This window comes from Pseudomonas sp. CFII68 (genome assembly GCF_000416195.1).
GTDB classification, from domain to species: Bacteria; Pseudomonadota; Gammaproteobacteria; order Pseudomonadales; family Pseudomonadaceae; genus Aquipseudomonas; species Aquipseudomonas kilonensis.
In genome coordinates this window covers 1-56,851 of sequence record NZ_ATLN01000126.1, presented here as the reverse complement: position 1 = coordinate 56,851, position 56,851 = coordinate 1, and the positions used below count along the sequence as shown (strand labels likewise).

Genomic DNA, 56,851 nt, shown 5'->3' with positions numbered 1-56,851 from the left:
GCTACGTGGGTCGAGGACATCGCGCAAGCCGTCGCCCAACAGGTTGAAGGCCAGGCTGACCAGCATGATCGCCGCACCGGGCGCCGCCACCAGCCACCAGCTTTCGAGCATGTAGCGCCGCCCGGTGGAGATCATCGCGCCCCACTCTGGCAGCGGTGCCTGGGCGCCGAGGCCAAGAAAGCCCAGGGCGGCGGCGGTGAGGATGATGCTCGCCATGTTCATGGTCAGGCGGATGATCACCGACGACAGGCACATCGGGATGATGTGGCGCAGGATGACCCGGGTACTGGACGCGCCCTGAAGTTGCACCGCGACGACGAAGTCGGCGTTGCGCAGCGGCAGTGTTTCGGCGCGGGCGAGCCGGGCAATCGGCGGCCAGGCCGTCAGCGCGATGGCGATCACCGCGTGCTCCAGGCCTGGGCCGAGGGCGGCGATGAAGGCCAGCGCCAGGACCAGGCTGGGGAACGAGATGAAGATGTCGGTGATGCGCATGAACAGGCTGTCGACCCAGCCACCGAAGTAACCGGAAACCGTCCCGACCAGCAGGCCGATGGGGCCGACAATCACCGTCACCAGCAAGACGATGTACAGGGTGATGCGCGAGCCATACACGAGCCGGGCGAAGACATCGCGACCGTATTCGTCAGTGCCGAACCAGTGCGCGCTGCTGGGTGCCTGCAACGCGCCGGCGAGGTTCTGCAGCAGCGGATCGTGGCCGGCGATCCAGGGTGCGAAAGCCGCGACCAGCATCAGGGTAGCGACGACGACCAGGCCGGCGAAGGTCATCGGGTTGCGCAGCAAAAAACGCAGCAGGCGCAGGGTGCTGGCGGCCATCGCCGCCGAACTGGAAGCCGGCAACGTGGCGCTACCGGGGGCGCTGGAAGCAAGGGGCAGGTTCATTAGCGAGTCCTCGGGTCGAAGATCTTGTACAGCGCGTCGCTGATCAGGTTCAGCGTCACGAAGATGAGGCCGATCAACAGCACGCAGGCCATCACCGCGTTCATGTCACCGAGCAGCAAACTGCTGGTCAGGTACTGGCCGAAGCCCGGCCAGGCGAACACGGTTTCGATCAGCACCGCGCCCTCCAGCAGGCCGCCGTAGGCCAGCGCGACGATAGTCAGCAGTTGCACGCGGATGTTGCCGAAGGCATGGCCCCAGACGATGCGGCGCTGGGACAAGCCCTTGACCCGGGCGGTGATGATGTACTCCTGGGACAGTTGCTCGAGCATGAAACTGCGGGTCATGCGGCTGATGTAGGCGACCGAGTTGAAGCTGAGGATCACCGCCGGCAACAGGATGTGGCGCAGCGCACTGCGAAAGGCCTCCCACTCGCCGGACCAGGCAGTGTCGATCAACAGCAGCCCGGTGTGTTTCGGGATCAGCCCGTCATAGGCCAGGCCGATGCGCCCGACGCCACCGGCCCAACCCAGCCAGGCGTAGAACACCAGGAAAGCCATCATGCCAATCCAGAAAATCGGCGTGGAGTAACCGAACAACGTGATCAACCGTGCGACATGGTCACCGGCGCGCCCCTGATGCGTCGCCGCGTAGACACCCAGCGGCAAGCCCGCCAACACGCCGAACAGAATGGCCAGGGTGGCCAGTTCCAAGGTGGCCGGGAAGACCCGGGCGATGTCGGTGATGACCGGGTTGCCGGTCAGCAAGGCCATGCCAAAGTCACCGTGCAGCAGGTCGCCAAGGTAGATCGCGAATTGGGTCCACAACGGCTTGTCCAGGCCCAGCTCTTTGTACACCTGGGCGTAGGCCGAGGCGTCGGCGTCCGGGCCAACGATGGCCAGCACCGGGTCCAGGGGCATCACGCGCCCGATGAAAAAGGTCAGCAGCAGCAACCCCAGCAGCGTCACCGCCACCGAGCCGCCGCGCCGGGTCGCCGAAGCGGCCCGGGTGGTCCAGATTGAAAAGGATGCAGTCGACATGTTCATTCCTGCCTTGGCCCTGTGGCCGTCGATTTCAGCGCTGCTTGTAGACGTCCCGAAGACGCGTGGTGGCGGCGGTGTGGCCGATGTAGTTGCGCACATCCGCATGGATCACCACTTCGTCCACCATCTGTGAGACCGGCATGATCGCCCCGGCCTGTTGGTCGTAGAGGGTCTGGATCTGGGCGTAGATTTCGCGCTGGCGCGCGGGGTCACGCTCGCGCTCGGCTTGCTCGATCAGTTGATTGAGCTGCGGGTTGAAGAACGAGGTACGCCAGCCCTGGAAGTTGCTCAGCTTGGCTTCGGTGCGGTTGTCCGGGTTGTACACCAGGGCACGCAGGCTCGAATGCGGATGACGCTCCGCCCCGCCGCCACCACGACCGACGAGGATGTCGAACTGGCGGTCGCGCATCGCCCCATAGATCTGGTTGCCGGTGCCGGTGATGATCGTCGCCTGGATCCCCGCCTGGGCCAGTGTCGCTTGCAGGCTGGTGGCGATGTTGATGAACGGCGGATCGGTCAGCGAACGGATGGTCACCTTGAAGCCTTCGGCATGTCCGGCCGCCGCCAACAGACGCTTGGCCTCGGCCACGTCCAGGCGATAACCCGGATCGTCCAGGCGTGCCGGCAGCCCCAGTTGCAAGGGCCGCTGATTGATCACACCGTAGTGCGGCATGACCACGTCGTTGATGCCCTGGTAGTCGATCAGCAGGCGGATGGCCTGGCGCACGCGGATGTCCTGGAACAACGGTTGCTGCATGCTCATCGCCACGTAGTACAGCGTGCCGCGGGCGATGCTCTGGATGCGCACCTCATCGACCTTGCCCAGCGCCTTGATGTCGGTGGCGGCCATGCCGCGGGCGACGTCCAGGTCACCGCGCTCGACCATCAGGCGCAGCGCCTGGGACTCGGTCATGTTGCGCATGATCACCCGGCGTAACTTCGCGGGGCCGCGCCAATAGTCGTCATGACGACTCATCAGGATCACATCGTTGGCGCGCCAGATGTCGAGCTTGAACGCGCCGGACCCGGCCGTGTGCGTCGCCAGCCACGCCGCGCCCTGGTCGTCGCCGACCTGATGTTGCAAGGCGACGCTGCGATCGATGATGAAGGCGCTGGGTGACGTCGCCAGGGTGTTGAGCACCAACATCGGGTCGGTGACGCGCGGCAACTCCATGACAAAGGTGTGCGGCCCTTCGGCGCGCATCAGTTTGACGACGTTGTCGGCGGTGAAACCGTAGGCTTTCCAGGTGGACGCCAGGGCGCGGTTGAGGGTGACTACGCGCTGCAACGACCAGGCGACATCTTGCGCGGTCAGTGGCGCACCGGAGTGAAAACGTACGTCTTCGCGCAATTGGAAGGTCAGGCGCATGCGGTCGGGGCTGACGTCCCAGGTTTTCGCCAAGGCCGGAATCAGCGTGTCCGGTTGCGCCGCATCCTGTTCCAGGAGCATGTCATAGACATTGGCGTTGACTTCGGCGACCTCCAGGCCGGTGGCCGCCGCAGGGTCCAGGGACAGCAGGTTGATCATGCTCATGCCCACCACCAATTGGTCGGGGGGCGTTTCGCCTTGGGCCAGGCTGACGGGCACCTGCACTGCGCACAGGGCCACGGTGACACACAGCAGCCTGGTCAGGCGCTTGGGCCAGAGATTCATGGTTCAGTCCTTTCTTATATTTATAAAGACTTGTCGCCCGGGCAGCCATCGGCCTCAGGCGTGGAACAGGATCAATGTCGGGACAGGGTGTTGGCCTCGATATACGCGAAATTGATGTCCTCGCCCAACCCCGGCCGGTCGGACAGGTGCACAAAACCGTCGGCATCCATCGGGTCGACGATGCTGTTGAGGTGCGCCGGGACTTCTTCGTAGTCGAGGAACGGGTGCAGCAGCCCGCGCTCATACCAGCGGCAATTGCTGATAGCACCGACCACCGCCAGGTTCGCCGCACCATTGCCGTGGACTTCACAGTCCATGCCGAACGACTCGGCCAAGTGCGCCACCTTCAGGCACGGCCCGATACCCCCGACCCCGGCCACACCGGCACGCAGGATGTCACAGGATTTCTGGGTCACCCAACTGGCGCGGCTATGGAACTTGCCGGCGATGCTTTCCGGGCCCAGCACTGGAATGTCCAGGTTGGCCGCCAGCCAGGCATAGGACTCTGCCGAGTCTTCCATCATCGGCTCTTCGAACCAGGCGAAGTTCAGTTCCTGTAGGGCCTTGCCGATGGTCAGCGCGTCCATGCGGCTGTACCAGTGGTAGCCGTCGAGCATCAACGCGATGTTGGGCCCGACCGCCTCACGCACCGCGGCGCAGGCCTGGATGTCCATTTGTGGGTTCGGCGCGAAGGAAATCGGTGGCATCCAGGTGTGCAGCTTGATGGCCTTGTAGCCGCGCTGGACCAGCTTCTCGGCGAACTGACCGTACTCGTCCGGCGTCGACAGGCCACCCGGCAGGTCATCGCCGCACATCGTCGAGCCGTACGCCGGTACCTTGTCGCGATAACCGCCAATCAACTTGTGCACGGGCAACTTGAGCGCACGCCCGGCCAAGTCCCACAAGGCTTGTTCCACCAGCGCCAGCGCCCGATCAGTGAACTGCCCGGCACTGCCGCGTTGCCAGTGCGCCAGGTCCTGCCAGATGCTCTCGCGATCCATTGGGTCGCGACCGATCAGCACTTTGCGCACGAAGGATTCGATGATGTGCGGACGAATCAACTCGGGCGGGCCGAAGGCATAGCCCTCGGAGCCATCGTCGCAACCGATTCGCAGCAAAGCCATCTTGATCATGACCTCATCGCCTGGATGGGCATGGCCGGCGCTGTCCTGGGCACGGCGCGAAGGGGTGGAAAAAACTTCGACGTGAACGCCTGTGATTCTCATGGGGAGGAACACCAATGTTGTTATTGTTTATTTGTATGTCGTCATACAACATGACGGATTATTCTGACGTTGCTGGCGGACTGTCAACCCCTACATCGCAATAAAACTTGCGTACACACGAGATTTTTCGCGGAGACGTGATCATTTCCACGGGCGAAATCTTAATAAGTCGTCATACCACGAGACATGAGGTGATACCACTTGCCGCAGACGAGGTAGTGCCTTGAAGGCTGAAGACGTGGGCCAGGAGATGGGCAATTGCAGGAGCGGGCTTGCTCGCGAAGGCGGTCTGTCTGGGCCGGTGATGTTGGCTGTGCCACCGTCTTCGCGAGCAGGCTCGCTCCCACAGGAGATCTCTGGCGGACGCCGAATTTGTGAACAGCCGCAATCAAAAACTGTGGGAGCGAGCCTGCTCGCGAATGCGGTCTGTCTGAGACGGTGATGTTGGATGTGACGCCGTCATCGCGAGCAGGCTCGCTCCCACAGGGGGTCGGTGGTGGACGCAGAATCCACAGCCATGCCCACCCTCGCCCCATGGATTCACCGAGCTTTGGCGTGAGACTGAAAGCCAGTAGCCATCACCGACCCTTTACAGTTTCCCGCCCCAGCACGGTTATTGACTGAAACCTTTCGAAATGAGCCGTTTGGGATGTTTCAGCCCGATACAAGGAGGGCTCTAGCGCAATCTGTCGAGATGTACAGCCAAAGGACGGTTTTCCTGTTAACCGCACTCGACAAGTTGTTTTTCTGCCTAGACTCATCATTGTTCGGCCGTGCGCTGTGTTTTGAATGAGCCCGCACGAAAATACTAAAAACAAGAGGAAAGCCCGTAATGTTCAAACCTATCTGGAAAGCGCTCGCTTGCACATTGGCCCTGAGTGCGATGAGCACGGCCATGGCGGCAGATCCGGTGGTGATCAAGTTCTCCCATGTGGTCGCCGAACAAACACCAAAAGGCCAAGGCGCGCTGCTGTTCAAGAAACTGGTGGAAGAACGGTTGCCAGGCAAAGTGAAGGTCGAGGTCTACCCCAACTCTTCACTGTTCGGCGACGGCAAAGAGATGGAAGCCTTGCTGTTGGGCGATGTACAGATGATCGCGCCGTCGCTGGCCAAGTTCGAGCAATACACCAAGACGGTGCAGTTGTTTGACTTGCCGTTCCTGTTTGATGACATCTCCGCCGTGGACCGTTTCCAGTTGAGCCCTGAAGGCCAGAAACTGCTCAAGTCCATGGAAAGCAAGAACATCACCGGCCTGGCTTATTGGCACAACGGCATGAAGCAGCTGTCGGCGAACAAACCGCTGCGTGAACCCAAGGATGCTCGTGGCCTGAAGTTCCGCGTACAGGCATCGGCGGTACTGGAAGAGCAATTCAAGGCAGTGAACGCCAACCCGCGCAAGATGAGCTTCGCCGAGGTTTACCAAGGTTTGCAGACCGGCGTGGTCAACGGTGCGGAAAACCCGTACTCGAACATCTACAGCCAGAAAATGCATGAAGTGCAAAAGTACATCACCGAGTCCAACCACGGTTTGCTCGACTACATGCTGATCACCAACACCAAGTTCTGGAACGGTCTGCCACCGGACATCCGCACTGAACTGGACAAGATCCTGGTAGAAGTCACGGCCCACGTGAACAAAGAGGCGGCACAACTGAACGAGCACGACAAGCAGCGCATCCTCGACGCCAAGACCACCGAGATCATCACCCTGACGCCAGAAGAACGTGGCGAATGGCGCGACAAGATGAAACCGGTATGGAAGAAGTTCGAAGGCGATATCGGCGCTGACCTGATCAAAGCCGCAGAAGCCTCCAACAAGGCCCAGTGATTGGTTGGCCGGCGCTGTCGCCCTGGCAACGCCGGCCTGTCGTCCCCCACAGGAGAGGTCACGCCATGAACGCCCTTCGGCGCATCTGGGAACACTTCGAGGAAGCTTTCATTGCTTTCCTTTTGGCCGCCATGACGCTTGTAACGTTCGTCTACGTGGTGCTCAACAATCTCTATACCGTTTTCTATAGCCTCGGCGACCAATGGTCAGCCGCGAGCGAGTCGATGTTCGCCATTGGCGACACCGTCATGGGCATGGCCCAGGCTATGACCTGGAGCACGTCACTGACCAAGGCCCTGTTTGGCTGGCTGATCTTTTTTGGGCTGTCGTACGGCGTTCGCACCGCCGGGCACATCGGCGTCGATGCGCTGGTGAAGCTGGCGAGCAAACCGGTCCAGCGCTTGATCGGTGTCATCGCCTGCCTGTGCTGCCTCGCCTATGCCGGGCTGCTGGCGGTGGCGAGTTTCGAATGGATCAACACCTTGATGATTGCCCAGATCGGCGCCGAGGACCTCGGCCATTTCGGCATCATGCAGTGGCATATCGGGTTGATCGTACCGGTGGGGTTCGCGCTGGTGTTCATTCGTTTCGCGGAAATTCTCGTGCGCATCCTGATGAATCGCCAGACCGGCCTGGGCCTGGCCGATGAAGCGGCCGAAGCCATCAAATTGACTGAACACGAGGAAGACAAGCCATGACCATTGCCTTCCTGTTCATTGCACTGTTCGTGCTGATGTTCATCGGCGTGCCCATTGCCATTTCGCTGGGGTTGGCCGGCTCGCTGACCATCATTTTCTTCAGCCCCGACTCGGTGCGTTCCCTGGCGATCAAGCTGTTCGAAACCTCCGAGCACTACACGTTGCTGGCGATTCCGTTCTTCCTGCTGGCCGGTGCGTTCATGACCACCGGCGGCGTGGCGCGACGGTTGATCGATTTTGCCAACGCCTGCGTCGGGCACATCCGCGGCGGCCTGGCGATTGCGGCGGTGCTGGCCTGCATGTTGTTTGCGGCGTTGTCGGGCTCAAGTCCTGCGACGGTGGCGGCGGTCGGTTCCATTGCCATCGCCGGGATGGTGCGCTCGGGTTATCCACAGGCGTTTGGCGCAGGCATCGTGTGTAATGCCGGCACCCTGGGTATCCTGATTCCGCCCTCGATCGTGATGGTGGTGTACGCCGCAGCGACCGAAACCTCGGTGGGCAAGTTGTTCATGGCCGGTGTGATTCCCGGTTTGCTGTTGGGTTTTTTCCTGATGGTGGCGATCTACATCGTCGCGGTGAAGAAAAACCTGCCAGCGATGCCACGGGCGACGCTGAAGGAATGGTTGAGCACGGCACGCCAGGCCATCTGGGGCCTGCTGCTGATGATCATCATTCTCGGCGGGATTTATTCGGGGATGTTCACCCCTACCGAAGCAGCGGCGGTGGCGGCGGTGTATTCGGCGTTCATTGCGTTGTTCGTCTACAAGGACCTGACGTTCCGTGAAACGCCCAAGGTGCTGCTGGAGTCGGCCAAGCTGAGCATCATGCTGATGTTCATCATCGCCAACGCCATGCTCTTCGCCCACGTGCTGACCACCGAGCAACTGCCGCAGCAAATCACCGCATGGGTGATCGATGCCGGGTTGACGCCGGTGACCTTCCTGCTGGTGGTGAACATCGTGCTGCTGATCGCTGGCGCGTTCATGGAGCCTTCGGCGATCATCCTGATCCTGGCGCCGATCCTGTTCCCCATCGCCATGAAGCTGGGCATCGACCCGATCCACCTGGGCATCATCATGGTGGTGAACCTGGAGATCGGCCTGATCACGCCACCGGTGGGGTTGAACCTGTTCGTCACCTCGGCGGTGACCGGCATGTCCCTGCCCGCCACCATCCGCGCGGCCATGCCGTGGTTGATGATCCTGTTGGCGTTCCTGGTGCTGATCACCTATGTGCCGTGGATCTCGCTGGTGCTGCCTAACTGGTTGGGGATGAGTTAAACCCGGCAAACACACACCGTGACGGGCGCAGGACCACTTGCCCGCCACAGAGGGATGGGGCCGCCCTGTCGGCCCTGTGCCTTTGGACACTGAAAGGGACGCCTTGCAATGCTAAAAACTGTATGGAAAGCGCTCGCCTGCACCCTGGCTTTCGGGGCGTGGGGCATGGTCATGGCGGCTGAGCCGATCGTCATCAAATTCTCCCACGTCGTAGGCGAACAAACGCCCAAGGGCCAGGGCGCGTTGATGTTCAAGAAGCTGGCGGAAGAGCGGCTGCCGGGCAAGGTGAAGGTGGAGGTGTACCCCAACTCCACGCTGTATGGCGATGACAAGGAGCTGGAAGCCTTGCTCCTCGGGGAAGTGCAGATCATTGCGCGGTCGCTGGCCAAGTTCGATCAGTACACCAAGTCGGTGCAGTTGTTCGACTTGCCCTTCCTGTTCAACGACATCGCCGCCGTGGACCGTTTTCAGCGCAGCCCCGAGGGCCAGAAGCTGCTCAAGTCCATGGAAAGCAAGAACATCATGGGCCTGGCCTATTGGCACAACGGCATGAAGCATCTGTCGGCCAACAAGCCCCTGCGCCAGCCTGAAGATACCCGTGGCCTGACGTTCCGGATACAGAACTCCGCAGTGCTGGAGGAACAGTTCAAGGCGGTGGACGCCAAAGCCAAACCGATGATTTTCTCGGTGGTGTACCAGGGGCTGCGCACCGGCTTGGTCCACGGCACGGAAAACACCTATTCGAACTTCTACAACCAGAAGCTCAATGAGGTGCAGAAATACGTCACCGAGTCCAACCACGGCATACTCGACTACATGCTGATCACCACATCGGACTTCTGGAACGGCCTGCCGCCGGATATCCGCAGTGAACTGGACAAGATCGTGGTCGAATCCACCGCCCATGCCAACCAGGAAGCGGAGCGCTTCAACCAGCAGGACAAGCAGCATGTGCTGGACGCCAAGACCACCGAGATCGTTACCCTCACACCGGAGGAACGTAATGCCTGGCGCGAAAAAATGAAGCCGGTCTGGGCGAAGTTCGAACAGGAGATCGGGCCGGATCTGATCAAGGCGGCTGAGGCTTCCAACAAGGCCCAATAATGTAACCAGGCCCAACAAGGTCCCACTGGGCCTGTAGGAGCTGCCAAAGGCTGCGATCTTTTGATTTTTCGCTTGAGACTCAAGTGTCTGGGGAAAGATCGCAGCCTCGTTGCACTCGACAGCTCCTACACAGCTCCTACACAGCGTCCGCAGGCTCAGCGGGCGCAAGCTTCCTTGCCAGTCAATCTACCGTCCCCAGCAACCCGGCACATTGCGTTATGATCCCCCGCCTCTCCCTGAACAGAGCTTTTATCCCCGAATGCTGCCGTCCACTCCCGATGTCACCACCCTGCCCCCCGTCCTGGTCGGCCCGCTATTGCGGCGGCTGGAGCCCACGCGACTGGTGATGTGGCTGGTGGGTACGCGAGCATTGGCGTTGACGCTGCGCGTGGCCGGCGTGGGCGATCTGGCGCTGGATGCGTCGCACTGCACCGTGGTGCCGGTGGGGCAGCGGGCGTTTGTGCATCTGATCGATGTGCGGCTCGACACCCCCTTGCCCCAGGACGTGGCGATCGACTACGACCTGCTGGTGGACGGCGCACCCATTGCCGAGTGGGCGCCGCACCTGTTGTATGACGGCGTACCGTGCCCGAATTTCATGTTGCACTCGCGCATCGAGCAACTGGTCCACGGCTCCTGCCGAAAACCCCATTACCCAGCCAACGACGGCCTGCTTTGTGTCGACCGACTGCTGGCGCAAAACCCGACGCAACGCCCGGCATTACTGATGATGAGCGGCGATCAGGTCTATGCCGATGACGTCGCCGGCCCCATGTTGCGGGCGATTCATGCGCTGATCGAACGCTTGGGGCTGTTCGAGGAATGCCTGGACGGTGCCGTGGTGGCGGACAGCGCCAAGCTCTATCAACACCCGGCCAGTTATTACCATCGTGCCGATTTGTTACCGGCACTTGAGAGCAACGAAACCCTGCGCGAGCGTTTTTTCGGCGGGGCCCGCAAGCCGATTTTCACCAGCAGCAGCGCCGACAATCACTTGGTGACCTTCGCCGAGGTCATGGCGATGTACCTGCTGGTGTGGTCACCGGTGCCCTGGACGCTGATCGCGGTGCAGCCGCCCGAACTGACCGTCGAACGGCGCCAACGCTACGACCTGGAACAGCAGCGCATCGATGCGTTCAAGACCGGGCTGAGCGGCGTGGCGCGGGTGTTTGCGCATTTGTCGTGCCTGATGATTTTCGATGACCACGACATTACCGATGACTGGAATTTGTCCGCGCAGTGGGAGGAAACGGCCTACGGTCATCCGTTCTCCAAGCGCATCATCGGCAACGCGTTGATCGCCTACATGCTCTGCCAGGGCTGGGGCAACAACCCGGATGCCTTTGCTGACGTGCTCGCGCAAACCTTGGCCCTGAGCGACACCGCCCGAGACCGCTACCTCGACAGTGAGCCACAGGACAAACTGATCGACACCCTGCTGGCTTTCCAGCGCTGGCATTATGTGCTGCCGAGCACCCCGGCCCTGGTGGTACTCGACACCCGTACCCGGCGCTGGCGCAGCGAGACGACCCTCAAGCAGCCTTCCGGCCTGCTGGATTGGGAAGCCCTGAGCGAATTGCAGCAAGAGTTGCTGGATCACCCGTCGGCGATCATCGTCTCACCGGCGCCGATCTTCGGTGTGAAGCTGATCGAGACTGTGCAGCGGCTGTTCAGTTGGTGCGGTTATCCGCTGCTGGTGGACGCGGAAAACTGGATGGCCCATCGCGGCGCTGCCCAGGTAATCCTGAACATTTTCCGCCATTCGCGTACGCCGGGTAATTACGTGGTGCTGTCCGGGGATGTGCATTATTCCTTCGTTTACGAAGTATTGATCCCACACCGCAAGGGCGGCCCGCGCATCTGGCAGATCACCAGCAGCGGCATCAAGAATGAGTTTCCCCCTGCGCTGCTGGAATGGTTCGACCGCCTGAACCGCTGGCTCTACTCGCCGCGCTCGCCCCTGAACTGGTTCACCAAGCGCCGCAGCATGCGCATCGTCCCCCACACCCCGGAACACGCCGAGGCCGGTGAGCGGCTGTGGAACAGCGCGGGCATTGGCCAGGTGTTCTTCAATGAACAGGGCCAGCCTGCGCAGATATTCCAGCACAACGCCAACGGCCAACCGCCGACGCGGATGCTGCCGCCCAAATCCCCACCAGCCTGAAAACAGTGTGGGAGCGGGCTTGCTCGCGAAAGCGGTGTATCAGTCGCCAAATAAGTTGCCTGACACTCCGCTTTCGCGAGCAAGCCCGCTCCCACAAAGGATAGAGGCGTGAAATAGGCTCAGAACGCCAATTGCAGGCTCTGCTGACCTTCAAGGCTGAGCAGCAACTGTTTCGCCGCCAGGCCGCCAGCGAAGCCGGTGAGGCTGCCGGAGCTGCCGATGACGCGGTGGCACGGGGCGATGATCGAGATGGGGTTGCGGCCATTGGCGGCGCCGACCGCCCGGACCGCTGTCGGTTGGCCGATCTGGACGGCGATGTCGCGGTAGCTGCGGGTTTCTCCGAAGGGGATGGTCAACAGGGCGTGCCAGACCCGTATCTGGAAATCAGTGCCCGCGAAATCCAGCTCCAGCTCGAAACGACGGCGCTGGCCGGCGAAGTATTCCAGCAACTGACGCTCGGTTTCCTTGAGGAGCGGATGCTGGGTGTCCTCCTCCAAAGGCCCCAGGCGCACCCGATTGAGCCGCTCGTTTTCCCAAAGGATGGCCGCCAGCCGTGTCTTCCGGGCAACGAGGATCAGTTGGCCGACGGGGGATTGGATGGTTTTGTACAGAGGCAACATCGAGGGATTCCTTTACTGGCTCAGACTGCTTTTTGTGGCGAGGGGATTTATCCCCGCTGGGCTGCGCAGCAGCCCCCAATAATCAGCCTGACACACCTTAGTGTCAGGTTTCAGGGGCGCTTCGCACCCCAGCGGGGATAAATCCCCTCGCCACAAAAAGCGCCTCGACACAAGTGAGCCCCGCTCAGCCCAACAACCCCAGCGCCTTCGCCCGCGCCACCGCTTGGGTGCGGCGCTCGACGCCGAGTTTGCTGTTGATGTGGCTGGCGTGGGTCTTGACGGTGTGCAGCGAGATAAACAATTGCTCGCTGATCTCCTGGTTCGAGCAGCCTTGGGCAATCAACTGCAACACCGCCCGTTCGCGACTGCTGAGGGTTTCGACGGGCGCCGTTGGGTCGGCAGGCTGGGCTACCGTCGAGGGCAGGCGTTCGAGCAGATGTTCACGCAAGGTGCTGGGTGGTGCGTGCAGAAGCTGTTCGCGCAACCATTCACGGTGCTCACCAAACAACCATTCGAAAGGCTGCAAAACCCCGCCGCTGGCGGCTTCGAAAGCCTGGGCCAGGGTGCGACGGGCTTCGGGCTCGCGCCCGACACTCAGCAGCAAGGCGACTTTCTGGTTGAGCGCCATCACGCTGAGCATCTGCCGGCCGCTTTGCTGACCGTGTTCCAGCAAGGCATTGAGCCGACCTTCGGCGAGCATCGGTTGACCCCGGATGGATTCCAGCACCGCCTGTTGCAGTTCGACATGCAGTGGCAGTTGCGGGTGAAACTCGGGCGGCGCGGCGGCCCGTTCGCCGGTGTAGGTCTGGCCCAAGCGGGCCAGCCAGGCTTCGGCCAGGTCGGTGCGGCCCTGGGCCAGCCAGAGTTCGCATTTAACCAGGGTGATCATCGCCAGGTAGTAGATCGGCGGAACGTCCCAGATGTGCATCAGGCGTTCGGCTTCCGCCAGTTCGGCGAACGCCCGGGCGAATTCGCCGCGATAGCCTTCGACACGCGCGATCACGCAATGGCCGATCAGCACGCTGATGTCGCGGCAGGCGCGGGCCTCGGTGAGGCCCGCCTGCAACCGCGCGACGCCGGCCTGGGGCTGCATGCGCAAGGTCAGCAGGAAACCTTCGTACATGATCAACCGCGCCCGCACCGCATAAAGCCGCTGGGGCGACAGCGTGTGCAACCGTTGCAGGCCCTGGTGCACTTCATCCAGCGCCCGCAGGATCTCACCCCGCGCCTGCAGAACCCGGGCACGATCGTAATGGGCCAGGGCCTCGAACAGTGGATTGCCGACCCGCTGCGCCAGCTCCAGGGAGTCACGGTTCAGGTTCCGGGCGCGCCACAGGTCGCCGTCGGCAATCGCCAGGTTAGACAACGTGGACAGGCACATCAGGCGCTGGCCGTAGCGCTTTTGCGGCAGGCTCTCCAAAGCTTCGCTGCAATACCGCACGGTGGCCTCGCGATCCCCCCGACCACGGGCGACGATCCCGCTCAGGGCCAGCCATTGGGCGAGCATGGATTTTTGCGCGGTGGCCGAGGGGGCCGGCAGGAAACGACTCAAGTGCGCCGCCAGCTCTTCGGCAGCGTCCAGCTGGCAGGCCAGCCCCAACGCCCAGCTGTAGAGCACGATCAGCCGCGGGGTACTGATGAGCAGACTGTCGGGCAAGTCCATTTTCCAGCGCAGCAACATGCCGACGTTCTGCTCGGCCAGCAGTTGCTCCTCCGAGAGGTTCTGCACCAGATTCGCCGCCACGTCCAGGTGCCCCGCCCGCAGGGCCTGTTCCACGGCTTCGTCGATCAGCCCCTGGGCGTTGAACCAGCGACAGGCCCGCAGGTGCAGGGTCGCGGCCGGGACCATGGCCGGCGCGCTGGGGCGACTGCGCAACAGGTCGGAAAACAGGTGGTGGTAGCGGTACCAATGGCCGTGCTCGTCCAGCGGCACCAGGAACACCTGGTGGGCCGCCAGGTAACGCAGGATCTCGGCGCTGTCATGGGCTTCGCGCACGGCGTCGCACAGTTCGCTGCAAAAGCGTTCCTGGGGGGCCGTGTCGTAGAGGAACGCCTGCACCTCGGCGGGCAGGCAGTCGATGACTTCTTCGAGCAGGTAATCGCGAATCAGCCCTTCGCCGCCGTGCAGGGCCTGGGGCAGCAGGCCTTCGGTACCGGCTTCGGAGGCGGCCAGCAACCAGAAACGCAGCCCGGCCACCCAACCTTCGCTGCGCAGGATGAGGTTTTCCAGCGCCTCACCGCGCAACGAACTGCTGTGATGCTGGAGCAGGGTCAAGGCTTCGTCATGGGTCAGGCGCAGGTCCTGCTCATTGAGTTCGAGCAATTGCCGCGACAGGCGCAAGCGCGCCAGATGCCAGTCCGGGCGCTGGCGGCTGGTGACGAGTACCAGCAACCCGTCGGGCAGGTGATTGAGGAAAAATTGCAGGCAGCGATCCAGCACCGGGCTTTGGGCCAGGTGGTAATCGTCAAGGACCAGCAGCAAGGGTGCGCGAGGCGATAAGTGCGTGGACAGTTCGTCCAGCAGGCCGTCGAGCCATTCTTCGAAGGCAAAGGGTTGATGGCGCTGGCGCATTTTCAGCAGCCCCAGTGCCCTGCCGCCCAATTGCGGGAAAAACGCCTGGAGCCCTTCGAGCAGCCGTTCCAGGAAGCGCCCCGGATCGTTGTCCCGGGCGCTGAGCCCCAGCCACAGGCTTTGCCAATGGGCCGGCAGGCTCTGGCAGAACTCCACCGCCAGGGAGCTTTTACCGAACCCCGCCGGGGCACTGACCAACAGCAACCTGCCCCCAAGCCCGGCGCTCAAACGCTCGCACAACCGCGGCCGCACAACATGGCCGTCGGGCAAGGGCGGGCGGTAGAAACGCCCGTCCTGTACCGCGATGGCAGCGCGGGCAGAATCCGGAAGTGAAGACAAATCAGTCATGGCCGGCTCTTGTTGGAATGCGGGTGGCGGCGTTGCAGATGTCCGCAGACTAGCGGTAAACGAGGAGGTATTGAAGGGAGTGCTACAAATGGCTACAAAAAGACTACACGCCGATGGCCCTTGAAGGCGCCGCTTTTGTGGCGAGGGGATTTATCCCCGCTGGGTTGCGGAGCAACCCCTCAGCCATCTACTTCGGAGCATCAGTCGGATTGTCTTCAAGCTTTTTGGGGCTGCTTCGCAGCCCAGCGGGGATAAATCCCCTCGCCACAGGGGTTTTGTGTTGGTCAAAAAAAAGCCCCGAACCAGTCGGGGCGTTTCTTCGAGGATGCGGCCTCGGGTAAAGCAGTTTAGCGGATGCCTTCCTGACGCAGTGCGTTCGGGGTGAAATCGGCGGTGGTGGCGGTGAAGCCGAAGTCGTAGGCCGATTTCTCTTCGTTCTTCATGCCCAGTGCCAGGTAGCGGCCGGACTGCAGGTCGTAGAGAGTTTCCAGGGCATACCACGGCACTTGCTTGTCGTAGTAGTTCTCGGCATGGGCCTCGGCCACGCGCCACAGTTGGCCACGGCCATCGTAGTGGTCGATCACTGCGGCTTGCCAGGTGTCTTCGTCGATGTAGAAGTCACGCTTGGCGTAGATATGGCGTTGGCCTTCCTTCAGGGTCGCGGTCACATGCCAGACACGACGCAGCTCGTAGCGGGCCAGATCCTGGTTGATGTGGCCGGCCTTGATGATGTCGGCGTACTTGAGTTGCGGCGAATCGATCTTGTAGCTGTTGGAGGCGATATACAGCTCTTTCTTGCCTTCCAGCTTCCAGTCGTAGCGGTCCGGCGCACCGTTGTACATGTCCAGGTTGTCGGAAGTACGCAGGCCATCGGCAGCGGTACCCGGGCCGTCATAGGACACTTGCGGGGCACGGCGCACACGGCGCTGGCCGGCGTTGTAGACCCACGCCGAACGCGGTTCCTTCACCTGGTCGAGGGTTTCGTGCACCAGCAGCACGCCACCGGCCAGTCGCGCTGGAGCGGTCACTTGCTGCTTGAAGTAGAACAGGATGTTGCCAGGGTTGGCCGGATCGAAATCCTTCATCTTGTCGCGGAACACGAACTGGTCGCGGAAATACACCAGGCTGTACGAACCGTTTGGCTGCGGGGTGGCCTGGGTGACCAGGCGCGTCACGCTGCCGCCGCGATAGCGGGTGATGTGGTTCCAGATGACTTCCACGCCGCTCTGGGGAATCGGGAACGGCACGGCCGTCTCGAAGTTCTCCAGGCCGTTGCCGCCGGAGACCAACTTGGTGTTGACCGCGTTTTTCTTGATGGAGGCGAACACCTCGTCCGGCACGGTGGCACCGCGATGGGTCGGATAGACCGGCATCTTGAAGGTTTCCGGGTAGCGCTTGAACATCGCGTATTGGCCCGGGGCGAGTTTGGCTTTGTACTGCTCGACGTTCTGCGCGGTGATGGTGAACAGCGGTTTTTCGCTCGGGAATGGGTCGGCAAGGAAGCCCTTGCTGTCCACGGCACCGGCGTTCTTGGCCATGGGTTTCCAGGCCGAGATGGAGCCGTCGGCATTGCCAGCCATTTCGGCGCCCATCGGCGTCAGGCTCTTGCCCAGTTTGTCGGCCTCGGCGGCAGGCACCGCCGCCATGACACTGGCCGCCAACAGGGACAGCCCCAAAGCACCGACCTGCAACAGATTCTTTGTTATTTTCATAGTGTGTCGTCCTGAAATACGGTGCTTAGAAGGTCACGCCGACGCTGAGCGCCAGGAAGTCGCGATCATCCACGGTGCTGAAGTCGCCACCAAAGAAGTTGGTGTAGGCCAGGCTGGCGTTGTAGGTGTTCTGGTACTCGGCATCCAGCCCGAGGCTGACGGCTTTGCGGCCTTCTTCGAAGTTGCCGCCAGGGCCTGGCGAGTAGCCTTTGACGTCATGGGACCAGGCCACGTTAGGCTTGAGGTTCACACCGGCGAAGACGTCCGGGTATTCCCAGATCGCGCGAGCGCGGTAGCCCCAGGAAGTGGAGGTAGTGAAGCCGTCGTTGTTGCAGTTGCTGTTCACGTCGTTGATGGTCTGGCCGCCGCCTGCGGCGGTAGAGCCGTTGAGCCTGTTACAGGCTCCGCCGGGCAGTTGACCCGGACCAAAGACAGGGTCACGACCGTAGCGAACGTCCGACTTGCTTTCCAAGCCTCCAACATGAGTCACGCCGACTTCACCTACCAGTGTGAGGCGACTGGCGCCCATGACCTGATCCAGGAAGTGAGTGAAGGTGGTCTGGAACTGAGTGATTTCCTTGCGGCGATAACCATGCAGATCCTGGCCTGGCACACCCGGGAGCAGCGAAGCATTGCCCAACGTAGTACCACCGAGCGGGCGAACGCCGGCGAACAGGATATCGGTGGTGCTCAATTGCACCGGTGCATTTGGGCGATAGCTCAATTCACCGCTCCACGCCGTACCGGTAGGCAGTGTGGTGGAAAAGCTCAGACCGTAGAGTCGAATGTCTTCCGGGTATTCAACAAAATAGTTGGAGTTGCCCGCTACGATCAGCGGTGCCAATTGACCAAAGCCAGGCGCGATGTCGTAGACCGATTGAGGGGCTCCGGTGGCACTGAAGATCGGCGCACGGCTGTGGTAGTTCATGAAGTAGGCACCGAACTCAGTGTCCAGCGGTTCGAACATGTACTTCAACGATGCGCCCCACTGGCCGCTGTCGCGGGCATCGCGGTCCGGGCCACGACGTACCAGCACGCCTTCTTCGTTGATATCGACACCTCGCGCCGCCAGGGCCGGCAAGAATGCGCCAGGAATAGTGGAACGTTTATTCAACACCCGCAGATTATCCGTACAGCCATCGGCAATAACATCCGGCTGGGAGAAGAACGTACCGCAGTTATCGACAACCGTCTGGTCCCACTCCAGTTGATAGAACGCTTCAGCCGACAAATTATCGGTCAGGCTCTGGGACACATAGAACATGTTGACCGGGATCAAGCCTTCCTTGACCTCGGCACCCGGGCGACGGAATGCGGACACGTCGACGGGGTTGATGGAGTTGATGCCGCCCTGGATGAAGGTACTTTCACCCCAGCTGACCACCTGCTTGCCCAGGCGAACCGAGCCCGGCTGATCGGCAATGGCGTAGTTGTGGTAGACGAATGCATCGAGAATCTGCCCGCCGGAGGACTGGGCGCCTTCCTTGCGATTGTTATCGCTGATGTCCTTGTACAGGCGGCTTTCGTCCTTGAGTTCAAAGTCGTACCAGTACTTGCCGCGCACAAACACGCCGGTATCGCCGTACTTCAGTTCCAGGTCGTGGATGCCCTTGAAGATCTTCGAGAAGGTTTCCCCTCGCTTGAAGTTCAAGTGCCCGTCATCGGAGGTCTGCGACAAGCCCTTGCCGCCATTGTTGACACCGATCAGGTCCTTGTTGGCATTGGCCGTGGACCAGCTCGCCCCCACCGACAGGGACGAGTCGAACTGGCCTTCGATTTCACCGATGTTGAAGCTGACGCCGAATGCCGGGCCGGCGAGCGAGGAGGCAAGACTGACGGCCAGAGGCAGTTTTGCCCGGCGCCAGAAAGTGTTTGCTGAGGTCATCGACGCAACTCCATGTGTTTTATTGTTATGGCAGTGGACATTTCCAGAAACTCTTCGCCGTGCTGGCACGTACGTCCCATTCCGAAAATCCCATGAGCGGACTATAGCCAGCAGGTAGTACGGCTTGATCCCTCTAAAGTGTGATTTGCAGCCCTCAACCACTCTGGAACAGTCCTTTCGCCAGACCGACAGATGCCGGCACGGCAAGGATGGCTGAAATTTTCGGTTTGACAAGGCAAGCGCTTGCTTGGTGGGGCTGCCGTGCCCTTTCGGGCACGGCAAAAAGGCCTAAAGCGTGGACAGGAAGGTGCTGTTGTTGCTCTGCCATTCGGTGATGTCGACGCGGATGCGCTTCTTGTCGAGCTTGCCGACGCTGGTCTTGGGAATTTCCGTAACAAGGGCGATCTGGCTCGGGATCGCCCACTTGCTCAAGTGCCCCAGCTCGACGAACGGCTTGAGGTGTTCCTTGAGTTCGCGAGCCCCGAGCTGATGCCCTTCGCGAATCACCAGCAAGGCAAACGGCCGCTCGCCCCACTGCGGATCGGGAATGCCGACCACTGCTACTTCGCGTACCGCCACGTGACGGCTGATGAGGTCTTCCAGGTCCAGGGAAGAGATCCATTCGCCACCGGTCTTGATCACATCCTTGATGCGGTCACGGATGTCGATGAAGCCCATGTTATCGAGCGTGGCGACGTCACCGGTGTGCAGCCAGCCGCCAGCCCAGAGCTCGGCGCCCTTCTGCGGCTCGTTGAAATAGCCCTCGGTGAGCCACGGCGCGCGCAGTACCAGTTCGCCCTGGGTCTCGCCGTCGGCCGGCAGGAAACGTCCCTCGGTGTCAACGATTGCCGCCTCCACCAGTGGGCCCGGCACGCCGGCCTTGATCCGGTATGTGGTGCGTTCGTCTTCGCTACCGGCCATCAGTTCATCGTTGAGGTGGGCGCAGGACACCAGCGGGCCGGTTTCCGACATGCCATAGGCGGCAGTGAGCTGGATGCCCCGGGCCTTGGCCGCTTCGTACAGGCTGCGGTTCAGGGCGCTGCCGCCGATGACGATTTTCCAGCCGCCGAAATCGGTGCCCTGGGTGCCCTTGGCGTTGAGGACCATTTGCAGGATGGTTGGCACACAATGGGAAAAGGTGACCTTTTCCTTGCGCCACAGCTGGACCAGGAATTCGGGATCGTAGCGACCCGGGTAAACCTGCTTGAGCCCGAGCATGGTCGCGACATAGGGCAGGCCCCAGGCGTGGACATGGAACATCGGCGTGATGGGCATGTACACGTCGTTGGTGCCCAGCAGCCGCACGCTGTCGATGGACCCCATGATGGTCGCCACGCCCATGGTGTGCAGCACCAGTTGCCGATGGGTGAAGTACACGCCCTTGGGGTTGCCCGTGGTGCCAGTGGTATAGAACGTGGTGGCGACGGAGTTTTCGTCGAAATCCTGGAAGTCGTAGGTGGGGGCGGCGGCGGCCAGCAGTTGCTCGTATTCACCCACCAGGTTCGGCAGGTCGGCGGTTTTTTCCGGCAGGTCGGTCAGCAGCAGGGTCTTGTCCACCGTGGTCAGGTGCCCGGCAATCGCCTGGTACAAGCCGACGAACTCACTGTTGACCAGCACGAAGCGGTCCTCGGCGTGGTTCATGGTGTAGAGGATCTGTTCCGGTGACAGGCGCACATTGATGGTGTGGATCACCGCACCGATCATCGGGATCGCGAACATGCATTCCAGGTAGCGATGGCTGTCCCAGTCCATCACCGCCACGGTATCACCGGCCTTGACCCCCGCCTCGGTCAACACATTGGCCAGGCGCGCGACCCGCTCTATCAGCGTCGGATAGCTGTAGCGCAACTGGTCACGGTAGATGATCTCGCGGGTTTTCTCGTAACGCGTGCCGGACATCAGCAGCCGCTTGATCAGCAGCGGGTATTGATAAGCGCCTTCGGCTGGAGGAATAACGCGAGTCTGCAACATAAGAGTCCCTTTTCTGACTGCACGGTCTTGGCTGGAAGTTAGCACTCTAGAGCGCTTATACACCGATCAAATCAGCCAAAGGAATGATTTGATCGGCGCGCCAATACTAGCCTTGAGCCATGCCCAGGACTGTAGGAGCTGCCGAGTGCAACGAGGCTGCGATCTTTCCCCTGCCAATTGAATCCAGAGCGAAAAAACAAAAAATCAAAAGATCGCAGCCTTCGGCAGCTCCTACACAAAGCGAGCTTAGGGTGGATCAGTGCGCCTCGGTAAACGCCAGCTTCACCCCAATGGCGACGAGCACCGCGCCCATGGTCCGGTCGAACCAGTGGCCCATGCGCGCAAAACCGGCGCGCACCCGCTGCTGGCTGAACAGCAGCGCCACCAGGCAGAACCAGGCGGCCGTCGCAACCGCCAGGTACACGCCGTAACCGGCCTGGACGGCCAACGGTGTGTGCGGGTTGATCACCACGGTGAACAGCGACAGGAAAAACAGCGTCGCCTTGGGGTTCAGGCCATTGGTGACGAAGCCCGAGGTGAACGCGCCGCGAGGGGTACGCTCACCGGCCTCCTTGTGCAGGTTGTCCTCGCTGGGCTTGGCCGGTTGCGCCCGCAGTGCCTTGAAGCCGATGTACAGCAGGTACGCGGCGGCAGCCCACTTCAGCGCGTTGAACAGCACGATCGATTGCGACACGATCAGGCCGATACCCAACAGCGAATACCCCACGTGCAGGAAAATCGCCGTGCCGACGCCCAGCGCCGTCCAGGTCCCGGCGCGCCGGCCATGGGTCACGCTTTCACGCACCACCACGGCAAAATCCGGCCCGGGGCTGGCAACGGCCAACAAGTGGATCAGGGCGACGGTGAGGAATTCGGTGAGGTACATGGTGGAGCTCCTTGGCTAACTCAAATCTCAAAACAAACATCAACTGTGTAGTGAGGGGGCTGTGTGGGAGCAAAGCTTGCTCGCGAAACGGGCGACTCGATTCCTGGGAGACCGCATCGTCGATGTCGCGAGCAAGCTTTGCTCCCACAGACATCTGATAGGCTCGCCACATTACGCCTTCGGTTCTTGACATAAAAGGTACAGCTGATGACGAACAGCGCTCGTGCAGTTTTCCTCGACCACCCTTCCCTGGACCTCGGCGACCTGGACCTGGGCCCGCTGCGCAACTGCTTCAGCGACCTGCAACTGTTCGCCCGGACCACGCCGGACCAGGTGGCCGAGCGGCTCGAGGGCGCCACCGTGGCGATCACCAACAAGGCCGTGATCGATGCGCAGGCCATGGCGGCCAGCCCCGACCTGAAGCTGATCCTGATCAGCGCCACCGGCACCAACAATGTCGACCTGGCGGCCGCCCGCCGCCACGGCATCACGGTGTGCAATTGCCAGGGCTACGGCACGCCGTCGGTGGCCCAGCACACGATCATGCTGTTGCTGAACCTGGCGACGCGCCTGGCCGATTACCAAAAAGCAGTAGGTGAAGGTCGCTGGCAGCAGGCTTCGCAGTTTTGCCTGCTGGACTATCCGATTGTCGAACTGGAAGGCAAGACCCTGGGCTTGCTCGGCCATGGCGAGCTGGGCAGCGCCGTCGGGCGGCTGGCCGAAGCCTTTGGCATGCGCGTGCTGCTGGGGCAGCTCCCCGGGCGCCCAGCCCGCCCCGACCGCTTGCCACTGGAGCAATTGTTGCCGCAAGTCGATGCCCTGACCCTGCACTGCCCGCTCAACGAGCACACCCGACACTTCATCGGCGCCCGCGAACTGTCGCAGCTCAAGCCCGGCACGTTCGTGGTCAACACCGCCCGTGGTGGCCTGATCGACGAACAGGCCTTGGCCGAAGCCCTGCGCAGCGGTCATTTGGGTGGCGCCGCCACCGACGTGCTCAGCGTGGAGCCGCCGGCCCAAGGCAACCCGCTGCTGGCCGGCGATATTCCACGCTTGATCGTCACACCGCACAACGCCTGGGGCAGCCGCGAGGCGCGGCAACGGATCGTCGGGCAAATGAGCGAAAACGCCCAGGGCTTTTTCAGCGGTACAGCGCGGCGTGTCGTCAGTTGATAAACTGCCGCACTTTTTTTCAAGGAGCAGACCATGGATCCGCGCAGTGAAGTACTGCTTCGTCAGGCCGAGTTATTCCAGGGTTCGGTCTTGCTGGCCGGCCTGCCCGCCGATGACCTGCTCGGCCGTTTGCCAGAGGCCCATGGCTGGTGCTGGCACGCTGGGGATCAGGCCGCGCTGGACGCTCGCTTCCCTGAGCGCAGCCACTTTGGTGTGAACATACCCGAGCGTGGGTTCGACACGGCCGTGGTGTTCCTGCCCAAGGCCAAGGACCTGACCGACTACATCCTCAATGCCGTGGCGGCGCGCCTGGCCGGGCGCGAGGTGTACCTGGTGGGGGAAAAACGCAGTGGCATCGAAGGGGCGTCCAAGCAGCTCAACCCGTTCGGCAAGCCACGCAAGCTCGACAGTGCGCGGCATTGCCAACTGTGGCAGGTCACCGTCGCCAACGCGCCCGAGGCCAAGCCCCTGGAAAGCCTGGCCCAGACCTACGAATTGCCCCTGGCCGAAGGCCCGTTGAAGGTCATCAGCCTGCCAGGGGTGTTCAGCCATGGTCGCCTGGACCGCGGCAGTGCGCTGCTGTTGGAACATCTGGATAAACTGCCCAGCGGGCATTTGCTGGACTTCGGCTGCGGTGCCGGGGTGCTGGGGGCGGTGGTCAAGCGGCGCTATCCGCACAACACCGTCACCCTGTTGGACGTGGACGCATTCGCCGCCGCCAGCAGTCGCCTGACCCTGGCCGCCAACGGCCTGGAGGCCGAGGTGCTGACCGGTGACGGCATTGACGCCGCGCCGATGGGCTTGAGCGCGATCCTGAGCAACCCACCGTTCCATGTCGGCGTGCACACCGATTACCACGCCACGGAAAACCTGTTGCGAAAAGCAGCCAAACATCTGAAAAACGGCGGCGAACTGCGGCTGGTTGCCAATAGCTTCCTCAAGTACCAGCCACTGATCGAGGAGCATTTGGGCGTCTGCGCCATCAAGGCCGAAGGCCAGGGCTTTCGCATCTACCGGGCCAAGCGCGGTTGAAATCTTTTAGGTAACAGCACTTGCTCAATCGGATTTGCCTAGGCAGAATCCGCTCCGTCCTAGGGGAGTAGTCTCCCGCGAGCGCCATGCTCGCCCGGCATACGTCAACATACTTGGTCAGCAGACCATGGCGTATGCGGCCCAAGCGTCCACACAGATGGTCGCTGGGTTTGACAAGACCTATGACACGCACACCTTACCCGGGGCGGGAAGGCTGTACGTGTCATAGCCGTGTCGACCCGCCCCTTAGGAATTCCTGATGCTGGACTCACTCCTGGTACCTACCGCTATCGTTGCGCTGGCCGAAATCGGCGACAAGACGCAATTGCTCGCGCTTATCCTGGCCGCTCGCTTTCGCAAACCCTGGCCGATCATCGCCGGCATCGTTGCTGCGACGCTCGCCAACCATGCCGCTGCCGGGGCAGTGGGGGTCTGGGTCAGCGGCTTTTTCTCCAACGCGGTCTTGCACTGGATACTGGCGGCAAGCTTCACGGCCACGGCGCTGTGGACCCTGGTCCCGGACAAACTGGACGATGAGGAAGCGAACACGGCCCGCAAGTTCGGCCCGTTCCTGACCACGTTGATTGCGTTCTTCCTGGCGGAAATCGGCGACAAGACGCAGATCGCCACGGTGATGCTCGCCGCGCAATACCCTGAGTTGTGGTTGGTGATCATCGGCACCACCGTGGGCATGTTGATTGCCAACGTGCCGGTGGTCCTGGCGGGCAATTTCGCCGCCGAGAAGCTGCCCCTGACCCTGATCCGCCGCCTGGCCGCCTCGGCATTCTTCGTCCTGGCGATCGTGGCGGTGTACAAGGCGATGCAGAGTAGTGGGTGGGTTTGAGGCTGCGTCACACCTTGGGCATAGGATAACTGTGGGAGCATAGCTTGCTCGCGATAAACGATGACGCGGTCTGATTAACGTCTGCGTCGCCCCTGTCGCGAGCAAGCTTTGCTCCCACAGCGATGCTTACTTCTTGGCCTGCTGATAAAGCGGCATCACCTTCGGAATCGCCGCCTGCAACGAAGTGATACGGCTGCTCGACGACGGGTGGGTGCTCATGAATTCCGGTGGCGCGCCTTCCGAGGCCTTGGCCATCTTGTTCCACAAGGTGATCGCCGCGTTCGGGTCGTAGCCGGCGCGGGCGGCCAGTTCGAGGCCGATCAGGTCGGCTTCGTTCTCGTTGCCGCGGCTGTTGGGCAAGGTCATGCCGTAGTTGGCGACGGTGTCGGCCAATGCCAGGCTGTCCTGGCCCAGGCCGAACAAGGCGCCAGCGCCCTGCTTGGCCATCTCGATGCCATAGGCCTTGGACATCGCTTCGCGCCCGTGCTCGCGCAGGGCGTGGGCGATTTCGTGGCCCATGATCGCGGCAATTTCAGCGTCGGTCAGCTTCAACTGGTCGATCAGACCGGTGTAGAACATGATCTTGCCGCCAGGACCGCAGTTGGCGTTGAGCTCATCGCTCTTGATCAGGTTCACTTCCCATTTCCACTGCGCCGAATCCGGGCGGAACACCGGCGCCTTGGCGATCAAGCGGTCGGCAATGACCTGGATGCGCTTGGCATCGTTGCTGGTCTTGTCCAACGCGCCCTGGGCGCTCGCCTCACCCATCGTCTTTTGATAGGACTGGGCGTACATCTGGTTGACCTCAGCGGTCGACAGCATGCTGAACATGTACTGCTTGCGCTCCACGCCCACGGCTCCGCCGCTGGTGGTATTGACCGACTGGCAACCGGTGAGCAGCAGAGCCGCGCTCAGAGCACTCACCATCAATGTCTTGTTCATGTAAAAAAAGCTCCCTGGAAACGTGGGCGTATCCTAGGCCTTGATTTGTATCGGCGCCAGATACCTAACGAAGGATTACAGTTTTTTCGCATTGCTCGCGATAGCGCCCGGCCAGCCAACCTTGAAGTGACTGACACTACGCCTTCGCGAGCAGGCTCGCTCCCACAGGGGATTGGCGGCAGGATGCCGATTTGTGAATGCAGCAGAACAACTGTGGGAGCAAAGCTTGCTCGCGATGGCGTCAGTCCAGCCAACATTGAGGTGACTGACACTACGCCATCGCGAGCAAGCTTTGCTCCCACAGACTCCCCACAGGCTCAATGCAGGGGGTTAGAGTTCGCCGAGGGCTTCGATCAGGGCCTGGTTCTGCTCCGGTGTACCGATGCTGATCCGCAGGAACTGGGCAATCCGCTCCTGCTTGAAGTGCCGCACGATCACACCCTGCTCCCGCAGTTTCGCCGCCAATCCTGCCGCATCGTGCCGGGGATGGCGGGCGAAGATGAAGTTGGCCGCCGAGGGCAGCACGTCAAAGCCCTTGGCTTGCAGTTGGGCCACGACCCATTCACGGTGCTCGATGACCAACTGGCAGGTCCGGTCGAAATGCTCGCGATCATCGAACGCCGCCGCGCCGCCGACATTCGCCAAGCGATCCAGCGGGTAGGAGTTGAAGCTGTTCTTGATCCGCTCCAGCGCTTCGATCAGGTCCGGATGGCCCACCGCCAGGCCCACGCGCAGCCCCGCCAGGGAGCGGGACTTGGACAAGGTCTGGGTCACCAGCAGGTTCGGATAGCGATCCACCAGGCTGATGGCCGTCTCGCCGCCAAAGTCGATATAGGCCTCGTCGACCACCACCACCGAATCCGGGCTGGCCTTGAGCATCTGCTCGACCGCTTCCAGCGCCAGCAGGCAGCCGGTCGGCGCGTTCGGGTTGGGGAAAATGATCCCGCCATTGGGTTTGGCGTAGTCCGCCGGGTCGATCTGGAATTGCGCATCCAGCGGCACCGCATCGAACTGAATGCCGTACAACCCGCAATACACCGGATAGAAGCTGTAGCTGATGTCCGGGAACAGCAGCGGCTGGTCGTGCTGCAACAGACCGTGAAAGATGTGCGCCAGCACTTCATCCGAGCCGTTACCCAGGAACACCTGGTTGCTCTGCACGCCGTAATAGCGGGCCACGGCACCTTTCAGCAGGTCGCTGTTGGGATCCGGATACAGGCGCAGGTTGTCGTTCAGCTCGGTCTGCATCGCCGCCAGGGCCTTGGGCGATGGGCCGTAGGGGTTCTCGTTGGTGTTGAGCTTGACCAACCGGGTCAGCTTCGGCTGTTCACCCGGCACGTAGGGCACCAGGTTCTTGACGAACGGGCTCCAGAATTTACTCATTTCAGTTCCCCTGCCCTTCGATGGATGACTCGTCAAGAATGCGGTACTCGGCACTGCGCGCGTGGGCGCTCAGCGATTCGCCACGGGCCAGCACCGAAGCGGTCTTGCCCAGTTCGGATGCGCCCTGCTCGGAGCAGAAGATGATCGACGAGCGTTTCTGGAAGTCATACACCCCCAGCGGCGACGAGAAGCGCGCGGTGCCGGAGGTCGGCAACACGTGGTTGGGACCTGCGCAGTAATCGCCCAGGGCCTCACTGGTGTGGCGCCCCATGAAGATCGCACCGGCGTGACGGATCTGCGGCAACCAGGCCTGCGGATCGGCGACCGACAACTCCAGGTGTTCCGGCGCGATGCGGTTGGCGACTTCGATGGCCTGCTCCATGTCGCGGACCTTGATCAGCGCACCACGACCGTTGATCGAGGTGTTGATGATCTCGGCGCGGTCCATGGTCGGCAGCAGCTTGTCGATGCTGGCGGCGACTTTGTCGAGGAACTCGGCGTCCGGGCTGACCAGGATCGCCTGGGCGTCTTCGTCGTGCTCGGCCTGGGAAAACAGGTCCATGGCGATCCAGTCCGGGTCGGTCTGGCCGTCGCACACCACGAGGATTTCCGACGGGCCGGCGATCATGTCGATGCCGACCTGACCAAACACGTGGCGCTTGGCGGTGGCGACATAGATGTTGCCCGGCCCGACCACCTTGTCGACCCGTGGCACGCTTTCGGTGCCATAAGCCAGCGCAGCCACGGCCTGGGCACCGCCGATGGTGAACACCCGGTCCACGCCAGCGATGCAGGCGGCGGCCAGCACCAGTTCGTTGATTTCACCGCGCGGGGTCGGGACCACCATGACCACTTCGGTCACGCCGGCGACCTTGGCCGGGATGGCGTTCATCAGCACCGAGGACGGATAGGACGCCTTGCCGCCCGGCACGTACAGGCCGGCGCGGTCCAGCGGCGTGACTTTCTGGCCCAGCACCGTGCCGTCGGCTTCGGTATAGCTCCAGGAGTCCTGTTTCTGCCGTTCGTGATAATCACGCACCCGAGAGGCGGCCTTTTCCAGGGCTTCGCGCTGGGGCACGGTGATCCGGGTCAGGGCCAGTTCCAGGCGCTCGCGCGGCAGGATCAGGTCGGCCATGGACGCCACTTGCAGGCCGTCGAATTTCTGGGTGAATTCCACCAGGGCGGCATCGCCACGCTCGCGCACGGCCTTGATGATGTCCAGCACCCGCTGATTGACCGAGTCGTCAGACACACTTTCCCAGCTCAGCAGATGATCCAGATGATGTGCGAAATCCGGATCGGCAGCGTTGAGTCGGCGAATCGAAGTGGGAGCGGTCATAGCGAGGGCCTCATTAATGGCAAATGCTCAGGCGCCCTAAGCTACCAGTCCATTCGCGTGGGCACCTGAGAAAATTGGCTATGACACGGATAGACGGGCGCGACTCAAGGTCGCGCAGGTGAATCAGCCGCGGTGTCGCGATTCCACTGCCTTGCGCAGGGTATCGATCAGAGCCTGGATACGGGCGTGCTGCATTTTCATCGAAGCCTTGTTGACGATCAGCCGGGAGGTGATGTCAGCGATGAAGTCCTGGGGTTCCAGACCGTTGGCCCGCAGGGTGTTGCCGGTGTCGACCACGTCGATGATCTTGTCCGCCAGGCCGATCAGCGGCGCCAGCTCCATCGAACCGTACAACTTGATGATGTCGACCTGACGACCCTGCTCGGCGTAGTAACGCTTGGCAATGTTGACGAACTTGGTCGCCACGCGCAAACGCCCCTTGGGCTCCGGCGCGCCGACTTTACCGGCGGTCATCAGCTTGCAGCGGGCGATCTGCAGGTCCAGGGGCTCGTACAGGCCCTGGCCGCCGTATTCCATCAGCACGTCCTTGCCGGCAACGCCCAGGTCGGCGGCGCCATGTTCCACGTAGGTCGGCACATCGGTGGCACGCACGATCAGCAAGCGCACGTCGGCCTGGGTCGTGGGGATGATCAGCTTGCGGCTCTTGTCCGGATTCTCGGTCGGCACGATGCCCGCTTCAGCCAGAAGCGGCAAGGTGTCGTCAAGGATGCGGCCCTTGGACAGTGCGATGGTCAACATGGGAAACGTCAGTCCTTATCAAGGTACTCATGCCCGGTCGCAAGCGGCGCCGGACACACATCGAGGGTGCAAACACCCTCGACCTGAAACGAAATCAACGGGCACATCCTTGTGCCCATGCAGCCGGAACTAGCCCGGTACGCGGCGGATCTTGGCGCCGAGCATCTGCAGTTTTTCTTCGATGCACTCGTAGCCACGGTCGATGTGGTAGATGCGGTCGATCAGGGTATCGCCTTCGGCAACCAGGGCCGAGATGACCAGGCTGGCCGAGGCCCGCAGGTCGGTGGCCATCACTGGCGCGCCCTTGAGCTTCTCGGTACCCGTGACGATGGCCGTGTTGCCTTCGACCTGGATCTTGGCGCCCATGCGGTGCAGCTCGTAGACGTGCATGAAGCGGTTTTCGAAGATCGTCTCGATCACAGCACCGGTGCCTTCGGCAATGGCGTTGAGGGAGATGAACTGCGCCTGCATGTCGGTCGGGAATGCCGGGTACGGAGCGGTCCGCACGTTGACGGCTTTTGGCCGCTTGCCGTGCATGTTCACTTCGATCCAGTCTTCGCCGCAGGTGACTTCGGCACCGGCTTCCTTGAGTTTTTCCAGGACGGCTTCAAGGATGGTCGGATCGGTGTCCTTGACCTTGACGCGACCACCGGTGACGGCAGCGGCGACCAGATAGGTGCCGGTTTCGATCCGGTCCGGCATCACTTTGTAGGTGGCCGAATGCAGGCGTTCAACACCGTCGATGGTGATGGTGTCGGTGCCAGCGCCGCTGATCTTCGCGCCCATGGCGATCAGGAAGTTCGCCAGGTCGACCACTTCAGGCTCGCGCGCAGCGTTTTGCAGCACGCTGCGGCCCTTGGCCAGTGCGGCGGCCATCATGATGTTCTCGGTCCCGGTCACGCTGACGGTATCGAAGAAGAAGTGCGCGCCGCGCAAGCCGCCTTCCGGCGCCTTGGCCTTGATGTAGCCGCCTTCGACGTCGATCACCGCGCCCATGGCTTCCAGGCCGCGAATGTGCAGGTCCACCGGCCGCGAGCCAATGGCGCAACCGCCAGGCAAGGCAACTTCGGCTTCACCGAAACGGGCAACCATCGGGCCCAATACCAGGATCGACGCACGCATGGTCTTCACCAGCTCGTACGGGGCGATCAGGGTCTTGATGGTGCGCGGGTCGATCTCGACGCTGAGCTTCTCGTCGATCACCGGCTCAATGCCCATGCGGCCGAACAGCTCGATCATCGTGGTGATGTCGTGCAGGTGCGGCAGGTTGGCCACGGTCACAGGACCATCGCACAGCAGGGTCGCGGCCAGGATCGGCAGGGCGGAGTTCTTTGCCCCGGAAATACGGATTTCGCCATCAAGACGAACGCCGCCGGTAATAATCAGTTTATCCATAAGAATCTCGAGGCCCTTGGGCTCAGGTGCGCTCGGCCCAGGCCGCGCTGCTGAAAAATTTCATCGTGACCGCGTGGATGCTGCCATCGGCGATCCATGGGTTCAAATGGGCATAGATGCTCTGCTGACGCTTCACTGGGCTCAACGTCGCCAGTTCGTCGCTGATCACGTTCAGCTGGAAGTTGCAGCCTTCGCCTTCAACTTCCACCTTCGTACCAGGCAGCTTTCCTTCAAGGAAGCTCTTCACTTCTACAGCCTGCATGCTCAACCTCAATCGGCGCCCTGTGCGCGCGGGTCGCACATCATACAAAAAAGCCCCGCGCCTGCGAACCCCGCGAAGCAGGACTCTGACGGGGGGACTTTTCCAAGGATGTGGGTCAGGTGTGCGCCAACAGCTCGGTCAGCTCGCTGACCTGGGCTATTTCGCGCATGTCTTCGGGCATCCCACGGATGCTCCACGTTTTGCCGGCCGCCTTGGCGTCCCGCATGAAGCACAGCAGCAGCGACAGCCCGACGCTGCTGGACTTCTGCACCGCCGAGCAATCAATGACCACCTCGGCGGCACTGACGGACTTGATCAGCGCCTGGCCCTGCTTGCGCAGGGCCGGACCGGTGCGGTAATCCAGCACGCCACTGAGCATCAGCACGCCAGCCTCACCCAGACGAACGGCCGACTCACTCACCGATTCGATCATTGTGCCTGCTTCTCTTTGGCTTCTTCGGTCACTTCCTTGGCCTTGGCGACTTCACCGGCCCAACCGTTGATGGTCTTGTCCAGGTCGTTGCCATTGCGCTGCATGGCATCGGCGAACTGATCGCGGAACAGCTTGCCGATGTTGATGCCATTGATGATCACGTTGCGCACCTTCCACTCGTCGTTGATTTTCTCGAGTGTGTAGGACACAGGATAGATCGCGCCGTTGTTGCCCTTGACCTGCATGTCGACGCTGGTGCGGGTGCCACTTTCGTCCTTGGCCGGAGAAACGGTGATGCCCTGGTTGTTGTACTCCAGCAAGGCATTGCCATAGAACTGCATCAGGCTGCGCTTGAAGTTCTCCTGGAAGCGGGTCATCTGCGCCGGGGTTGCCTTGCGCGAGTACTTGACGGTCATGATGCTCTTGGAGATGCCGTCGGCGTCGACCACGGGGCCGACGATGCCGTTCAGTGCGTCATAGAACGCGCTGGGGTCCTGCTTGTATTGCTCTTTGTTGGCGGCAAGGTCCGCCAACAGCCGGGTTGTCGTGTCCTGGATGATGTCATGGGCCGAAGGCGCGGCCACGGCGTTAGCCATCAACGGCAGCGCCGCGAGCAACACCAACAGGCCACGTCGCAAGATAGAGATCATTCAAAAGCTCCTCATTTGGCGTCTTTGCTAACGGTATTGAGCAGGAATTTACCGATCAGGTCCTCGAGCACCAGGGACGACTGCGTGTCGTGGATGACGCCACCGTCCTTGAGCACGGCATCTTCCCCACCCACGCTGATGCCAATGTACTTCTCACCCAGCAGCCCAGCCGTGAGGATAGATGCAGTGGAATCAGTCGGCAGGTTATCCACGCGTTTTTCCAACTCCAGCGTCACCCGACCGGTGAAATCCTCGCGATTCAGATCGATTGCCGTGACCTTGCCGATCGTGACACCGGCCATGGTCACCTTTGCTCTGACCGTCAAACCGGCGATATTGTCAAAGTTGGCATAAAGTTTATAAGTATCGGTGCTTGCGGTCGGCGCCAGTCCACTGACCCGCAGGGCCAGCAGCAGCAAAGCCAGGATGCCAGCCAGCAAGAAAAGGCCGACACCGATTTCCAGGGTGCGGTTTTGCATCAGAAATCTCCAAACATCAAGGCGGTCAGAATAAAGTCAAGGCCCAGGACCGCCAGTGAGGCGTACACCACGGTCTTGGTTGTGGCACGGCTGATCCCCTCTGACGTGGGCTCACAGTCATAGCCTTGGAACACGGCGATCCAGGTCACGACGAAAGCGAATACGGCACTTTTGATCACGCCATTGAGGACATCGTCGAGGAAATCGACGCTGTTTTGCATGTTCGACCAGTAGGAACCCTCATAGACCCCCAGCCAGTCAACGGCCACCCACGAGCCGCCCCAAATCCCCACGACGCTGAAAATCATTGCCAGCACCGGCAGGGAAATGAAACCGGCCCACAGGCGCGGGGCAATGATGTACTTGAGCGGGTCGACGCCGATCATTTCCAGGCTGGACAACTGCTCGGTGGACTTCATGTTACCGATTTCGGCCGTCAGCGCCGAACCGGCACGCCCGGCAAACAGCAGCGCCGTGACCACGGGGCCGAGCTCACGCAGCAGCGTCAGCGCAACCATCTGCCCGACCGCCTGCTCCGAACCGTAGCTGGACAAAATGCTGAAGCCTTGCAGCGCCAGCACCATGCCAATGAAGATCCCGGAGACCACGATGATCACCAGGGACATCACGCCCACCGAGTGCAACTGCTTGACCAGCAGGCCGAAACCGCCGCCTGTCGAGTTGCGACCGAGCAAGGCGTGCATCAGGAACAACGAGGAACGGCCCAGTACCGCCAACACGTCGATGCCGGAGCGGCCAAACAGGCGAATTCTTTCCAACAGTGATTTCTTGCGCATCAGCGCTTCCCCAGCAGATCGGTACGGTAATCCGTGGCCGGAAAATGGAACGCCACCGGCCCGTCCGGATCACCCTTCATGAATTGGCGAATGCGCGGGTTGTCCGACTCTGCCAGTTCCTGCGGTGTCCCCTGCCCCAGCACCTGACCATCGCCGACCACATAGATGTAGTCGGCAATGCTCGCGGTTTCGGCCAGGTCGTGGGAGACCACGATACTGGTGATGCCCAGCGCATCGTTAAGCAGGCGGATCAGGCGTACGAGCACGCCCATGGCGATCGGGTCCTGCCCGACGAAGGGTTCGTCGTACATGAGGATCTTCGGATCGAGGGCAATCGCCCGCGCCAGCGCAACCCGACGCTTCATGCCGCCGGACAGCTCGTCGGGCATCAGGTCAAGGGCGCCACGCAGCCCGACGGCCTGCAATTTGAGCAGGACGATGTCACGGATCATCTCTTCCGGCAGGTCGGTATGGACCCGCAGCGGGAACGCCACGTTCTCGAACACATCGAGATCGGTAAACAGCGCGCCACTCTGGAAGAGCACGCCCATGTGCTTGCGCGCATCGAACAGGTCGCTGCGAGACAACTCGGGAAGATTCTGACCATTGACCCAGACTTCGCCGGCGCTGGGGCGCAGTTGTGCCCCCATCAGCCGTAGCAGCGTGGTCTTGCCGCACCCGGAAGGCCCCATGATACCGGTGACCTTGCCGCGTGGAATGCGAATATCGATGTCATTGAAAATGCTGCGCGTCCCTCGCTTGAAGGACAGTCCCTTCAGCTCGACCGCGTAGGCGTTGTCGGCACTCATCTAAACTCCTTGCGATGCAGCCTCACATTCGAATGCCCTGGGCAGCCGACAAGCGCCGGTACCGCCGGGCACGCGAACCGGCGGCGAACTATATCACTGCAACAGCCAAGCTCCCAAGGCCAACGCCCCGCCCGTTAAGCCTGGTTTAAGGTAAAAAGCCACATTTTATGTCGAACCTTGCGCCCCCTCGAACAAAGCATGACGAACTTACGTGAGGGAATTGTTCATTGCCGCTATAATCGCCGCCTTTTCATCGGGCTATACGATTTCTGACATGAGCCAATCCAGCGACCTGATTCAATCGGCACAACGTACCATCCGCCTCGAGCTCGAAGCCGTGCAAGGCTTGCTGCCCCATATCGACGCTGATTTCGTACGCGCCTGCGAGATGATTCTGGCCAGCAAAGGCCGCGTGGTCGTGGTCGGCATGGGCAAGTCCGGGCACATCGGCAACAAGATCGCCGCCACCCTCGCCAGCACCGGCACCACGGCCTTTTTTGTCCATCCGGCCGAAGCCAGCCACGGGGACATGGGCATGATCACCCGGGACGACGTCATCCTGGCCCTGTCCAACTCCGGCTCCACCAATGAGATCATCACGCTGCTGCCGCTGATCAAGCGCCTGGGCATCCAGTTGATCAGCATGACCGGCAACCCGGACTCGCCGCTGGCCAAGGCCGCCGAAGTAAACCTCAATGTCCATGTCGAACACGAAGCCTGCCCGCTGAACCTGGCACCGACCTCCTCCACCACCGCCGCCCTGGTCATGGGCGACGCCCTGGCCGTGGCGCTGCTGGAAGCCCGGGGCTTCACCGCGGAAGATTTCGCCTTTTCCCATCCCGGTGGCGCCCTCGGCCGTCGCCTGCTGCTGAAAGTCGAAAACGTGATGCACGCTGGCCAGGAGCTGCCACAAGTGCTGCGCGGCACGCTGCTCAAGGACGCGCTCATGGAAATGACCCGCAAAGGGCTGGGCATGACGGTGGTCCTGGAGACCGACGGCAAGCTCGCCGGGATCTTCACCGACGGCGACCTGCGCCGCACCCTGGACCGCACCATCGACATCCACAGTGCGACCATCGAGCAAGTCATGACGCCCCACGGCAAGACCGCCCGCGCCGAGATGCTCGCCGCCGAGGCCCTGAAGATCATGGAAGACCACAAGATCAGCGCCCTGGTGGTCGTCGACGACGAAGACCGTCCGGTGGGCGCCCTGAACATGCACGATTTGCTGCGTGCGGGAGTCATGTAAATGAACACAGACCTGTTGCAACGCGGCCAAGCCATCAAGCTGGCGGTTTTCGATGTGGACGGCGTGCTGACCGACGGTCGCCTGTACTTCCTTGAAGACGGCAGCGAGTTCAAGACGTTCAACACCCTCGACGGCCAAGGCATCAAGATGTTGATGGCCGCCGGCGTGCAGACCGCTATCATCAGCGGCCGCAAGACCCCGGTGGTCGAGCGGCGCGCGAAGAACCTCGGCATCCCGCACCTTTACCAGGGGCGCGAAGACAAACTGGTGGTGCTGGACGAGCTTCTGGGTCAACTCAACCTAAGCTATGAACAGGTGGCCTACCTCGGTGACGACCTGCCAGACCTGCCAGTGATTCGCCGGGTCGGCCTGGGCATGGCGGTCGCCAACGCGGCCAGCTTCGTCCGCGAGCACGCCCACGGCGTCACCACGGCGCGAGGCGGCGAAGGTGCGGCACGCGAATTCTGTGAACTGATCCTGCGCGCCCAGGGCCGCCTCGAAGCGGCCAACGCCGCGTACCTGTGAGCCATTTATGCTGAGCAAGAAGATTCGCACCCTCGTGGTGTTTGGCTGTATCGCGGCGATCTTTGCTGCGGTGGGCTACTGGAACATCAGCCCCGAACGGTTTCTCGACCGGCCTGCGACCCAGATCGAGGAAAAGATCGACTGGTACGCGACCAACACGCATACCCTGCAGTACCTGCCCGACGGCAAAGTGCAATACGAGATGACGTCCGACAAGGTCGACCACGTAAAGGCCACTGACATTACGCTGGTCACCAAGCCCGACCTGAACATGTTCCGCGGCACCGATTTTCCGTGGCACGTACAGAGTGAGCACGCCGAAGTCAATTCCGGCGGCACCGAAGTGGAACTGATCGACTCGGTACGCATCGCCCGAACCGACGAGAAAAACCGCACGACCATCATCACCAGCACGCGCATGACCGTGTTCCCACAGCAAGAATATGCGCAGACCGAGCAACCCGTTAGAATCGACGGCGCCGGGGGTGTATCGACCGGCACGGGAATGAAAGCGTATTTGAAGGAAAGCAGGATACACCTGCTATCGAACGTAAGAGGACAGTATGAAGCTCGCTAAAACCCTCCCTATTTTGCTCAGTCTGGGCGCAGCACTGGGAAGCGCGAGCGCCTGGGCTCTTCCCGACGACCGCAACCAGCCTATCCGCATCCAGGCCGATGATGCCCAGCTCGATGACAAGAATGGCGTTGCCACCTATAAAGGTGACGTGATCATCACCCAGGGCTCGATGAAGGTCACCGGCAATACCGTGACCATCACCCGCACCCCGTCCGGCGACATCGACGTAGTGACCTCCGTGGGCAACCTGGCCTATTTCGAGCAGATGCAAACCGCAGGCGATACCAAGCCTGTGCAGGGCTACGGGGTCACCATCCAGTATCACGCCTCACAGGATCGTGTCGTCCTGATCGACCGCGCCAAGGTCGTCGACAAGGACAACAACGTGACCCAAGGCGAGAAAATCGTCTACGACACCAACAAGAAGCTCGCCAGCGCCGGTCGCGCCACCGGTAGCAAGGTGACCGAGTCGCGTCCGCGGATCGACATGGTGATCCAACCGAAAAAGAAAACCGACGAGCAGAAGGCCCAGTAATGGCAACTCTGAAAGCTCAGCACCTGGCCAAGAGCTACAAGAGCCGTCAAGTCGTGCGTGATGTCAGCCTGTCCATCGACAGCGGCCAGATCGTCGGCCTGCTCGGCCCCAATGGCGCGGGCAAGACCACTTGCTTCTACATGATCGTCGGCCTGGTCCAGGCCGATCAGGGTCGCGTGCTGATCGACGACCTGGATGTCAGCCACCAGCCGATGCACGGCCGGGCGAAGGCCGGTATCGGCTATTTGCCGCAAGAAGCGTCGATCTTCCGCAAACTGTCGGTTGCCGACAACATCATGGCCATCCTCGAGACCCGCAAGGAACTCGACAAGGCCGGTCGTCGCCAGGAGCTGGAAAGCCTATTGCAGGAATTCCACATCAGCCACATTCGCGACAACCTGGGCATGAGCCTGTCCGGTGGCGAGCGGCGTCGCGTGGAAATCGCCCGCGCCCTGGCCACCGCACCGAAGTTCATCCTGCTCGACGAACCGTTCGCTGGCGTGGACCCCATCTCGGTGGGCGACATCAAGCAGATCATTCATCACCTCAAGGCCAAGGGGATCGGCGTGCTGATCACCGACCACAACGTGCGCGAGACGCTGGACATCTGCGAAACCGCCTACATTGTCAATGACGGCCAGCTGATCGCCGAAGGCGACTCCGCAGCGATCCTGGCCAATGACCTGGTCAAGGAAGTGTATCTGGGCCATGAGTTCCGCCTGTAAGGACAAGTGTCTGGCGACTTGCCCGAGCGTCGTTTAATTTTATTATGGCGACGCTCTAGGCAAACACTTCAGTTTCAGGCATATAATTTGCTTAAGTTTGGCGCTTCGGCGCCCTGTAGTGGATGGCGCATGTGCGCCGGCGAATAAGGTGTTAAGCCCCTGCCATGAAACCATCGCTAGTCTTGAGAATGGGCCAGCAGCTGACGATGACACCGCAGCTGCAACAGGCCATCCGCCTGCTCCAATTGTCGACCCTGGACCTGCAACAGGAAATCCAGGAGGCCCTGGAGTCCAATCCGATGCTCGAACGCCAGGAAGAAGGCGACGACTTCGATAACACCGATCCGCTGGCCGACAACGTCGAGCAGAAGACCAACACCGAAATCCCGGAACCGTCCTACCAGGAAGCCGCCCCGACGGTGGATAACCTCGAGGATGGCGAATGGAACGAACGCATCCCCAACGAGTTGCCCGTGGACACGGCCTGGGAAGACGTCTACCAGACCAGCGCCAGCAACCTGCCGAGCAGCGATGACGACGAGTGGGACTTCACCACCCGCACCTCTGCCGGCGAAAGCCTGCAAAGCCACCTGCTGTGGCAGCTGAACCTGGCGCCGATGTCCGACACCGATCGCCTGATCGCCGTAACCCTGATCGATTGCATCAACAACCAGGGCTACCTGGACGAGACCCTCGACGAAATCCTCGAAGCGTTCGACCCCGAGCTCGACATCGAGCTGGACGAGATCGAAGCCGTCCTCCATCGCATCCAGCAGTTCGAACCGGCCGGTATCGGCGCCCGCAACCTGGGCGAGTGCCTGTTGCTGCAACTGCGCCAGTTGTCCGCCAAGACACCGTGGCTGGCCGAAGCCAAGCGGCTGGTCACCGATTACATCGACCTGCTGGGCGGCCGCGACTACAGTCAACTGATGCGTCGCATGAAGCTCAAGGAAGATGAGCTGCGCCAGGTCATCGAACTGGTGCAGAGCCTCAACCCGCGCCCCGGCTCGCAGATCGAATCCACTGAACCTGAATACGTGGTCCCCGACGTGATCGTGCGCAAGCACAATGATCGCTGGCTGGTGGAGCTCAACCAGGAGTCGGTGCCCAAGCTGCGCGTCAACGCCCAGTACGCCGGCTTCGTCAAGCGCGCCGACACCAGCGCCGACAACACCTTCATGCGCAACCAGTTGCAGGAAGCGCGCTGGTTCATCAAGAGCCTGCAAAGCCGCAACGAAACCCTGATGAAAGTGGCCACCCAGATCGTCGAGCATCAGCGCGGCTTCCTGGAGTACGGCGATGAGGCGATGAAACCGTTGGTCCTGCATGACATTGCCGAGGCAGTGGGCATGCACGAGTCGACGATTTCCCGGGTAACCACCCAGAAATTCATGCATACCCCCCGGGGCATCTATGAATTGAAATACTTTTTCTCCAGCCATGTCAGCACCTCCGAAGGCGGCGAATGCTCGTCCACGGCCATCCGCGCGATCATCAAAAAACTGGTGGCCGCGGAAAATCAGAAAAAGCCGTTGAGTGACAGCAAGATCGCTGGTTTACTGGAGGCACAAGGCATTCAGGTGGCCCGCCGTACCGTCGCCAAGTACCGCGAATCCCTCGGGATCGCGCCTTCGAGCGAACGCAAGCGGTTGATGTAACAAGGCCACGCCACAGCGTTCCAGTGGCAGGCATTTCTGCCTGCCGCTTTATGCACTGGCAACGAAGGAGAAGCTGTATGCAAGTCAACATCAGTGGACACCAACTGGAAGTGACCGAACCCCTGCGCACCTACATCGGCGAAAAACTCGACCGATTGGAGAGGCATTTCGACAAGATCACCAACGTGCAAGTCACGATGAACGTCGAGAAACTGCTGCAGAAAATCGAAGCCACGCTGCATATCCCCGGCGGAGAAGTGGTTGCCAACGCAGAGCACACAGACATGTATGCCGCGATTGACCTGCTGACCGACAAGCTGGATCGCCAACTCAAAAAGCATAAGGAAAAGACCCAGAGCCTCCTCCAGGGCGCAACCGGTCGTTAACCCCCCCAATCCATGATCCGACTAGAAACCATCCTGACCCCCGGCCGTTCCCAAGTGAACGCGCCGGGCGGCAGTAAAAAGAAAGCCCTCGAGCAAATTGCCAACCTGATCCACCGCGAAGTGCCGGATCTGGAAATGCAGGACGTCTTCGAGGCCCTGGTTGCCCGTGAAAAACTCGGTTCCACCGGTTTTGGCAACGGCATCGCCATTCCTCACTGCCGTCTCAAGGGTTGTGCCGCGCCGATCAGCGCGCTGTTGCACCTTGAAACCGCCATAGATTTCGACGCCATCGACGGCGCCCCGGTCGACCTGCTGTTTGTATTGCTGGTACCGGAAGCGGCGACCGATGCGCACCTCGAGCTGCTGCGCCAGATTGCCAGCATGCTGGACCGCAAGGAAGTGCGCGAAAAACTGCGCAGCGCACCGAGCAACGAAGCGTTGTACCAGGTTGTCCTGGACGAGCAGAACGGTCATTAAAAATGCGCATGATCATCGTCAGTGGCCGCTCCGGCTCCGGTAAAAGCACAGCCCTCAACGTGCTTGAGGACAGTGGCTACTATTGCATCGACAACCTGCCCGCCGGCCTGCTGCCGGAACTGGCCGAGCGCGCCCTGATCCACACCGAGCTGGCGCAACCGCTGGTAGCGGTGTCCATCGACGCACGTAACCTGCCAAGCCACCTGTCGCGTTTTCCTGAACTGCTCGAGGAAGTGCGCAGCCGGCATATCCAGTGCGATGTGCTGTACCTGGATGCCGATGAAGAAACACTGCTCAAGCGTTTTTCCGAAACTCGCCGGCGCCACCCGCTGAGCAATGCCAACCGTTCCCTGGCCGAAGCCATCGAGGACGAAAGCCAGCTACTGGGGCCGATCGCCGACCTCGCGGACCTTAAGGTCAACACCACGCACCTGAACCTGTATCAGTTGCGCGACACGATCAAGCTGCGCCTGCTCAACCAACCCGAGCCGGGCACGGCGTTCCTGGTGGAGTCATTCGGTTTCAAACGTGGCATGCCAGTAGACGCCGACCTGGTGTTCGATGTGCGCTGCCTGCCCAATCCTTATTGGAAACCGGAATTGCGCGAGCAGTCCGGGCTCGACCAACCGGTGATCGACTACCTGGCCGCACAACCGGATGTCGAGGAAATGTACCAGGACATCTCCAGCTACCTGCTCAAATGGCTGCCCCGCTTTGCCGCGAGCAACCGCGCCTATGTCACGATCGCCATTGGTTGTACTGGTGGCCATCACCGCTCCGTCTACCTGACCGAACGCCTGGGTCAGCTCCTGCAACAGTCCCTGAAGAACGTCCAGGTTCGCCACCGCGACCTCAGCTAAAGGATTCACATCGCGATGCCTGCTCAGGAAATTGAAATCATCAACAAGCTGGGCTTGCATGCCCGAGCATCGGCCAAGTTCGTCGGCGTCGCGGGCCAGTTCAAGGACACCACCATCAGGGTCGGTCGCACGCCAGAGTCTACGGTCGACGGTAAAAGCATCATGGCGATGATGATGCTCGCCGCCGGCAAGGGCACCAAGATCCACCTGCACACCGAAGGTGATCAGGCGCAGGAAGCGATGGATGCCTTGGTTGACCTGATCAACCGATATTTCGACGAAGGCGAATAACGACCTCAGGACTCCAAAGCGGATTTATTGTGGCAAGGGGATTTATTGGTGGGAGCAAAGCTTGCTCGCGATGAAGGCGACTCGGTCACTCAGAAACCGAGGCGCCTGCATCGCGAGCAAGCTTTGCTCCCACAGCCCTTCTCGCCACAGATAAAATCACATCACCACAGATCTGCCACTTGTCACGCCAACGCCGTATCCAGCACCATCATCAAACAAAACCCCAGCAACAGCCCCAGGCTCGCCAGTTTCTCGTGACCATTGCGACGGGATTCGGGAATGACCTCGTGAGTCACCACCAGCAGCATCGCGCCGGCCGCCAACGCCAGACCCAAAGGCAAGAGCATCTCGGCCAGGCTCACCAACCAGGCGCACAGCAGCGCGAACACGGGCTCGACCAGCCCTGACGCCGCGCCAATCAGAAACGCCTTGGCCCGCGACATCCCCGCCGTAGCCAGCACCAACGCGATCACCAGCCCTTCGGGTACATCCTGCAAGGCGATGCCCATCGCCAGGCTGTCGGCATCCGGCATGCCACCACCCGCCGACACGCCCACCGCCATGCCTTCGGGAATGTTGTGGGCGATGATGGCAAACACGAACAGCCAGATCCGCGGCGCAATGATCGGACGTCCTGGCGCCGCGACCAGCCTTTCGGGGCTGGCCGAGACCTTGCGGTCCACCAGGTACAGCCCGAACGCGCCCAATAGAATGCCAAAACTGATGAGGCCGCTGGCCGCCCAAGGCGTCAATCCCAACTGCTCGGCCGCAGCAATGCCCGGCACGATCAGCGAGAACGCCGTGGCCGCAAGCATCACCCCGGCACCAAAACCCAGCAGCGAATCGCTGACGGCCTGGGGCATGCGCCGGATGACCAACACCGGCACGGCCCCCAGCGCGGTGCCCAAGGCGCAGAGCCCGCCACCCTCAAGCGCACGCAGCAGCCTGGGCTCCAGGTCCAGCCATACCAGGCCCTGGGCCGCCAACAACGTCATCCCGGCCAACAGCAACAACGATCCCAAGGCGTAGCGAAACATCCGTCCGCTTCCAATCGCCAGTGTTTGAGTATCCATAGTCAGCCTTGAGTTGTTTTCATGAAGGACTCGAAGCCAGCGCAGCCTGGTAGCGCCGGGCGACCTCAGGCCAGTTGATCACATTGTAGAAGGCGCTGATGTATTCCGGACGACGGTTCTGGTAGCGCAGGTAATAGGCGTGCTCCCAGACGTCCAGGCCAAGAATCGGCGTGTTGCCCTTCATCAGCGGGCTGTCCTGGTTGCCGCTGCTTTCCACCACCAGGGTCTTTTGCGGGGTGACGCTCAACCAGGCCCAGCCGCTGCCGAAACGGGTCAGCGCTGCTTTGGTGAAAGCTTCCTTGAAACGCTCGATACCGCCCAGTTGTGCTTCGATCGCCGCCGCCAGACCACCATCAGGCAGGCCGCCGCCCCGGGGCGTCATCACTTCCCAGAACAACGAATGGTTGGCATGGCCGCCGCCCTGGTTGATCACTGCGGCCTGCAGGCTTGGTGGCAACTGCTCCACGCTGGACACCAGTTTTTCGACAGGCCACCCGGCGTATTCGGTGCCGTCCACCGCTGCGTTGAGGTTATTGATGTAGGTCTGGTGATGCTTGGTGTAGTGGATCTCCATGGTTTGCGCATCGATGTGCGGTTCCAGGGCGTCGTAGGCGTAGGGCAATGCAGGCAAGGTAAAAGCCATGTTCAATGGACTCCATGATGAAGAGGGGCATTGCGCTGCCGGGGCGTAGCGGCATTGCAGTGCAGCAGGCGCTGGGTGCGTGGGTATTCACCGTGCTCGCTGATGAAATTCAGCAGTTCGACATAGGTCTTGTGGCTCTGGCGCAGCGCGGCGGCGCGCAGGGCCGGCGCCAGACGTTCGTCCTGCATGGTCTGCAACAACCGTTGGTGGATCGCACACAAATACTCGGCGCTCTCCTCCGGCTGGTTCAGGCGCAAGTGCAGGTCCGCCAGGTTGTGATGGGAGACGACGCACGCGGCCACGGCTTCGTCGGCATCCGCCCAACGCTCGAACAGCACCTGGGCCAGCGCCAGGGCCTGTAGGTAAGCTTCGCGGGCGTCCACCAACTCGCCCAGCATGAAACAACGATTGGCCCGTTCGATCGTACGCTTCCAGTGTTCCATGATGAGTCCTCCACACAGGTGTCGGGGTTACACGCCGCCGGCGGTGAGCTTCTCCGGGTCCAGCAGGACTTCGAGTTCGCTGCGTGTCAGGTCGGTGTGCTCCAGGGCGACATCGATGACCGGTCGACCTTGCTGGTAAGCCTTCTTGGCGATTTCAGCGGCCTTCTGGTAACCGATGATGGGATTGAGCGCGGTCACCAGGATCGGGTTGCGCGACAACGCTTCCTTGAGCCGGGCTTCGTTGACCTTGAACGTGGCAATGGCCTTGTCCGCCAGCAAGCGGCTGGCGGTGGACATCAGGGTGATGCTGCTCAGCAGGTTCTGGGCGATGATCGGCAGCATCACGTTCAACTCGAAGTTGCCCGATTGACCGGCGACAGTGATCACCGTGTCGTTGCCGATCACCTGGGCCGCCACCATCGCGGTGGCTTCAGGAATGACCGGGTTGACCTTGCCGGGCATGATCGAGGAGCCCGGCTGCAAGCCTTCGAGCTCGATCTCGCCCAGGCCTGCCAGCGGCCCGGAATTCATCCAGCGCAGGTCGTTGGCGATTTTCATCAACGACACGGCGGTGGTCTTGAGCTGCCCGGAAACCGCTACGGCGGTGTCCTGGGAGCCGATCAGCGCGAACAGATTCTTGCCCGGGGTGAATTGCACCTGGGTCAATTGCGTCAGTTGCTGGCTGAACAACTCGGCGAAACGCGGATGGGCATTGACCCCGGTGCCGACCGCCGTACCGCCCTGGGCCAGGGATTGCAGGCTCGGCAGCACATCCTGCAAGTGGCCGATATTGGCCTTGAGCTGCTGCGCCCAACCGTCGAGCACCTGGCTCAGGCGCACCGGCATGGCATCCATCAGATGGGTGCGACCCGTTTTGATGAATGGGTGGACCTCTTCGGCCTTGCGCTCAATCACCTGCACCAGGTGCAACAGCGCCGGCAGCAGTTGCTCATGCAAGGCCAAGGCAGCGCTGACATGAATGCTGGTGGGGATGATGTCGTTGCTGCTCTGGCCGCAATTGACGTGGTCGTTCGGGTTGACCGTCTCTCCCAGCAGGCGGCTGGCGAGAGTGGCGATCACTTCGTTGGCGTTCATGTTGGAGCTGGTGCCGGAGCCGGTCTGGAAAATATCCACCGGAAAATGGTCCATGAAACGGCCTTCGAGCAGCCCCAGTGACGCATCGACGATGGCCTTGCCTTGGGCCGCGCTGATTTGTTCCAGTTCTACGTTGGCCCGGGCGGCGGCGGCCTTGGCCAGGATCAGGGCGCGGATGAACTGCGCCGGCATACGCTGGCCGCTGACCGGGAAGTTATCCACGGCACGCTGGGTCTGGGCGCCATAGAGGGCATCCACCGGGACTTGCAGCTCGCCCATGCTGTCGCGTTCGATACGGGTATTACTCATCGGGAGATCCTTGCACCAGTTCAATAAGAGAAATCGACGGCTCCAGGGCGCAGGTCGCCAGCGCCCAGGCATGGCTCTGCCAGCGCTTGAGGCGGCAGCGGCACAGTGACTGTTGTTCGAGGTCGCGCAGGGGACGCCAGGCCTGGTCGAGGCAGAGATTGCGCCAATGCCAGGGCAGCGCGACATCCGAGGCGGTGTCGAGCAGCAGCCGGAACGCGGTCTCGGCGATCATCCAGGGCGAAGTGGCGGTGCAGCCGGCCAGATAGCGGCCCTCGGCCAGGTAGTGCTCGATCAGCCGCGGCTCGTCCGGGTTCATCGCGCAACGGATCTGGCGGCTCATCCAGCGCCAGCTTTCAAGGTAGGGTTGTTCGTGCAGGGCAGAACTCATGACCGGGGCTCACTCGGCGAATGAGATTCATTATTAGATGATAATAAGAAGCAACACAACTGTTAAGCCGCACAAATTCATTGTGGCGAGGGAGCTTGCTCCCGCTCGGTTGCGCAGCGACCGCAAGATCTTGGGGTCGCTTCGCGGCCCAGCGGGAGCAAGCGCCCTCGCCACAAAAGCGCCCTCGCCACAGGATTTGCGGGCACAAAAAAAGGCGCGTCACCCCAGTGGATGACGCGCCTTTTTTTCAAGCAGTGAGCGTTAGCTACCCGCCACCGTCATCCGCTCGATCAACACCGAGCCGGTGCGGATGTTGCTGCGCAGTTCCAGGTCGTTGCCCACGGCCACGATCTGCTTGAACATGTCGCGCATGTTCCCGGCAATGGTCACTTCCTGGACCGGGAACTGGATCTCGCCGTTCTCGACCCAGAAACCCGCTGCGCCCCGGGAATAGTCACCGGTGACCATGTTCAGGCCGTGGCCCATCAGTTCGGTCACCAGCAGGCCCCGGCCCATGCGCCGCAGCAAGGCCGCCTGGTCTTCTTCGCCATGGGTCACGAACAGGTTATGCACGCCACCGGCATTGGCGGTGCTCGGCATGCCGAGCTTGCGGCCCGAATAGGTGCCGAGGATGTAGGACACCAACTCGCCATTTTCCACGAACGGCTTGGCGTAGGTGGCCAGGCCGTCGCCGTCGAACGCCGAGCTGCCCATGGCCTGCATCAGGTGCGGACGCTCGTCGATGGTCATCCATTGCGGGAACAGTTTCTGGCCCAGCGCGCCCTCGAGGAACGACGACTTGCGGTACAGGTTGCCGCCGGACACCGCCGACAGGAAGCTGCCGAACAGGCCGCCGGCCAGCTCGGCCGAAAACAGCACCGGCACTTCGCAGGTCGGCACCGGTCGCGCGCCCAGGCGGCTGGCCGCCCGCTGTGCGGCTTTCTGGCCGATGCTCACCGGATCTGCCAGCAAGCTGCCCTGGCGGCTCACGTCGTACCAGTAATCACGCTGCATCTGGCCGTTGGCCTCGGCGATCATCACGCAACTCAGACTGTGGCGGGTCGATGCATAACCACCGATGAAACCGTGGCTGTTGCCGTAGACCCGGCAGCCCTGGTGGGTATTGAGCGTCGTGCCGTCGGCGTTCTTGATCCGGCTGTCGGCCTCGAATGCCGCCGCTTCGCAACGCAGTGCCTGTTCGATGGCCTGCTCGGGGGTGATGTCCCAGGCGTGGAAGAGGTCGAAGTCGCGCAGCTCCTTGCACATCAGCGCAGCATCGGCCAGGCCCGAGGCTTCGTCTTCGGAGGTGTGCTGGGCAATCGCCAGTGCCGCGGCGACGGTTTCGCGAATGGCCTCCGGGCCGCTGGCCGAAGTGCTGGCCGAGCCCTTGCGCTGGCCCACGTACAAGGTGATGCCAAAGCCCTGGTCGCGATTGAATTCGACGGTTTCCACCTCGCGCTGGCGCACCGACGTCGACAGACCCTGCTCCAGCGATACCGCCACTTCACAGGCAGTGGCGCCCTGGCGCTTGGCTTCGGCGAGGATCTGCTCGACTTGTTCCTGCAGTGCCGGCAATGCTTGCGGGCCGACGCTTTGAACTGCACTCATGGTGTTCTCCACTCAAATTCTTCTTTCGGTGATGGCCTTCGAGCGACCGGGCCGGACAAGCGGCCCCCGACTGGTTATCATGGCGGCGTTTCTTTGCGGACTGCCACCATGGTTGATTCTTACGACGACTCCCTCTACGAGGGTGAAAAAAGCAAATCCCAGGTCAAACGCGAGCTGCATGCTCTGGTTGACCTCGGCGAGCGCCTGACAACACTCAAGCCTGACTTGCTGGCCAAACTGCCTTTGACCGACGCCTTGCGCCGGGCCCTGGCCGATGCGCCCAAGCACACCGCGAATATCGCGCGTAAACGGCACCTGCAATTCATCGGCAAACTGATGCGCGATCAGGACACTGACGCCATCCTGGTCCTGCTCGATCAACTCGATGCCTCCACCCGGCAGTACAACGAACGTTTCCACAACCTGGAGCGCTGGCGCGATCGCTTGATCGCAGGCGACGACGGCACCCTGGAAAAATTCGTCATCGACTACCCGGAGGCTGACCGTCAGCAATTGCGCTCCCTGATCCGTCAGGCCCAGCACGAACTGGCGCAGAACAAGCCACCGGCCTCGAGCCGTAAAATCTTCAAGTACATCCGTGAGCTGGACGAGACTCAACGCGGCCTGCGCTGAGTTTCACCCGGCCCTGTAGGAGCTGCCGCAGGCTGCGATCTTTTGATCTTTCGCTTGAGACTCAAGTGTCTGGGGAAAGATCGCAGCCTCGTTGCACTCGACAGCTCCTACACAGCTCCTACACGAATCGTGTACATCCTTAAGCGCCCGTGCCACCCACGGTAATCGCATCGATCTTCAGGGTCGGCTGGCCGACGCCCACCGGCACCGATTGCCCGTCCTTGCCGCACGTGCCCACACCGCTGTCCAGCGCCAGGTCGTTACCGACCATCGACACCTTGCTCATCGCCTCCGGCCCGTTGCCGATCAGGGTCGCACCCTTGACCGGTGCGGTGATCTTGCCGTCTTCGATCAGGTAGGCCTCGCTGGTGGAGAACACGAACTTGCCGCTGGTGATGTCCACCTGGCCACCGCCGAGGTTGGCGCAATAGATACCTTTTTTCACCGAGGCGATGATTTCCGCCGGATCGCTTTGACCACCGAGCATGTAGGTGTTGGTCATGCGCGGCATCGGCAGGTGCGCGTAGGATTCACGGCGACCGTTGCCAGTGCGGGCCACGCCCATCAGCCGGGCGTTGAGCTTGTCCTGCATGTAGCCCTTGAGCACGCCGTTCTCGATCAGCGTGGTGCATTCGGTCGGGGTGCCTTCATCGTCAACGCTCAGGGAGCCACGACGCCCGGCCAGGGTGCCGTCATCGACAATGGTGCAGAGTTTCGAGGCGACCATTTCCCCCATGCGCCCGCTGTAGGCCGAACTGCCCTTGCGGTTGAAATCGCCTTCCAGGCCGTGTCCCACCGCTTCGTGCAACAGCACGCCGGACCAACCGGACCCCAGCACCACCGGCAATGTACCTGCCGGGGCCGGAATGGCCTCGAGGTTGACCAGCGCCTGACGCAGCGCTTCGCGGGCGTAGCCCATGGCACGGTCTTCGCTGAGGAAATAACGGTAGTCGGTGCGCCCGCCGCCGCCATGGCCGCCGCGCTCACGGCGACCGTTCTGCTCGACGATCACGCTGACGTTGAACCGCACCAGCGGCCGCACGTCCGCCGCCAGGCCGCCGTCGGTGGAAGCCACCAGGATCCGTTCCCAGACCCCGGCCATGCTGACCGACACTTGCTGGATACGCGGGTCGAGGGCACGGGTGGCGACGTCGATGCGCTTGAGCAGCTCGACTTTTTCGGCGCGGCTCATGACTTCAAGGGGGTTATCCGGCGCATACAACTGCGCCACGTCCTGGCTGCTGAACGCCTGGACCGTGCCGTTCTGCCCGGCGCGGGAGATCGAGCGGGCCGCACGGGCAGCAGCGCCGAGGGCTTCGAGGGTGATGGCGTTGCTGTAGGCAAAACCGGTCTTTTCCCCGGACTGGGCGCGCACGCCCACGCCCTGGTCGAGGTTGAAACTGCCTTCCTTGACGATGCCGTCTTCCAGCGACCAGGACTCGGAGATCTGCCCCTGGAAATACAGGTCGGCCGCATCGATGCCCGGGCCGGCCAGGTCGCCCAGCACGCCTTGCAGGCTTTCGAGGGTCACGCCGCCGGGGGCTAGAAGGTGTTCACTGACTGAGGACAACAACCCGCTCATATGATTTACGCCTTGAATTCGTCGTCTTGGACAGGCCGCTGTCGAGCGCCCTGCGAGAAAAAGCGCCGATGGCTGACCACCGGCATGCGCGCCCGGATGGACGCTTGTTCACTGCTGTCGCGCTCGGCCAGCAGCACGGCCTCGCCTTGATCCTGTTGTGCCAGCACACGGCCCCAGGGGTCGACAATCGCGGCATGGCCAAAGGTTTCCCGCGGCCCCGGATGCACGCCGCCCTGGGCGGCCGCCAGCACATAGCACTGGGTCTCGATGGCCCGGGCACGGATCAGCACCTCCCAATGAGCCGCGCCGGTCACCGCGGTAAACGCCGACGGCGCCGTGATCAGTTCGGCCCCGGCAGCCCGCAGCTCGCTGAAGAGCTCCGGAAACCGCAAGTCATAACAGACCGTCAGGCCCACCCGGCCCACGGGGGTATCGGCAACCACCACGTTAGCGCCATAAGCATAGTCATCCGACTCGCGATAGCGCCCGCGATTGTCCGCCACATCCACATCGAACAGGTGCAACTTGTCGTAGCGCGCGACGATCTGGCCCTGATCGTCGACCAGCAACGAACAGGCATGGGACCTGGCCTCGGGCTGGTCCACTGGCGGCAACGGCAACGTGCCGGCCACAATCCATAACTTGAGGTCTCGGGCGGTCTGTTTCAACCAGGGTAGGATCGGTCCCTGACCAAAGGCTTCGGCACGACCGATATCGGCAATGTCCCGCCGGCCCATCGCCGCGAAATTCTCCGGCAGCACCGCCAGCCTTGCACCGCCCGCGGCAGCCTGCTCCAGCAGCACACGGGCACGGGCCAGGTTGGCGAGCACATCGCTTTGGCTGACCATTTGAATCACTGCGACTGGCATGGAGCTTCTCTCTTTTTTATCCTCGTCCAAGGCGGCTGTGGGAGCAAAGCTTGCTCGCGATGAGGCAGGTACATCCAACATACAGGCTGACTGATACACCGCAATCGCGAGCAAGCTTTGCTCCCACAGGCTCGCTCCCACAGGGGGTATCGCATCACCTGTCAGAACGGCTTGTCGAAGGTGATCTTCGGCTCTTTCCACGGCCCCTTGACGTCGTATCTTACGCTGGCAAAGCGCGCTACGCGGTCACCGATCAGTTTGTCGATCAGAAACAGCGCCCCACCCACCGCCGGTGCACCAACGATCAGCGCGGCGATCGGCAGGTTGTTGGTCACCGGCAGCGTCACCAGCAGCTTGGCGTCGACCCGGTCGGCCACCATGTCCAGCGTGCCGTTGAGTTCCAGATTGCTCGACGGCCCGGTCAGGGTAATGGGTTCGCGGGTCACGTACACACCGTCGCTCGCCACCAGCAGCCCTTTGACCCGGTCGTAGCTCAAGCCTTTGCTGAACAGGTCGGAGAAGTCCAGGCGCAGGCGTCGGCCGATGGAGTTGAAGTTCAGCAGGCCAAATACCCGCAACGCCTGGGCGCTGCCTTCAATTTCAACAAACTGGCCTTTGCTCAGCGAAGCGTCGAGGCTGCCGGAAAAACGCTTGGTGGCAGCCCACGCCGGCGAGCCGGGCCAGCGGCCATCGACATCCAGGCGGAAGGTCTGGCTGGTCACACTCGGGGCATAACCCCAGTTCTTGAGTATGTCGACCAGGTTCTTGCCGCTGATACGGCCCTTGTACCAACTGCTGGTGGAACCGGGCGCGCCTTCCCAGCCGCCACTGCCGTTCAACACCATGCCCTTGAGGCCCATGTCCAGATTGTTCAGCGCGATACCCTTGGCGGTAGGGCGCACTTTCAACGACCACGCACCGATGAGATCGGGGCCCTGGAACAATTGGTCGATGGCAATATCCATGGCCGGGATTTTGCCGGGATCGACCGAGGCCAACGGGTCCGGAGCGTTTTCATCCGCCTGGACCGTCGGGTCTGTGGCCGGCAGGCGAACATAATCAAGCGTGATACCAATCGGTGCGGCCTTTGCATCTGGCAGGCTGACATTGCCCTTGGCCTGCTGGCTGTCGAGCCGCATGGCCCAGGCGTCCGGCTTGCGATCCAGTTGCACCGATACCTGGTCCAGGGTGGTGCCCATGGCCGTGAGCTTGCCGACGCTCAGGTCGACGCTGCTGAGCAGTTGCTTGGCGCTGCCGCCTGGATCCTGGCCGGCGTACTTGTTCACCAGGTCCTGCCAGGGACTCACGTCCAGCTCCGACAGGTTGCCACGCAGTCGCAGCCCCTTGGCCCCGGGCAGCACCGCATCGCCGGCACCCAGCAACAATTCGCCACGACCGTCGGCGACTTTGCCGCTCGGCGCGGCGTAAGTGAAACTGGCCAAGTCGCCATAATCGACCCAGTAACGCCGCTCCGGCCCTTGCAGGGTCATGCGAAACATCGTGTCGCGCCCGGCATTGGCGGCCATGCCGAAAGGCGCCGGCAGATCGATGGCCACGCCCTTGAGATTGGAACTGACCGACAACTGGCTATCGGCGCCATCAAGGATCACTTGCAACTGGTAGGGCACGACACCCGATACCGGCAACGGCTGGGTGACATTCAGCCAACTGGTGAGTTTTTTGATCTCCACCTGCCCGGACGCAGCGACCCGCGTGTTGAGCGCTCCGGCGCGGCCCTCGGCAAAAATCTGTGCGGTCACGGGCCGGTCGAATGCCCGGGCACTGATGCCCTTGCCGCTCAGGCCCTTATTGCTGTCGAAGCGGAAATCGCCCTTGAGCTGAGTCAGCTCCAACGCCGGCTCGCTGAGTTTGAGACGGGCCTTGTCGGTGACGAAGTCCACCAGGATCTTCGGTTGCTCGCCTTTGACCAGGGGGATATCGAGCTTGACGCTGCCTTGCAGGTCGCCCTCGCCTTCCCAGCCGGCGAATGTCTCGGCGGTCCCGATCGGCGCGGTCTGGAGGATTTTCAGACCGTCACCCAGTCCGCCGGCGAACCCGCCGTCCAGAAACAGATGAACACTCTGCCCGCTGGGTACATGGGGAATGTTCACCGAAACATCCTTGACCTGGGTATCGAGCAATTGTCCTTGGCTGGCGAAGATGCGCACGCCGCTGTCTTCGACGAAGACATCGCCGCTGACCTTGCTGACCGAAGGCCAGCCCGGCTGGAACGCCAGTTCGGCGTCATGCACCTTGAAAAACAGGCTGATGCTGCGCGCCGCGTCCCCGGCACCGTGATTGAGCGAGCCTTGGTACTGGAAAAAGCCCTGGTCCACCGCGCCCTTGACGATGGCCGTGCGCAGCCACTCATCCAGCGCCGGGCTGAGGACCGCCGGCAGGTACTTGGCGGTGTAGCGTCCGTCACCGTCCACCAGGCCGACCCGCAGGTCCATGTAGTCTTCCTGGCTGTGGTCGAAATGCAGGCGGATCAGGAAGTCGCCGGCAATCCTGCCCTCCTCGCCCAGCACCTTCAAGTACGGCGCGATCAAGGTGAAGCCTTGCTTGTCGAGCTTCCAGGTCAACCGGGCGTTGGCCTGCAGGTATTGCCAGGGCTTGGCGAAAATCGGGTCCAGGTGCAGGGAAAAATCCTTGCTGTCCATGCGCAGCTCGCCGCCACCGAGGTCACCGCTCAGGCTCCCGGACACGTTGCGCGCAGCCGGGGCGCCGCGATAGGCATCAAAGCCCACGGTCTCCAGGTTGGTGGCGAAGCTGACTTTCTGGTCACCGGTGTTTTGCGGCCGGTAGTCCAACAGCACGTTGCGCAGGGCACCGGTCACCTTGAGATGGTCGATGGTCGTCGCCAGGCCTTCGGGCAACGGCGCCAGGGCATTGAGCAACGGCGTGAGCGGAGTCAGGTCGAGGCGGTCGGCCTGCAGGTGCCAGCGCTCCTCGGCCTTTTCGGTGGCGGCACTCTGTTGCAGTTGCAGGCGCGATTCCCAGCGGGTTTCGCCCAGGTTCATCGCCAGGGAATCGAAGGTCGCAGTAAATCCCTGGTCGCCACGCTGGAAATATCCATTGAGCGCCAGGTTATGGATTTGCACCGGCTTGCGCTCGGCGTAGGCACCCTGGATGTCAGGCGCATTCAAGCGCATGACCGCGCTTTGCACCGTACCGCCCCCCCAACTCAGCCAGAATTCGCCACCGGCCTTGATCCGGGAAAAATTCCATTGCTGGGTCAGGCGTTTCGGCAGCCATTTGGACCAGTCGCTTTGCGGCAGGCTCAGGTACGCATCGGCCTGGCCATTCTTCCAGTCGCTGGCGCGCAGGCGGGTGCGCAGGTTGATCGCCACCGGCTGGCCGTCCGGCAGGGTCAGGCGTGCGTCCAGGCGCTGGCGGGTGACGCCGGTGCGCAGGCTCAAGCCGACGTAGGTGAGGGTCAGCGGTGGTTGCTCGACGGGTTGCAAGGTCACCTGGCTATCGAGCAGCGAGAACTTGGAAACCACCTGCATGCGTTCGAGCAATTGCTGCGGATCGAGGGGCTGGTCGTCCTTCACCGGCAGGCCTTCCAGGGCCCACTTGCCGTCGGCGCCCTCCTTGAGGCTGATCTTCAGGCCGCTGACTTCCAGGTGGGCAATGCGCACCTGGCGTGCCAGCAGGCTGTCCCATAGATCAGGCACGGCTCGCACCTGATCCAGGTGCAACGCATTGGGGCCTTCGCCGACCACCACGTCGCGCGCCGCCAGGATCGGCGCCAGGGCGCTCCAGCTACCGTCGAGGCTTCCGATGTGCACAGGCATGCCCAAGGCGACGCTGGCCTGGGTCTCGACCTCGGCGCGGTATTCAGCCACCAACGGGACCAGCTCGCGACCGAGGCTGACGTACAACGCCAGCAGCACCAGCAGCAGCGCACACAGCCCCAGCCCCCAGCGAGTCAGCGCCGCCAAAATGCGTGTCAGACGCTCCATGTCAGTGGGCTCCCCTGGCAAAGACAATCAAATCCGCGGGCCCGCCGCTTCCCAAGCTCTTCAGAGCAACACCACGTCGTATTGTTCCTGGGAATACATGGTTTCCACCTGGAAGCGAATCGTGCGTCCGATGAACGCTTCCAGCTCCGCGACATTGCCTGACTCCTCGTCGAGCAGGCGATCCACCACTTTCTGGTTCGCCAACACTCTATAGCCAGTCGCCTGGTAGGCGCGCGCCTCCCGGAGAATTTCCCGGAAGATTTCGTAACACACGGTTTCCGGGGTCTTGAGCTTGCCGCGACCCTGGCAACTGCTGCACGGCTCGCACAGCACCTGCTCAAGGCTTTCGCGGGTGCGCTTGCGGGTCATCTGCACCAGGCCCAGCTCGGTGATACCGATGATGTTGGTCTTGGCGTGGTCGCGTTCGAGTTGTTTTTCCAGGGTCCGCAGCACTTGGCGCTGGTGCTCTTCATCTTCCATGTCGATGAAGTCGATGATGATGATCCCACCCAGGTTGCGCAGCCGCAGTTGCCGGGCGATGGCCGTGGCGGCTTCCAGGTTGGTCTTGAAGATGGTCTCTTCCAGGTTGCGATGGCCGACGAACGCCCCGGTGTTGACGTCGATGGTGCTCATGGCCTCGGCCGGATCGACCACCAGGTAGCCGCCGGACTTGAGCGGTACCTTGCGTTCAAGGGCTTTCTGGATTTCGTCTTCGACGCCGTACAGGTCGAAAATCGGCCGTTCGCCAGGGTAATGCTCGAGGCGGTCGGCGATTTCCGGCATCAGTTCGGCGACAAACTGGGTGGTCTTCTGGAAGGTTTCCCGGGAGTCGATACGAATTTTCTCGATCTTGGGGCTGACCAGATCGCGCAAGGTCCGCAGCGCCAGGCCCAGGTCCTCGTAGATCACGCTGGGGGTGGCGATGGTCTTGATCTGCGCGGCGATCTGGTCCCAAAGCCTGCGCAGGTAGCGGATGTCCATGAGGATCTCATCGGCCCCGGCCCCCTCGGCGGCCGTGCGCAGGATGAACCCACCGGCTTCCTTGATGCCTTCTTTTTCCACGCAGTCGCTGACCACCTGCTTGAGGCGCTCGCGCTCGGCTTCGTCTTCGATCTTCAGGGAAATGCCAACGTGAGCGGTACGCGGCATGTACACCAGGTAGCGCGACGGAATCGACAGTTGCGTGGTCAGGCGCGCGCCCTTGGAGCCAATGGGGTCCTTGGTGACCTGCACCACCAGGCTCTGGCCTTCGTGCACCAGGGCGCTGATGCTCTCCACGGCCGGCCCTTCGCGCATGGAAATTTCCGACGCGTGGATGAATGCCGCGCGGTCCAGGCCGATGTCGACGAAGGCCGCTTGCATGCCCGGCAGCACCCGCACCACCTTGCCTTTATAGATATTGCCGACGATGCCACGCTTTTGCGTGCGCTCGACGTGGACCTCTTGCAGAACACCGTTTTCAACCACCGCCACGCGCGATTCCATCGGCGTGATGTTGATCAGGATCTCTTCACTCATGGCAGGGTCTCGTTCAGGCATGTTCACGATTATGGCCGCATCAAGTCAGACGGCGCTCAGCGCGCGCTCAAGGTTTGCCAACAGGGTATGCCGAAATGGCCCAGTAGTTCTGCGGTTTCGCACAGCGGCAGGCCGACCACGGCTGAATAACTGCCTTCAAGCCCGGCGACGAACACCGCGCCCAGCCCTTGAATACCATAGCCGCCGGCCTTGTCCCGGGGTTCACCGCTGGCCCAGTAGGCCGCCGCTTCCTGTTCCGTGATCGACCGAAAGCGCACCAGGCTGCGCACAACGCGGGATTCGCAACGCTGCCCATCGAGTATGGCAATGGCGGTCAATACGTCATGTTCGCGACCGGACAGGCTCAAGAGCATCGTCATGGAATCGGCCTGGTCCACGGGTTTTCCGAGAATTCGCCCGTCCAGTACCACAGCCGTATCGGCGCCCAGCACGCAGCCATCCACGCCGGCGTCCAGGGCTCGCCGACCCGCCTCGGCCTTGCCGCGCGCCAGGCGCTCGACATAGGCCGAAGGGGTTTCGTGGTCCAGGGGCGTTTCGTCGATGTCCGCGCCGATGGCGGTAAAGGACACGCCGATCTGCGTGAGCAGTTCACGCCGACGCGGCGAACCTGAGGCGAGGTAGAGCGGTTTCATCAAGACATCTCCCTATCAAGGCCAATGCCTGACCGAATCAGTTGATTTTGAAACGCAGGCGCAGGCCACGCAAACCGAAGCTGACCCAGGGCCAGAGCAAGGCGCTGACCAGGGCTGGCAAGACCAGCGCCAGGGTCGGCTGGCGATTGCCGGTCAGCGCGCTGAGCCACAATTGCACCAGTTGCGCCAGGCCGAAGATCACCAGGATCACCAGGCACTGCTGCCACATGGGGAACATCCGCAGGCGTTGTTGCAGCGACAGCACCAGGAAGGTGATCAGCGTCAGGATCAGCGCGTTCTGCCCCAGCAACGTGCCATAAAGCACGTCCTCGGCCAGGCCCAGGCACCAGGCGGTGACCATGCCGACCTTGTGCGGCAAGGCCAGCGCCCAGAAGGCCAGTAACAGGGCCAGCCACAGTGGGCGCAGGATTTCCATGAACTGCGGCAGCGGCGAAACGCTGAGCAACAGGCCGATGGCGAAGGTCAGCCAGACCATCCAGCCGTTACCGGATTGGGTACTGCTCATTCTTCTCGTGCTCCCCTGGGGGCTGGCGCGGTGGCCGGCGTGGAGGCTGGCGGTTGGGCGGCGGGCCGGGCTGGCTGA

The 56,851-nt window shown here is 61.9% G+C and carries 52 protein-coding genes and 1 riboswitch (1 of these 53 cut by a window edge); of the genes, 19 read left to right on the top strand and 33 right to left on the bottom strand.

Translation table 11 applies throughout. The annotated features are described in order from the left end of the window. From CFII68_RS00975 to CFII68_RS00990, 4 genes are all read right to left on the bottom strand, one after another. A protein-coding gene (locus tag CFII68_RS00975) for an ABC transporter permease (RefSeq protein WP_018614072.1) crosses the window boundary here: on the bottom strand, positions 1-900 show its 5' portion. Its footprint begins 9 nt before the window's first position; only the first 900 of its 909 coding nucleotides appear in the window; it begins with the start codon at positions 898-900; its stop codon lies beyond the left edge, outside the window. Next, the gene (locus tag CFII68_RS00980) at positions 900-1,937 is read right to left on the bottom strand and encodes an ABC transporter permease (RefSeq protein WP_018614070.1); all 1,038 of its coding nucleotides are present in this window, start codon (positions 1,935-1,937) and stop codon (positions 900-902) included. The genes CFII68_RS00975 and CFII68_RS00980 overlap by 1 nt, the downstream gene beginning before the upstream one ends. Positions 1,938-1,971: 34 nt before the next feature. Further along, positions 1,972-3,594, bottom strand: coding sequence for an ABC transporter substrate-binding protein (locus CFII68_RS00985; protein WP_018614067.1), 1,623 nt, complete (start codon positions 3,592-3,594; stop codon positions 1,972-1,974). Between the two features lie 71 nt (positions 3,595-3,665). Continuing rightward, positions 3,666-4,820: a mandelate racemase family protein gene (locus CFII68_RS00990; RefSeq protein WP_018614064.1), complete on the bottom strand. Its 1,155-nt coding sequence runs from the start codon at positions 4,818-4,820 to the stop codon at positions 3,666-3,668. 832 nt (positions 4,821-5,652) lie between these two features. Here CFII68_RS00990 and dctP point away from each other — a divergent pair. From dctP to CFII68_RS01015, 5 genes are all read left to right on the top strand, one after another. Continuing rightward, entirely contained in the window at positions 5,653-6,648 is a 996-nt protein-coding gene (dctP, locus tag CFII68_RS00995) for a C4-dicarboxylate TRAP substrate-binding protein DctP (protein ID WP_014336661.1), read from the top strand. Between the two features lie 65 nt (positions 6,649-6,713). Then, positions 6,714-7,346, top strand: a complete 633-nt coding sequence (locus tag CFII68_RS01000) for a TRAP transporter small permease (protein WP_018614059.1) — start codon at positions 6,714-6,716, stop codon at positions 7,344-7,346. After that, a complete protein-coding gene (gene dctM, locus CFII68_RS01005; protein WP_018614057.1) occupies positions 7,343-8,626 on the top strand; it encodes a C4-dicarboxylate TRAP transporter large permease protein DctM in 1,284 nt (427 codons plus the stop codon). Before CFII68_RS01000 ends, dctM begins: the two co-directional genes overlap by 4 nt. Positions 8,627-8,734: 108 nt before the next feature. Continuing rightward, positions 8,735-9,730 (top strand): TRAP transporter substrate-binding protein, encoded by a 996-nt coding sequence (locus CFII68_RS01010; protein ID WP_018614054.1) that lies wholly within the window; start codon positions 8,735-8,737, stop codon positions 9,728-9,730. A 259-nt stretch (positions 9,731-9,989) separates the two neighbouring features. Further along, positions 9,990-11,894 carry an alkaline phosphatase D family protein gene (locus CFII68_RS01015; RefSeq protein ID WP_018614052.1) on the top strand — a complete coding sequence of 635 codons (1,905 nt, stop codon included), beginning with the start codon at positions 9,990-9,992 and terminating at the stop codon, positions 11,892-11,894. A 119-nt stretch (positions 11,895-12,013) separates the two neighbouring features. Here CFII68_RS01015 and CFII68_RS01020 read toward each other — a convergent pair whose 3' ends face one another. From CFII68_RS01020 to CFII68_RS01045, 6 genes are all read right to left on the bottom strand, one after another. Then, positions 12,014-12,514 (bottom strand): methylated-DNA--[protein]-cysteine S-methyltransferase, encoded by a 501-nt coding sequence (locus tag CFII68_RS01020; protein WP_018614050.1) that lies wholly within the window; start codon positions 12,512-12,514, stop codon positions 12,014-12,016. A gap of 184 nt (positions 12,515-12,698) precedes the next feature. Next, positions 12,699-15,434: a LuxR C-terminal-related transcriptional regulator gene (locus CFII68_RS01025; RefSeq protein ID WP_018614048.1), complete on the bottom strand. Its 2,736-nt coding sequence runs from the start codon at positions 15,432-15,434 to the stop codon at positions 12,699-12,701. 347 nt (positions 15,435-15,781) lie between these two features. Next, positions 15,782-17,146 carry a DUF1329 domain-containing protein gene (locus tag CFII68_RS01030; RefSeq protein ID WP_018614046.1) on the bottom strand — a complete coding sequence of 455 codons (1,365 nt, stop codon included), beginning with the start codon at positions 17,144-17,146 and terminating at the stop codon, positions 15,782-15,784. A gap of 25 nt (positions 17,147-17,171) precedes the next feature. Further along, the gene (locus CFII68_RS01035) at positions 17,172-19,031 is read right to left on the bottom strand and encodes a DUF1302 domain-containing protein (RefSeq protein WP_018614045.1); all 1,860 of its coding nucleotides are present in this window, start codon (positions 19,029-19,031) and stop codon (positions 17,172-17,174) included. A gap of 288 nt (positions 19,032-19,319) precedes the next feature. Then, positions 19,320-21,002, bottom strand: a complete 1,683-nt coding sequence (locus CFII68_RS01040; RefSeq protein ID WP_018614043.1) for a fatty acid--CoA ligase — start codon at positions 21,000-21,002, stop codon at positions 19,320-19,322. 256 nt (positions 21,003-21,258) lie between these two features. After that, the gene (locus tag CFII68_RS01045) at positions 21,259-21,888 is read right to left on the bottom strand and encodes a LysE family translocator (protein WP_018614041.1); all 630 of its coding nucleotides are present in this window, start codon (positions 21,886-21,888) and stop codon (positions 21,259-21,261) included. A gap of 207 nt (positions 21,889-22,095) precedes the next feature. Between CFII68_RS01045 and CFII68_RS01050 the strand changes: the two genes are divergently transcribed. The 3 genes from CFII68_RS01050 (at position 22,096) to CFII68_RS01060 (ending at position 24,937) form a co-directional block, all read left to right on the top strand. Next, positions 22,096-23,061, top strand: coding sequence for a 2-hydroxyacid dehydrogenase (locus CFII68_RS01050; protein WP_018614039.1), 966 nt, complete (start codon positions 22,096-22,098; stop codon positions 23,059-23,061). Positions 23,062-23,094: 33 nt separating this feature from the next. Next, positions 23,095-24,093 (top strand): class I SAM-dependent methyltransferase, encoded by a 999-nt coding sequence (locus CFII68_RS01055; protein ID WP_018614037.1) that lies wholly within the window; start codon positions 23,095-23,097, stop codon positions 24,091-24,093. Between the two features lie 50 nt (positions 24,094-24,143). Then, a riboswitch (yybP-ykoY riboswitch) is annotated at positions 24,144-24,264 on the top strand. 88 nt (positions 24,265-24,352) lie between these two features. Further along, entirely contained in the window at positions 24,353-24,937 is a 585-nt protein-coding gene (locus CFII68_RS01060) for a TMEM165/GDT1 family protein (RefSeq protein WP_018614034.1), read from the top strand. 126 nt (positions 24,938-25,063) lie between these two features. Here CFII68_RS01060 and CFII68_RS01065 read toward each other — a convergent pair whose 3' ends face one another. The 11 genes from CFII68_RS01065 to CFII68_RS01115 all read right to left on the bottom strand — a co-directional run bounded on the left by CFII68_RS01065 (position 25,064) and on the right by CFII68_RS01115 (position 34,185). Beyond that, positions 25,064-25,879 carry a M48 family metallopeptidase gene (locus CFII68_RS01065; RefSeq protein WP_018614032.1) on the bottom strand — a complete coding sequence of 272 codons (816 nt, stop codon included), beginning with the start codon at positions 25,877-25,879 and terminating at the stop codon, positions 25,064-25,066. A gap of 330 nt (positions 25,880-26,209) precedes the next feature. Beyond that, entirely contained in the window at positions 26,210-27,262 is a 1,053-nt protein-coding gene (gene hisC, locus CFII68_RS01070) for a histidinol-phosphate transaminase (protein WP_018614030.1), read from the bottom strand. Position 27,263: 1 nt separating this feature from the next. Then, positions 27,264-28,601 carry a histidinol dehydrogenase gene (hisD, locus tag CFII68_RS01075; protein WP_018614029.1) on the bottom strand — a complete coding sequence of 446 codons (1,338 nt, stop codon included), beginning with the start codon at positions 28,599-28,601 and terminating at the stop codon, positions 27,264-27,266. A 123-nt stretch (positions 28,602-28,724) separates the two neighbouring features. Then, positions 28,725-29,360 carry an ATP phosphoribosyltransferase gene (gene hisG, locus CFII68_RS01080; protein WP_003197870.1) on the bottom strand — a complete coding sequence of 212 codons (636 nt, stop codon included), beginning with the start codon at positions 29,358-29,360 and terminating at the stop codon, positions 28,725-28,727. A 129-nt stretch (positions 29,361-29,489) separates the two neighbouring features. Continuing rightward, positions 29,490-30,755: a UDP-N-acetylglucosamine 1-carboxyvinyltransferase gene (gene murA / locus CFII68_RS01085; protein WP_018614024.1), complete on the bottom strand. Its 1,266-nt coding sequence runs from the start codon at positions 30,753-30,755 to the stop codon at positions 29,490-29,492. A 22-nt stretch (positions 30,756-30,777) separates the two neighbouring features. Beyond that, positions 30,778-31,017, bottom strand: coding sequence for a BolA family protein (locus tag CFII68_RS01090; RefSeq protein WP_018614022.1), 240 nt, complete (start codon positions 31,015-31,017; stop codon positions 30,778-30,780). Positions 31,018-31,132: 115 nt separating this feature from the next. Beyond that, entirely contained in the window at positions 31,133-31,438 is a 306-nt protein-coding gene (locus CFII68_RS01095; protein ID WP_018614021.1) for a lipid asymmetry maintenance protein MlaB, read from the bottom strand. Between the two features lie 8 nt (positions 31,439-31,446). Then, positions 31,447-32,100 carry a phospholipid-binding protein MlaC gene (locus CFII68_RS01100; protein WP_018614019.1) on the bottom strand — a complete coding sequence of 218 codons (654 nt, stop codon included), beginning with the start codon at positions 32,098-32,100 and terminating at the stop codon, positions 31,447-31,449. 11 nt (positions 32,101-32,111) lie between these two features. After that, on the bottom strand, positions 32,112-32,579 hold the full coding sequence (gene mlaD, locus CFII68_RS01105) for an outer membrane lipid asymmetry maintenance protein MlaD (RefSeq protein ID WP_018614017.1): 468 nt from the start codon (positions 32,577-32,579) through the stop codon (positions 32,112-32,114). Beyond that, positions 32,579-33,376, bottom strand: a complete 798-nt coding sequence (mlaE, locus tag CFII68_RS01110) for a lipid asymmetry maintenance ABC transporter permease subunit MlaE (RefSeq protein ID WP_018614015.1) — start codon at positions 33,374-33,376, stop codon at positions 32,579-32,581. Before mlaE ends, mlaD begins: the two co-directional genes overlap by 1 nt. Continuing rightward, complete coding sequence (locus CFII68_RS01115; RefSeq protein WP_018614013.1) at positions 33,376-34,185, bottom strand: ATP-binding cassette domain-containing protein; 810 nt, start codon at positions 34,183-34,185, stop codon at positions 33,376-33,378. Before CFII68_RS01115 ends, mlaE begins: the two co-directional genes overlap by 1 nt. Positions 34,186-34,459: 274 nt before the next feature. Here CFII68_RS01115 and CFII68_RS01120 point away from each other — a divergent pair, with 274 nt between their 5' ends. The 10 genes from CFII68_RS01120 (at position 34,460) to CFII68_RS01165 (ending at position 41,468) form a co-directional block, all read left to right on the top strand. Continuing rightward, on the top strand, positions 34,460-35,434 hold the full coding sequence (locus CFII68_RS01120) for a KpsF/GutQ family sugar-phosphate isomerase (protein WP_018614011.1): 975 nt from the start codon (positions 34,460-34,462) through the stop codon (positions 35,432-35,434). Further along, positions 35,435-35,959 carry an HAD family hydrolase gene (locus CFII68_RS01125; RefSeq protein ID WP_014336638.1) on the top strand — a complete coding sequence of 175 codons (525 nt, stop codon included), beginning with the start codon at positions 35,435-35,437 and terminating at the stop codon, positions 35,957-35,959. 7 nt (positions 35,960-35,966) lie between these two features. Continuing rightward, complete coding sequence (gene lptC / locus CFII68_RS01130; RefSeq protein WP_018614008.1) at positions 35,967-36,536, top strand: LPS export ABC transporter periplasmic protein LptC; 570 nt, start codon at positions 35,967-35,969, stop codon at positions 36,534-36,536. Continuing rightward, on the top strand, positions 36,523-37,071 hold the full coding sequence (gene lptA / locus CFII68_RS01135; RefSeq protein ID WP_018614006.1) for a lipopolysaccharide transport periplasmic protein LptA: 549 nt from the start codon (positions 36,523-36,525) through the stop codon (positions 37,069-37,071). The genes lptC and lptA overlap by 14 nt, the downstream gene beginning before the upstream one ends. Next, positions 37,071-37,796: an LPS export ABC transporter ATP-binding protein gene (lptB, locus tag CFII68_RS01140; protein WP_018614004.1), complete on the top strand. Its 726-nt coding sequence runs from the start codon at positions 37,071-37,073 to the stop codon at positions 37,794-37,796. Before lptA ends, lptB begins: the two co-directional genes overlap by 1 nt. 164 nt (positions 37,797-37,960) lie before the next feature. Further along, a complete protein-coding gene (locus CFII68_RS01145; RefSeq protein WP_018614003.1) occupies positions 37,961-39,454 on the top strand; it encodes an RNA polymerase factor sigma-54 in 1,494 nt (497 codons plus the stop codon). Between the two features lie 77 nt (positions 39,455-39,531). After that, positions 39,532-39,840, top strand: a complete 309-nt coding sequence (hpf, locus tag CFII68_RS01150) for a ribosome hibernation-promoting factor, HPF/YfiA family (protein WP_003178005.1) — start codon at positions 39,532-39,534, stop codon at positions 39,838-39,840. A gap of 12 nt (positions 39,841-39,852) precedes the next feature. Then, positions 39,853-40,317, top strand: a complete 465-nt coding sequence (gene ptsN / locus CFII68_RS01155) for a PTS IIA-like nitrogen regulatory protein PtsN (protein ID WP_018613999.1) — start codon at positions 39,853-39,855, stop codon at positions 40,315-40,317. A gap of 2 nt (positions 40,318-40,319) precedes the next feature. Further along, a complete protein-coding gene (rapZ, locus tag CFII68_RS01160; protein WP_018613998.1) occupies positions 40,320-41,177 on the top strand; it encodes an RNase adapter RapZ in 858 nt (285 codons plus the stop codon). Between the two features lie 15 nt (positions 41,178-41,192). After that, positions 41,193-41,468: an HPr family phosphocarrier protein gene (locus CFII68_RS01165; RefSeq protein ID WP_018613996.1), complete on the top strand. Its 276-nt coding sequence runs from the start codon at positions 41,193-41,195 to the stop codon at positions 41,466-41,468. A gap of 182 nt (positions 41,469-41,650) precedes the next feature. On the opposite strand, the gene CFII68_RS01170 is transcribed toward CFII68_RS01165, so the two are convergent. From CFII68_RS01170 to pmbA, 6 genes are all read right to left on the bottom strand, one after another. Further along, positions 41,651-42,541 (bottom strand): ZIP family metal transporter, encoded by an 891-nt coding sequence (locus CFII68_RS01170; RefSeq protein WP_024618946.1) that lies wholly within the window; start codon positions 42,539-42,541, stop codon positions 41,651-41,653. 19 nt (positions 42,542-42,560) lie between these two features. Next, complete coding sequence (locus CFII68_RS01175; protein WP_018613993.1) at positions 42,561-43,184, bottom strand: superoxide dismutase; 624 nt, start codon at positions 43,182-43,184, stop codon at positions 42,561-42,563. 2 nt (positions 43,185-43,186) lie between these two features. Continuing rightward, a complete protein-coding gene (locus CFII68_RS01180) occupies positions 43,187-43,627 on the bottom strand; it encodes a hypothetical protein (RefSeq protein ID WP_018613990.1) in 441 nt (146 codons plus the stop codon). A gap of 27 nt (positions 43,628-43,654) precedes the next feature. Continuing rightward, the gene (locus CFII68_RS01185) at positions 43,655-45,031 is read right to left on the bottom strand and encodes an aspartate ammonia-lyase (protein WP_018613988.1); all 1,377 of its coding nucleotides are present in this window, start codon (positions 45,029-45,031) and stop codon (positions 43,655-43,657) included. Further along, positions 45,024-45,419, bottom strand: coding sequence for a hypothetical protein (locus CFII68_RS01190; RefSeq protein WP_018613986.1), 396 nt, complete (start codon positions 45,417-45,419; stop codon positions 45,024-45,026). The genes CFII68_RS01185 and CFII68_RS01190 overlap by 8 nt, the downstream gene beginning before the upstream one ends. Positions 45,420-45,680: 261 nt before the next feature. Next, positions 45,681-47,027, bottom strand: coding sequence for a metalloprotease PmbA (pmbA, locus tag CFII68_RS01195; RefSeq protein ID WP_018613984.1), 1,347 nt, complete (start codon positions 47,025-47,027; stop codon positions 45,681-45,683). Positions 47,028-47,135: 108 nt separating this feature from the next. On the opposite strand from pmbA, the gene yjgA reads away from it, so the two are divergent. Continuing rightward, positions 47,136-47,660, top strand: coding sequence for a ribosome biogenesis factor YjgA (gene yjgA / locus CFII68_RS01200; RefSeq protein ID WP_014336624.1), 525 nt, complete (start codon positions 47,136-47,138; stop codon positions 47,658-47,660). Positions 47,661-47,799: 139 nt separating this feature from the next. On the opposite strand, the gene tldD is transcribed toward yjgA, so the two are convergent. The 6 genes from tldD to mreD form a co-directional block, all read right to left on the bottom strand. Next, positions 47,800-49,242 (bottom strand): metalloprotease TldD, encoded by a 1,443-nt coding sequence (gene tldD, locus CFII68_RS01205; RefSeq protein ID WP_003197828.1) that lies wholly within the window; start codon positions 49,240-49,242, stop codon positions 47,800-47,802. 5 nt (positions 49,243-49,247) lie between these two features. Further along, positions 49,248-50,111: a carbon-nitrogen hydrolase family protein gene (locus CFII68_RS01210; protein ID WP_018613980.1), complete on the bottom strand. Its 864-nt coding sequence runs from the start codon at positions 50,109-50,111 to the stop codon at positions 49,248-49,250. Between the two features lie 161 nt (positions 50,112-50,272). Next, positions 50,273-54,076, bottom strand: coding sequence for a YhdP family protein (locus CFII68_RS01215; protein ID WP_018613979.1), 3,804 nt, complete (start codon positions 54,074-54,076; stop codon positions 50,273-50,275). Between the two features lie 60 nt (positions 54,077-54,136). Beyond that, positions 54,137-55,594, bottom strand: coding sequence for a ribonuclease G (rng, locus tag CFII68_RS01220; RefSeq protein ID WP_018613976.1), 1,458 nt, complete (start codon positions 55,592-55,594; stop codon positions 54,137-54,139). 56 nt (positions 55,595-55,650) lie between these two features. Beyond that, positions 55,651-56,247: a nucleoside triphosphate pyrophosphatase gene (locus tag CFII68_RS01225; protein ID WP_018613973.1), complete on the bottom strand. Its 597-nt coding sequence runs from the start codon at positions 56,245-56,247 to the stop codon at positions 55,651-55,653. A 37-nt stretch (positions 56,248-56,284) separates the two neighbouring features. Further along, the gene (gene mreD / locus CFII68_RS01230; RefSeq protein ID WP_003197820.1) at positions 56,285-56,773 is read right to left on the bottom strand and encodes a rod shape-determining protein MreD; all 489 of its coding nucleotides are present in this window, start codon (positions 56,771-56,773) and stop codon (positions 56,285-56,287) included. Between the last annotated feature and the right edge of the window lie 78 nt (positions 56,774-56,851).

What these genes read in the sequence shown, in the direction of transcription:
- CFII68_RS00980 (WP_018614070.1), bottom strand. Translation starts at nt 1,937, where the DNA reads ATGTCGACTGCATCCTTTTCAATCTGGACCACCCGGGCCGCTTCGGCG.
- CFII68_RS00985 (WP_018614067.1), bottom strand. Translation starts at nt 3,594, where the DNA reads ATGAATCTCTGGCCCAAGCGCCTGACCAGGCTGCTGTGTGTCACCGTG.
- CFII68_RS00990 (WP_018614064.1), bottom strand. Translation starts at nt 4,820, where the DNA reads ATGAGAATCACAGGCGTTCACGTCGAAGTTTTTTCCACCCCTTCGCGC.
- dctP (WP_014336661.1), top strand. Translation starts at nt 5,653, where the DNA reads ATGTTCAAACCTATCTGGAAAGCGCTCGCTTGCACATTGGCCCTGAGT.
- CFII68_RS01000 (WP_018614059.1), top strand. Translation starts at nt 6,714, where the DNA reads ATGAACGCCCTTCGGCGCATCTGGGAACACTTCGAGGAAGCTTTCATT.
- dctM (WP_018614057.1), top strand. Translation starts at nt 7,343, where the DNA reads ATGACCATTGCCTTCCTGTTCATTGCACTGTTCGTGCTGATGTTCATC.
- CFII68_RS01010 (WP_018614054.1), top strand. Translation starts at nt 8,735, where the DNA reads ATGCTAAAAACTGTATGGAAAGCGCTCGCCTGCACCCTGGCTTTCGGG.
- CFII68_RS01015 (WP_018614052.1), top strand. Translation starts at nt 9,990, where the DNA reads ATGCTGCCGTCCACTCCCGATGTCACCACCCTGCCCCCCGTCCTGGTC.
- CFII68_RS01020 (WP_018614050.1), bottom strand. Translation starts at nt 12,514, where the DNA reads ATGTTGCCTCTGTACAAAACCATCCAATCCCCCGTCGGCCAACTGATC.
- CFII68_RS01025 (WP_018614048.1), bottom strand. Translation starts at nt 15,434, where the DNA reads ATGACTGATTTGTCTTCACTTCCGGATTCTGCCCGCGCTGCCATCGCG.
- CFII68_RS01030 (WP_018614046.1), bottom strand. Translation starts at nt 17,146, where the DNA reads ATGAAAATAACAAAGAATCTGTTGCAGGTCGGTGCTTTGGGGCTGTCC.
- CFII68_RS01035 (WP_018614045.1), bottom strand. Translation starts at nt 19,031, where the DNA reads ATGACCTCAGCAAACACTTTCTGGCGCCGGGCAAAACTGCCTCTGGCC.
- CFII68_RS01040 (WP_018614043.1), bottom strand. Translation starts at nt 21,002, where the DNA reads ATGTTGCAGACTCGCGTTATTCCTCCAGCCGAAGGCGCTTATCAATAC.
- CFII68_RS01045 (WP_018614041.1), bottom strand. Translation starts at nt 21,888, where the DNA reads ATGTACCTCACCGAATTCCTCACCGTCGCCCTGATCCACTTGTTGGCC.
- CFII68_RS01050 (WP_018614039.1), top strand. Translation starts at nt 22,096, where the DNA reads ATGACGAACAGCGCTCGTGCAGTTTTCCTCGACCACCCTTCCCTGGAC.
- CFII68_RS01055 (WP_018614037.1), top strand. Translation starts at nt 23,095, where the DNA reads ATGGATCCGCGCAGTGAAGTACTGCTTCGTCAGGCCGAGTTATTCCAG.
- CFII68_RS01060 (WP_018614034.1), top strand. Translation starts at nt 24,353, where the DNA reads ATGCTGGACTCACTCCTGGTACCTACCGCTATCGTTGCGCTGGCCGAA.
- CFII68_RS01065 (WP_018614032.1), bottom strand. Translation starts at nt 25,879, where the DNA reads ATGAACAAGACATTGATGGTGAGTGCTCTGAGCGCGGCTCTGCTGCTC.
- hisC (WP_018614030.1), bottom strand. Translation starts at nt 27,262, where the DNA reads ATGAGTAAATTCTGGAGCCCGTTCGTCAAGAACCTGGTGCCCTACGTG.
- hisD (WP_018614029.1), bottom strand. Translation starts at nt 28,601, where the DNA reads ATGACCGCTCCCACTTCGATTCGCCGACTCAACGCTGCCGATCCGGAT.
- hisG (WP_003197870.1), bottom strand. Translation starts at nt 29,360, where the DNA reads ATGTTGACCATCGCACTGTCCAAGGGCCGCATCCTTGACGACACCTTG.
- murA (WP_018614024.1), bottom strand. Translation starts at nt 30,755, where the DNA reads ATGGATAAACTGATTATTACCGGCGGCGTTCGTCTTGATGGCGAAATC.
- CFII68_RS01090 (WP_018614022.1), bottom strand. Translation starts at nt 31,017, where the DNA reads ATGCAGGCTGTAGAAGTGAAGAGCTTCCTTGAAGGAAAGCTGCCTGGT.
- CFII68_RS01100 (WP_018614019.1), bottom strand. Translation starts at nt 32,100, where the DNA reads ATGATCTCTATCTTGCGACGTGGCCTGTTGGTGTTGCTCGCGGCGCTG.
- mlaD (WP_018614017.1), bottom strand. Translation starts at nt 32,579, where the DNA reads ATGCAAAACCGCACCCTGGAAATCGGTGTCGGCCTTTTCTTGCTGGCT.
- mlaE (WP_018614015.1), bottom strand. Translation starts at nt 33,376, where the DNA reads ATGCGCAAGAAATCACTGTTGGAAAGAATTCGCCTGTTTGGCCGCTCC.
- CFII68_RS01115 (WP_018614013.1), bottom strand. Translation starts at nt 34,185, where the DNA reads ATGAGTGCCGACAACGCCTACGCGGTCGAGCTGAAGGGACTGTCCTTC.
- CFII68_RS01120 (WP_018614011.1), top strand. Translation starts at nt 34,460, where the DNA reads ATGAGCCAATCCAGCGACCTGATTCAATCGGCACAACGTACCATCCGC.
- CFII68_RS01125 (WP_014336638.1), top strand. Translation starts at nt 35,435, where the DNA reads ATGAACACAGACCTGTTGCAACGCGGCCAAGCCATCAAGCTGGCGGTT.
- lptC (WP_018614008.1), top strand. Translation starts at nt 35,967, where the DNA reads ATGCTGAGCAAGAAGATTCGCACCCTCGTGGTGTTTGGCTGTATCGCG.
- lptA (WP_018614006.1), top strand. Translation starts at nt 36,523, where the DNA reads ATGAAGCTCGCTAAAACCCTCCCTATTTTGCTCAGTCTGGGCGCAGCA.
- lptB (WP_018614004.1), top strand. Translation starts at nt 37,071, where the DNA reads ATGGCAACTCTGAAAGCTCAGCACCTGGCCAAGAGCTACAAGAGCCGT.
- CFII68_RS01145 (WP_018614003.1), top strand. Translation starts at nt 37,961, where the DNA reads ATGAAACCATCGCTAGTCTTGAGAATGGGCCAGCAGCTGACGATGACA.
- hpf (WP_003178005.1), top strand. Translation starts at nt 39,532, where the DNA reads ATGCAAGTCAACATCAGTGGACACCAACTGGAAGTGACCGAACCCCTG.
- ptsN (WP_018613999.1), top strand. Translation starts at nt 39,853, where the DNA reads ATGATCCGACTAGAAACCATCCTGACCCCCGGCCGTTCCCAAGTGAAC.
- rapZ (WP_018613998.1), top strand. Translation starts at nt 40,320, where the DNA reads ATGCGCATGATCATCGTCAGTGGCCGCTCCGGCTCCGGTAAAAGCACA.
- CFII68_RS01165 (WP_018613996.1), top strand. Translation starts at nt 41,193, where the DNA reads ATGCCTGCTCAGGAAATTGAAATCATCAACAAGCTGGGCTTGCATGCC.
- CFII68_RS01170 (WP_024618946.1), bottom strand. Translation starts at nt 42,541, where the DNA reads ATGGATACTCAAACACTGGCGATTGGAAGCGGACGGATGTTTCGCTAC.
- CFII68_RS01175 (WP_018613993.1), bottom strand. Translation starts at nt 43,184, where the DNA reads ATGGCTTTTACCTTGCCTGCATTGCCCTACGCCTACGACGCCCTGGAA.
- CFII68_RS01180 (WP_018613990.1), bottom strand. Translation starts at nt 43,627, where the DNA reads ATGGAACACTGGAAGCGTACGATCGAACGGGCCAATCGTTGTTTCATG.
- CFII68_RS01185 (WP_018613988.1), bottom strand. Translation starts at nt 45,031, where the DNA reads ATGAGTAATACCCGTATCGAACGCGACAGCATGGGCGAGCTGCAAGTC.
- CFII68_RS01190 (WP_018613986.1), bottom strand. Translation starts at nt 45,419, where the DNA reads ATGAGTTCTGCCCTGCACGAACAACCCTACCTTGAAAGCTGGCGCTGG.
- pmbA (WP_018613984.1), bottom strand. Translation starts at nt 47,027, where the DNA reads ATGAGTGCAGTTCAAAGCGTCGGCCCGCAAGCATTGCCGGCACTGCAG.
- yjgA (WP_014336624.1), top strand. Translation starts at nt 47,136, where the DNA reads ATGGTTGATTCTTACGACGACTCCCTCTACGAGGGTGAAAAAAGCAAA.
- tldD (WP_003197828.1), bottom strand. Translation starts at nt 49,242, where the DNA reads ATGAGCGGGTTGTTGTCCTCAGTCAGTGAACACCTTCTAGCCCCCGGC.
- CFII68_RS01210 (WP_018613980.1), bottom strand. Translation starts at nt 50,111, where the DNA reads ATGCCAGTCGCAGTGATTCAAATGGTCAGCCAAAGCGATGTGCTCGCC.
- CFII68_RS01215 (WP_018613979.1), bottom strand. Translation starts at nt 54,076, where the DNA reads ATGGAGCGTCTGACACGCATTTTGGCGGCGCTGACTCGCTGGGGGCTG.
- rng (WP_018613976.1), bottom strand. Translation starts at nt 55,594, where the DNA reads ATGAGTGAAGAGATCCTGATCAACATCACGCCGATGGAATCGCGCGTG.
- CFII68_RS01225 (WP_018613973.1), bottom strand. Translation starts at nt 56,247, where the DNA reads ATGAAACCGCTCTACCTCGCCTCAGGTTCGCCGCGTCGGCGTGAACTG.
- mreD (WP_003197820.1), bottom strand. Translation starts at nt 56,773, where the DNA reads ATGAGCAGTACCCAATCCGGTAACGGCTGGATGGTCTGGCTGACCTTC.